This is a genomic window from Kribbella sp. NPDC050820 (genome assembly GCF_040653975.1).
Taxonomy (GTDB): domain Bacteria; phylum Actinomycetota; class Actinomycetes; order Propionibacteriales; family Kribbellaceae; genus Kribbella.
The window spans coordinates 1-57,089 of the sequence record NZ_JBFAHB010000049.1; the positions used below are offsets into that span (position 1 = coordinate 1).

Annotated in this window: 52 protein-coding genes (1 of these 52 running past the window's edge); 17 read left to right on the forward strand and 35 right to left on the reverse strand. The window is 68.6% G+C overall.

Features of this window, described 5'->3' with window-relative positions:
• Window positions 1-432: 432 nt before the first annotated feature.
• Window positions 433-1,257 (forward strand): DUF3097 domain-containing protein, encoded by an 825-nt coding sequence (locus AB0H36_RS32200; protein ID WP_360532133.1) that lies wholly within the window; start codon window positions 433-435, stop codon window positions 1,255-1,257.
• Here AB0H36_RS32200 and AB0H36_RS32205 read toward each other — a convergent pair.
• Window positions 1,232-3,811, reverse strand: a complete 2,580-nt coding sequence (locus AB0H36_RS32205; protein ID WP_360532136.1) for a DUF3376 domain-containing protein — start codon at window positions 3,809-3,811, stop codon at window positions 1,232-1,234. The two genes, AB0H36_RS32200 and AB0H36_RS32205, sit on opposite strands and share 26 nt — an antisense overlap.
• 139 nt (window positions 3,812-3,950) lie before the next feature.
• Between AB0H36_RS32205 and AB0H36_RS32210 the strand changes: the two genes are divergently transcribed.
• A complete protein-coding gene (locus AB0H36_RS32210; protein WP_360532139.1) occupies window positions 3,951-4,595 on the forward strand; it encodes a hypothetical protein in 645 nt (214 codons plus the stop codon).
• Between the two features lie 4 nt (window positions 4,596-4,599).
• Entirely contained in the window at window positions 4,600-5,436 is an 837-nt protein-coding gene (locus tag AB0H36_RS32215) for a hypothetical protein (RefSeq protein WP_360532142.1), read from the forward strand.
• 3 nt (window positions 5,437-5,439) lie between these two features.
• On the opposite strand, the gene AB0H36_RS32220 is transcribed toward AB0H36_RS32215, so the two are convergent.
• The 5 genes from AB0H36_RS32220 to AB0H36_RS32240 form a co-directional block, all read right to left on the reverse strand.
• Complete coding sequence (locus AB0H36_RS32220; RefSeq protein ID WP_360532145.1) at window positions 5,440-6,447, reverse strand: LacI family DNA-binding transcriptional regulator; 1,008 nt, start codon at window positions 6,445-6,447, stop codon at window positions 5,440-5,442.
• 60 nt (window positions 6,448-6,507) lie between these two features.
• A complete protein-coding gene (locus AB0H36_RS32225; RefSeq protein ID WP_360532148.1) occupies window positions 6,508-7,827 on the reverse strand; it encodes an ABC transporter substrate-binding protein in 1,320 nt (439 codons plus the stop codon).
• 158 nt (window positions 7,828-7,985) lie between these two features.
• Window positions 7,986-9,083, reverse strand: coding sequence for a LacI family DNA-binding transcriptional regulator (locus AB0H36_RS32230; RefSeq protein ID WP_360532151.1), 1,098 nt, complete (start codon window positions 9,081-9,083; stop codon window positions 7,986-7,988).
• Window positions 9,043-10,968: a DUF2264 domain-containing protein gene (locus tag AB0H36_RS32235; RefSeq protein WP_360532318.1), complete on the reverse strand. Its 1,926-nt coding sequence runs from the start codon at window positions 10,966-10,968 to the stop codon at window positions 9,043-9,045. The genes AB0H36_RS32230 and AB0H36_RS32235 overlap by 41 nt, the downstream gene beginning before the upstream one ends.
• Before the next feature lie 77 nt (window positions 10,969-11,045).
• Window positions 11,046-12,077, reverse strand: a complete 1,032-nt coding sequence (locus tag AB0H36_RS32240; RefSeq protein ID WP_360532154.1) for a hydroxyacid dehydrogenase — start codon at window positions 12,075-12,077, stop codon at window positions 11,046-11,048.
• A 519-nt stretch (window positions 12,078-12,596) separates the two neighbouring features.
• Between AB0H36_RS32240 and AB0H36_RS32245 the strand changes: the two genes are divergently transcribed.
• The 4 genes from AB0H36_RS32245 to AB0H36_RS32260 are packed head-to-tail and all read left to right on the forward strand — an operon-like array spanning window position 12,597 to window position 17,277.
• Window positions 12,597-13,463, forward strand: coding sequence for an ABC transporter permease subunit (locus tag AB0H36_RS32245; RefSeq protein WP_360532157.1), 867 nt, complete (start codon window positions 12,597-12,599; stop codon window positions 13,461-13,463).
• Entirely contained in the window at window positions 13,460-14,353 is an 894-nt protein-coding gene (locus AB0H36_RS32250) for a carbohydrate ABC transporter permease (protein ID WP_360532160.1), read from the forward strand. The genes AB0H36_RS32245 and AB0H36_RS32250 overlap by 4 nt, the downstream gene beginning before the upstream one ends.
• A gap of 9 nt (window positions 14,354-14,362) precedes the next feature.
• Window positions 14,363-16,021, forward strand: a complete 1,659-nt coding sequence (locus tag AB0H36_RS32255; RefSeq protein WP_360532163.1) for a hypothetical protein — start codon at window positions 14,363-14,365, stop codon at window positions 16,019-16,021.
• Window positions 16,018-17,277 carry an alpha-L-fucosidase gene (locus tag AB0H36_RS32260; protein WP_360532166.1) on the forward strand — a complete coding sequence of 420 codons (1,260 nt, stop codon included), beginning with the start codon at window positions 16,018-16,020 and terminating at the stop codon, window positions 17,275-17,277. Before AB0H36_RS32255 ends, AB0H36_RS32260 begins: the two co-directional genes overlap by 4 nt.
• A 116-nt stretch (window positions 17,278-17,393) precedes the next feature.
• Here AB0H36_RS32260 and AB0H36_RS32265 read toward each other — a convergent pair whose 3' ends face one another.
• From AB0H36_RS32265 to hemW, 3 genes are all read right to left on the reverse strand, one after another.
• A complete protein-coding gene (locus tag AB0H36_RS32265) occupies window positions 17,394-18,686 on the reverse strand; it encodes a M60 family metallopeptidase (protein WP_360532169.1) in 1,293 nt (430 codons plus the stop codon).
• 211 nt (window positions 18,687-18,897) lie between these two features.
• Entirely contained in the window at window positions 18,898-21,273 is a 2,376-nt protein-coding gene (locus AB0H36_RS32270; RefSeq protein WP_360532172.1) for a polysaccharide lyase 8 family protein, read from the reverse strand.
• 112 nt (window positions 21,274-21,385) lie between these two features.
• Complete coding sequence (gene hemW, locus AB0H36_RS32275) at window positions 21,386-22,591, reverse strand: radical SAM family heme chaperone HemW (RefSeq protein ID WP_360532175.1); 1,206 nt, start codon at window positions 22,589-22,591, stop codon at window positions 21,386-21,388.
• A 188-nt stretch (window positions 22,592-22,779) separates the two neighbouring features.
• Here hemW and AB0H36_RS32280 point away from each other — a divergent pair, with 188 nt between their 5' ends.
• From AB0H36_RS32280 to AB0H36_RS32295, 4 genes are all read left to right on the forward strand, one after another.
• Entirely contained in the window at window positions 22,780-23,670 is an 891-nt protein-coding gene (locus AB0H36_RS32280) for a DUF929 family protein (protein ID WP_360532178.1), read from the forward strand.
• Complete coding sequence (locus tag AB0H36_RS32285; protein WP_360532181.1) at window positions 23,667-24,110, forward strand: vitamin K epoxide reductase family protein; 444 nt, start codon at window positions 23,667-23,669, stop codon at window positions 24,108-24,110. The genes AB0H36_RS32280 and AB0H36_RS32285 overlap by 4 nt, the downstream gene beginning before the upstream one ends.
• Window positions 24,111-24,297: 187 nt before the next feature.
• Complete coding sequence (locus AB0H36_RS32290) at window positions 24,298-25,953, forward strand: hypothetical protein (protein WP_360532184.1); 1,656 nt, start codon at window positions 24,298-24,300, stop codon at window positions 25,951-25,953.
• A gap of 106 nt (window positions 25,954-26,059) precedes the next feature.
• Window positions 26,060-26,284, forward strand: coding sequence for a hypothetical protein (locus AB0H36_RS32295; protein WP_360532187.1), 225 nt, complete (start codon window positions 26,060-26,062; stop codon window positions 26,282-26,284).
• 47 nt (window positions 26,285-26,331) lie between these two features.
• On the opposite strand, the gene AB0H36_RS32300 is transcribed toward AB0H36_RS32295, so the two are convergent.
• The 3 genes from AB0H36_RS32300 to AB0H36_RS32310 all read right to left on the reverse strand — a co-directional run bounded on the left by AB0H36_RS32300 (window position 26,332) and on the right by AB0H36_RS32310 (window position 28,149).
• Window positions 26,332-27,225 carry an LD-carboxypeptidase gene (locus AB0H36_RS32300; protein ID WP_360532190.1) on the reverse strand — a complete coding sequence of 298 codons (894 nt, stop codon included), beginning with the start codon at window positions 27,223-27,225 and terminating at the stop codon, window positions 26,332-26,334.
• Window positions 27,226-27,351: 126 nt separating this feature from the next.
• A complete protein-coding gene (locus AB0H36_RS32305; protein ID WP_360532193.1) occupies window positions 27,352-27,720 on the reverse strand; it encodes a helix-turn-helix domain-containing protein in 369 nt (122 codons plus the stop codon).
• A 33-nt stretch (window positions 27,721-27,753) separates the two neighbouring features.
• Window positions 27,754-28,149 carry a nuclear transport factor 2 family protein gene (locus tag AB0H36_RS32310; protein ID WP_360532196.1) on the reverse strand — a complete coding sequence of 132 codons (396 nt, stop codon included), beginning with the start codon at window positions 28,147-28,149 and terminating at the stop codon, window positions 27,754-27,756.
• A 135-nt stretch (window positions 28,150-28,284) separates the two neighbouring features.
• Here AB0H36_RS32310 and AB0H36_RS32315 point away from each other — a divergent pair, with 135 nt between their 5' ends.
• A complete protein-coding gene (locus AB0H36_RS32315; protein ID WP_360532199.1) occupies window positions 28,285-28,566 on the forward strand; it encodes a SelT/SelW/SelH family protein in 282 nt (93 codons plus the stop codon).
• Between the two features lie 67 nt (window positions 28,567-28,633).
• Here the strand turns inward: AB0H36_RS32315 and AB0H36_RS32320 are convergent, their stop codons facing one another.
• The 8 genes from AB0H36_RS32320 to AB0H36_RS32355 form a co-directional block, all read right to left on the reverse strand.
• Window positions 28,634-29,635 carry a Gfo/Idh/MocA family oxidoreductase gene (locus AB0H36_RS32320; RefSeq protein WP_360532201.1) on the reverse strand — a complete coding sequence of 334 codons (1,002 nt, stop codon included), beginning with the start codon at window positions 29,633-29,635 and terminating at the stop codon, window positions 28,634-28,636.
• A gap of 5 nt (window positions 29,636-29,640) precedes the next feature.
• On the reverse strand, window positions 29,641-30,618 hold the full coding sequence (locus AB0H36_RS32325) for a Gfo/Idh/MocA family oxidoreductase (RefSeq protein ID WP_360532204.1): 978 nt from the start codon (window positions 30,616-30,618) through the stop codon (window positions 29,641-29,643).
• Between the two features lie 312 nt (window positions 30,619-30,930).
• The gene (locus tag AB0H36_RS32330; RefSeq protein WP_360532207.1) at window positions 30,931-31,326 is read right to left on the reverse strand and encodes a VOC family protein; all 396 of its coding nucleotides are present in this window, start codon (window positions 31,324-31,326) and stop codon (window positions 30,931-30,933) included.
• Window positions 31,323-32,018, reverse strand: a complete 696-nt coding sequence (locus tag AB0H36_RS32335; RefSeq protein WP_360532210.1) for a cytidylate kinase family protein — start codon at window positions 32,016-32,018, stop codon at window positions 31,323-31,325. The genes AB0H36_RS32330 and AB0H36_RS32335 overlap by 4 nt, the downstream gene beginning before the upstream one ends.
• Before the next feature lie 672 nt (window positions 32,019-32,690).
• Window positions 32,691-32,951, reverse strand: coding sequence for a hypothetical protein (locus AB0H36_RS32340; RefSeq protein ID WP_360532213.1), 261 nt, complete (start codon window positions 32,949-32,951; stop codon window positions 32,691-32,693).
• Complete coding sequence (locus AB0H36_RS32345) at window positions 32,951-34,456, reverse strand: FAD-binding oxidoreductase (protein WP_360532216.1); 1,506 nt, start codon at window positions 34,454-34,456, stop codon at window positions 32,951-32,953. The genes AB0H36_RS32340 and AB0H36_RS32345 overlap by 1 nt, the downstream gene beginning before the upstream one ends.
• Window positions 34,453-35,658, reverse strand: a complete 1,206-nt coding sequence (locus AB0H36_RS32350) for a (Fe-S)-binding protein (protein WP_360532219.1) — start codon at window positions 35,656-35,658, stop codon at window positions 34,453-34,455. Before AB0H36_RS32350 ends, AB0H36_RS32345 begins: the two co-directional genes overlap by 4 nt.
• Window positions 35,659-35,666: 8 nt before the next feature.
• Window positions 35,667-36,719 (reverse strand): LLM class flavin-dependent oxidoreductase, encoded by a 1,053-nt coding sequence (locus tag AB0H36_RS32355; RefSeq protein WP_360532222.1) that lies wholly within the window; start codon window positions 36,717-36,719, stop codon window positions 35,667-35,669.
• Window positions 36,720-37,015: 296 nt separating this feature from the next.
• Here AB0H36_RS32355 and AB0H36_RS32360 point away from each other — a divergent pair, with 296 nt between their 5' ends.
• Entirely contained in the window at window positions 37,016-37,816 is an 801-nt protein-coding gene (locus AB0H36_RS32360) for an NPP1 family protein (RefSeq protein WP_360532225.1), read from the forward strand.
• Between the two features lie 21 nt (window positions 37,817-37,837).
• Here AB0H36_RS32360 and AB0H36_RS32365 read toward each other — a convergent pair whose 3' ends face one another.
• The 4 genes from AB0H36_RS32365 to AB0H36_RS32380 form a co-directional block, all read right to left on the reverse strand.
• Window positions 37,838-38,437, reverse strand: coding sequence for a helix-turn-helix domain-containing protein (locus AB0H36_RS32365; protein WP_360532228.1), 600 nt, complete (start codon window positions 38,435-38,437; stop codon window positions 37,838-37,840).
• Window positions 38,434-39,369, reverse strand: coding sequence for a GTP-binding protein LepA (locus AB0H36_RS32370; RefSeq protein ID WP_360532231.1), 936 nt, complete (start codon window positions 39,367-39,369; stop codon window positions 38,434-38,436). Before AB0H36_RS32370 ends, AB0H36_RS32365 begins: the two co-directional genes overlap by 4 nt.
• Before the next feature lie 283 nt (window positions 39,370-39,652).
• Window positions 39,653-42,259, reverse strand: a complete 2,607-nt coding sequence (locus AB0H36_RS32375; RefSeq protein ID WP_360532234.1) for a DUF4153 domain-containing protein — start codon at window positions 42,257-42,259, stop codon at window positions 39,653-39,655.
• Window positions 42,256-42,954 carry a response regulator transcription factor gene (locus AB0H36_RS32380; RefSeq protein ID WP_360532237.1) on the reverse strand — a complete coding sequence of 233 codons (699 nt, stop codon included), beginning with the start codon at window positions 42,952-42,954 and terminating at the stop codon, window positions 42,256-42,258. The genes AB0H36_RS32375 and AB0H36_RS32380 overlap by 4 nt, the downstream gene beginning before the upstream one ends.
• Window positions 42,955-43,304: 350 nt before the next feature.
• Between AB0H36_RS32380 and AB0H36_RS32385 the strand changes: the two genes are divergently transcribed.
• Complete coding sequence (locus AB0H36_RS32385; protein WP_360532240.1) at window positions 43,305-43,520, forward strand: hypothetical protein; 216 nt, start codon at window positions 43,305-43,307, stop codon at window positions 43,518-43,520.
• 1 nt (window position 43,521) lies between these two features.
• Here AB0H36_RS32385 and AB0H36_RS32390 read toward each other — a convergent pair whose 3' ends face one another.
• The 8 genes from AB0H36_RS32390 to AB0H36_RS32425 all read right to left on the reverse strand — a co-directional run bounded on the left by AB0H36_RS32390 (window position 43,522) and on the right by AB0H36_RS32425 (window position 52,056).
• A complete protein-coding gene (locus tag AB0H36_RS32390; RefSeq protein WP_360532243.1) occupies window positions 43,522-43,869 on the reverse strand; it encodes a hypothetical protein in 348 nt (115 codons plus the stop codon).
• 123 nt (window positions 43,870-43,992) lie between these two features.
• On the reverse strand, window positions 43,993-45,042 hold the full coding sequence (locus AB0H36_RS32395) for an aminoglycoside phosphotransferase family protein (RefSeq protein WP_360532246.1): 1,050 nt from the start codon (window positions 45,040-45,042) through the stop codon (window positions 43,993-43,995).
• A 326-nt stretch (window positions 45,043-45,368) separates the two neighbouring features.
• Window positions 45,369-47,204 (reverse strand): long-chain fatty acid--CoA ligase, encoded by a 1,836-nt coding sequence (locus tag AB0H36_RS32400; protein WP_360532249.1) that lies wholly within the window; start codon window positions 47,202-47,204, stop codon window positions 45,369-45,371.
• Window positions 47,205-47,376: 172 nt separating this feature from the next.
• Complete coding sequence (locus tag AB0H36_RS32405) at window positions 47,377-50,136, reverse strand: BTAD domain-containing putative transcriptional regulator (RefSeq protein WP_360532252.1); 2,760 nt, start codon at window positions 50,134-50,136, stop codon at window positions 47,377-47,379.
• Window positions 50,137-50,231: 95 nt separating this feature from the next.
• Window positions 50,232-51,257, reverse strand: coding sequence for an aspartate-semialdehyde dehydrogenase (locus tag AB0H36_RS32410; RefSeq protein ID WP_360532255.1), 1,026 nt, complete (start codon window positions 51,255-51,257; stop codon window positions 50,232-50,234).
• Between the two features lie 103 nt (window positions 51,258-51,360).
• A complete protein-coding gene (locus AB0H36_RS32415; RefSeq protein WP_360532258.1) occupies window positions 51,361-51,546 on the reverse strand; it encodes a tautomerase family protein in 186 nt (61 codons plus the stop codon).
• Between the two features lie 29 nt (window positions 51,547-51,575).
• Window positions 51,576-51,809, reverse strand: coding sequence for a hypothetical protein (locus AB0H36_RS32420; protein ID WP_360532261.1), 234 nt, complete (start codon window positions 51,807-51,809; stop codon window positions 51,576-51,578).
• Window positions 51,810-51,873: 64 nt separating this feature from the next.
• The gene (locus AB0H36_RS32425) at window positions 51,874-52,056 is read right to left on the reverse strand and encodes a hypothetical protein (protein WP_360532264.1); all 183 of its coding nucleotides are present in this window, start codon (window positions 52,054-52,056) and stop codon (window positions 51,874-51,876) included.
• A 168-nt stretch (window positions 52,057-52,224) separates the two neighbouring features.
• Here AB0H36_RS32425 and kduI point away from each other — a divergent pair, with 168 nt between their 5' ends.
• The 3 genes from kduI to AB0H36_RS32440 are packed head-to-tail and all read left to right on the forward strand — an operon-like array spanning window position 52,225 to window position 54,585.
• Window positions 52,225-53,055: a 5-dehydro-4-deoxy-D-glucuronate isomerase gene (gene kduI / locus AB0H36_RS32430; protein ID WP_360532267.1), complete on the forward strand. Its 831-nt coding sequence runs from the start codon at window positions 52,225-52,227 to the stop codon at window positions 53,053-53,055.
• Complete coding sequence (locus AB0H36_RS32435) at window positions 53,052-53,813, forward strand: SDR family oxidoreductase (protein WP_360532270.1); 762 nt, start codon at window positions 53,052-53,054, stop codon at window positions 53,811-53,813. The genes kduI and AB0H36_RS32435 overlap by 4 nt, the downstream gene beginning before the upstream one ends.
• 10 nt (window positions 53,814-53,823) lie before the next feature.
• Window positions 53,824-54,585, forward strand: a complete 762-nt coding sequence (locus tag AB0H36_RS32440) for an IclR family transcriptional regulator (RefSeq protein WP_360532273.1) — start codon at window positions 53,824-53,826, stop codon at window positions 54,583-54,585.
• Here AB0H36_RS32440 and AB0H36_RS32445 read toward each other — a convergent pair.
• The 3 genes in view from AB0H36_RS32445 to AB0H36_RS32455 are tightly spaced (at most 44 nt apart) and all read right to left on the reverse strand, a layout consistent with a single transcriptional unit that may run on beyond the window.
• Window positions 54,567-55,508, reverse strand: a complete 942-nt coding sequence (locus tag AB0H36_RS32445; protein WP_360532276.1) for a UDP-glucuronic acid decarboxylase family protein — start codon at window positions 55,506-55,508, stop codon at window positions 54,567-54,569. The genes AB0H36_RS32440 and AB0H36_RS32445 overlap by 19 nt on opposite strands.
• 44 nt (window positions 55,509-55,552) lie before the next feature.
• The gene (locus tag AB0H36_RS32450; protein ID WP_360532279.1) at window positions 55,553-56,779 is read right to left on the reverse strand and encodes an MFS transporter; all 1,227 of its coding nucleotides are present in this window, start codon (window positions 56,777-56,779) and stop codon (window positions 55,553-55,555) included.
• Window positions 56,776-57,089, reverse strand: the 3' portion of a protein-coding gene (locus AB0H36_RS32455; protein WP_360532282.1) for an MOSC domain-containing protein. The gene runs 313 nt beyond the window's last position; only the last 314 of its 627 coding nucleotides appear in the window; its start codon lies beyond the right edge, outside the window — the gene reads right to left on this strand; its stop codon occupies window positions 56,776-56,778. Before AB0H36_RS32455 ends, AB0H36_RS32450 begins: the two co-directional genes overlap by 4 nt.

The following is a 57,089-nucleotide window of genomic DNA, read 5'->3' on the forward strand; positions in this document are numbered from 1 at the left end:
TGGTGTGGGTCATGGGTCGAAGATCCGCGCAGCGGACGCCGAAGGCGCCCTTGACGCACACCACCACGACTAGCACGATCAAGCAGCCCGGAGCCGCGCCCCCACACTGGCGGCCGATCGGCAGCCGGTGCCGCTCGGCTCTACACCCGCCGCACACACCCGCACACCGGAGCCCCGCCACCACACAACCCCGCACACCCGCACACCGGAGCCGCGCCACTGGCTAACCCCGCACACCCGCAGCCCGGAGCCGCGCCACCACACTGGCCCTACCCCGCCGCACACCCGCACCCCGGAGCTGCGCCACGACACCGGCTGACCCGCAAACCCGCACCCCGGAGCCGCCCCACCAAACGAACTCTCACCCCCCGAAAGCCCGCGCGTGGTGTGTGGCTGAGCTGTCAGGCGGGGCGTACGACATACGGTTGTCCGGTGGCTGATCGGTATGGGAACGACGTGCTGGCTGGAGACTGGCGGAAGCCCAAGAACGGGCGGACCGTCGAGGTGGAGCTCGAGAAGGGGATGGTCGTCGAGGAGCCGAGCTCGGGGTTCGTCGGGGCGGTCGTGCGCTGGGAGCACGGCGTGGTCGACCTCGAGGACCGGTTCGGCAAGATCAGGACCTACCCGCTCGGGCCCGGCTTCTGGCTGGACGGCAAGCCGGTCAGTCTGAAGGCGCCGAAGAAGGCCGGACCGGCGAAGAAGACCCGGACGGCGTCCGGCTCGGTGGCCGTCGACAACGTCCGGGCGAAGGTGGCGCGGGCCAGCCGGATCTACGTCGAGGGCCGGCACGACGCCGAACTGGTCGAGCGGGTGTGGGGTGACGACCTGCGGATCGAGGGCGTCGTGGTCGAGTACCTCGAAGGCGTCGACGACCTGCCCGGGATCGTCAACCGTTTCCAGCCCGGTCCCGGCCGCCGGCTCGGCGTCCTCGTCGACCACCTGGTCGAAGGCTCCAAGGAGTCGAAGATCGCCGCGCAGGTGACGAACAGGCACGTCCTCGTCGTCGGGCACCCGTTCATCGACATCTGGGAGGCGGTCAAGCCGTCCTCGGTCGGGATCAAGGCCTGGCCGAAGATCCCGCACGGGCAGGACTGGAAGAAGGGTGTGCTGCAGGCGTTCGGCTGGCCCGCGACCGACCAGGCCGACGTGGCCGCGGCCTGGAAGCACATCCTGTCCAAGGTGAACAGCTACGCCGATCTCGACCCGGCCCTCCTCGGCCGGGTCGAGGAGCTCATCGACTTCGTGACTCTGGACTGATCTTCGGGATCTTCGCCGCGATCCACCTCTGGATCCGGTTGCGGACCCGTCCGACGTACCAGGTCACGACGCCGAGCGCCGTACCCGCTGCCAGGACGAGCCCGGCGAGCAGAGCCGCGATGATGCGTACGGCGGCCACGTCGACGAGGCCTGCGACGACCAAGAGGGCGATGCTCAGCCCGATGGCTGCCAGCGGCAACCACCGTTGGAAGAGCAGCGGCTGCTTGGCCGGCGTCAGCTTGGGATTGCGGATCAGCCGCTCCCACAGCGTGGTCCGCGCCGGCTCGGTGAACCATCGCGCGGCCCCCAGCAGCCAGGACTTCGGCTGGTGCTTGCGGTCGGCCATGGCCTTGACCCAGCTGCTCGGCTGGTCGCCGAGCGCGACTGAGACCTGGACCATCCGGTCCGCCAGACCCTTCGTGGTCGCCCGTCCCTCGGCGGACTGGTTCAGCTCGTCGCGCATCGTGGTGAGCGCGGACAGCACGGTCGCGTCGCGGAAGTCGTCGGCCAGCCGCTGCACCCGCTCGGCGACCTTCTCGACCTTCCAGTCCTCGGCCAGCAACACCTGCTGCTGGGTCTCGCGGATCCAGTCCGGATCGGCGCCGAGCAGGGCGCCGAGGTGCGCGACGCAGTGCAGCCGGCCCATCAGCCAGTCCCAGCGCCGCCAATCCGCAGCACCGAAGGCACCGAAGTGCCCGACCTGGGTGCCGTAGAGGATCCGGTCCTTGAGCAGGTTCGCCACCGATCCTTCCTGCAGATCGTCCAGCAGGGTCAGCGGGATGTCAGGTCCGAGCCGGACGAACTGGAACGGCGCACTGCGCTGCTGCGGCGTCCGGGCCGACGTACACCGCGACACGATCTCCACCTCGAGCGCGGTCTCGACCAGTTCCCAGCCGACTGCGACGACCAGATCGGCGAACGCCTCCCCAAGCGCCCGCTGCACCTGCAGGTCCTCGAACATGTCGCTCAGCGCGACCGCGACCGTCTCGGCGCCACCGGGCAGCTTCAGCTCCAGCTCGGCGTTCGCCAGCTGTCCCGACAGCGCATCCCGGACCGCCTGCGTCTTCAGCAGGCAGTCGCTCGTCGCCTGCAGCCGATGCTCCAACTCCTCCTGCTGCGGCACGTCGGCGCTGTCCAGCTTCGTCCGCAACGAGCGCAGCACCAGCCGTACGACGCGCTCGGCCGCCCCGGTCCCCCACAGCCAGCTCGGCCTACCCTCGGCATCGGTGTGCAACGGCTTCGTCGAGCCGTCCGGATCCGGGACCCAGGGGTGCTCGGTCGCCAGGATCTCGTCGATGTCCTGCTCCGACAGCGCGGTCGCGGCGTCCAGCACCGTGCTCTGGTCCTGACTCGCGATCGTCACCGCCTCCCACACCTCGCCGGCCGCCCGGCCCCGCGAGTACGTCGGCTGCAGGGCCTTGGCCGCCTCCCGCAGCCGGTCCCGCTCGGCTGGTTGCTCCATGCAACGGTCGAACAGCCGCTGGGTGTCCGACCAGGACGCGTCCGCCTCCAGGAGCAGCCGCTCGAGCTGCTCGACGTCGGACCGGAAGTCCACCTCGCGCGGAAACTGTACGGCCGACAACGCCGCCTTCCGCCAGCTTGGCGCGTCAGTGCCGACCAGCTCGGTCGCCGCATGGCCGACGCCTGCGGACGGTACGACGTACAGCACGTAGCGACTCGCACGGCCACCGACCGGCCGCCGGGCGACGACGTCCAGGACCGGCCCGAACGGCGCGTTGTCCAGCACGCCGCCGTCCACCAGCCAGGCGCCGGACTCGGCCATCTTGGGCTGCAACCGCGGCGGCGAGCCGGCCAGCTTGGGCGTCTCCTGGACCGGCGCGAACGCGGCCGGGAACGACGCGGAGGCCCGGGCGGCGAGGGCAAGCAACTTGATGTTGGTCAGCTCGTTCTTGTCCGCGACCGAGAACGTCCGGGTCTGGCCGTCGTACGTCGCGGTCTGCTCACTGGTGAACCGGAAGAGATAGCGGTGATCCGGTACGACGAAGCACTGCCCGGCCGCGTCGGTCGCCTCGAACTGCTGAACGCCGAGGCCGGACGCGGTGACGAAGAGCGTGACCGCTTCCTCGGCAGTCGACTCGCCGGCCTCCGCGACGCCCTTGATCAGCTCGTCGAGCTCGTCCAAGAAGTACTCGCCGTCGAGCACCGAGCTCGGCTTGTCGACCGACGGGACCAGCTTCCCGACCTCGAGCGACCCGAGCCCGACCCACTTCTGGCGCAGCCAGGGCCCGTGCTCGCCGTCGGGGTCGAGTGTCGACCCGTTCGAGATCGCTGTCGCCAGCAACGACCCGTTCAGCCCGCCGGCACTCGTCCCGGCGATCACGTCCACGACGACCCGCCGCCGTTCCTCACCCCGGTGGCACAGCTCCCGCCACCGCTCCGCAAGCACCTCGTCGTACGGCTGCGACGCCGGTGACCCCGCCGGGCCGGACGCACGCCGGATCAGGTCCAGCTCGTGCGTCACCCCGCCCATCCACACCGCCAGGCTGACCCCGCCGTTCAGCACCAACGCGATCCGGACCTCGTGATCGGTCATGCAACCCCCTCGTTTGTGACAGGGATACCAAATGGTGACGAGCATGGACAGTCGTCGCAGCAGAGAGTGAACAAAAGGGTGCAATCAGCCGTTGTCCGAGGCACCAAGCGGCGTCATTCTGTAGCTGGGGGTGGTCGTCATGGGCAGAGCTGCTTTGGCGGTCGCAGTTGTCGCCCTGCTGGCCGGCGGCTGTGACGACACGCCCAGCGGCGAGGTTTCGCCATCACCGGCGCCGACCACCTCGACCGGCGAGCCGTCGTTCGATCCGACCACACCGGAGACCACCCAGCCCACCCGCCGCCAACCGGCGATCTCGATCGCCACAGCTCCGATCGGCGGCGGGAGCCCCAGGGAGGACGGCGTCAAGCACTGCGCTGACGTCAACTGGCTGGGCCGGAACCCACTGCCCGCGGGCACGACGCTCAAGCTCGGCACGCCCACGCTCGATCCCACCGGGGTCTTCGAGCTCGACCAGTCCGCCTGCGACGGCGACGAGCAGCCCCCCTGCGCGAACGTCGAGTGGAAGACCGACAGGCTCAGCACCTGCTACGTCGGCGCCCGGCAGGTTGCCAACAGCACTCGCAACGTCCGGCTGATCATCCCGATCGAGGCGACCTGCGAGACCCAGGACTACTGCAACAGCCTGGTCGACGACGACCAGGACAGGGTCGAGTTCGAGCCCCGCGTCCTCGAGACCCCGACGACCGACCCGACCACCGAGCCGCCCACCGATCCGCCCACGGAGACACCCGAGACGCCCGTCGAGACACCGTCGGGCGGCTGACCGGATGGCGGAGCAGGATTCCCAGCTCGAGCGCTGGCTGAGTCTGGCGGGGAAGGTACTCCCGCTGGTCACGCTGATCACCGCGCTGCTGTTCTACTTCGGCTACGTGTCGGCGCGATCGCAGTACGAGTACTTCGGGATCGACGTCGACACGGTCGGCCTGAGCACGCAGGAGTACGTGATGCGCAGCCCGCAGCCGCTGCTCGTTCCGCTGCTGGTGATGACTCTGCTCGCGGTCGCGGGCCTGCTCGTGCACAATGCGATCCACCCGACCGAGGTCGGCGTACGGCGGGCCTCGCGGGCGACCGTCGTACTCCTGCTGATCGGCGTCATCGGTCTGCTGGCCTTCCCGTTGATCGGACAGCTTCCGTACTACGCCCTCGTCGTGCCGACCGTGATCGGTCTGGCGGCGGCCACGCTGGCGTACCTCACCTATGTCCGGCGCAAGCTGAACCCGCAGCACGGCGGCCAGACGGCGCTGATCGCGCTGCTCGTGGTCGTCACCGTCACCTGCGCGTTCTGGGCGACGGCGACGACGGCGCAGTACTCCGGGCGTGGCCTGGCCAAGGCGGACGCGGAGAACCTGGACAAGTTCCCGGTCGTCATCCTCGACACCAAGGAGAAGCTCGCGCTGCGCTCCCCCGGGCTCGAGGAGACCGCGTTGCGGCCGGGTGCGGGCCAGACCTTCAACTACCGCTACCGCGGGCTACGCCTGCTCGTGGTCGGCGACGACCGGCTGTTCCTGGTGCCGCAGCAGTGGAACGCGTCCAACACGACTGTCGTCGTACCGCTGGACAGCTCGGTGCGCGTGCAGTTCCAGTTCCAGAACGATCCGCCGTAGTGCTCAGGCCGAGTCGCGGATGATCAGTTCGGTGTCGTAGATCTCGGGGCTGGTCAGGTCCGCACCGCCGATCTTGGCGAGCAGGATCTCGGCCAGCCGGGCGCCGAGCTTCTCCACCGGCTGCCGGACCGTGGTCAGCTTCGGCGTCGTGGTGGTCGCCATCACCGAGTCGTCGAACCCGACCACCGCGACGTCGTCCGGCACCCGCCGGCCGCGCTGCGACAGGACCCGCAGCGCCGTGGTCGCCATCAGGTCGTTGGCGACGAACAGCCCGTCCAGGTCGGGGAACTCGTCGAGCAGCCGGAGCGCGGCCTGCTCGCCGCCGTCCGCGGTGAAGTCGCCGAAGGCAACGGCCTCGGTCAGCCCGGCCTCCTTCACCACTTCCTGGTAGCCGGTCAACCGGTCCAGTCCGGCGGTCATGTCCAGCGGCCCGGCGATCGTCCCGATCTTGCGGCGCCCGATCGACAGCAGGTACTCCACCGCGGTCCGCGCGCCGGCGACGTTGTCCACGTCCACACTCGCCACCGGTACGTCGACACCCAGCGGCCGGGCGCTGAACACGATCGGGAGCGGCAACTGCGCCAGCTCCTGCAGCACGTTGTCGCGGCCGTGGTGGCTGACGATGATCGCGCCGTCGACGTGGCCGCCGCGCAGGTAGCGCAGCAGGCGCTGGTCGTCCCCCTCGGCGGGCTCGATCAGCAGCACGAGCTGCGACGAGGTCGGCGCGAGGGTCAGGCTGACGCCGCGCAGGATGCCGGCGAAGAACGGGTCGGAGAAGACCCGGCTGTCCGGTTCCGGTACGACGATCGCCACCGAGTCGGTGCGGCGCGTGACCAGTGCCCGCGCGGCCCGGTTGGGCACGTAGCCGAGCTGCCCGATCGCCCGCTCGACCGCAGCCACGGTGTCCGGAAGCACCTTGGGCGACCCGTTCACGACCCGCGACACCGTGGCGCGCGAGACTCCCGCAAGCGCCGCGACCTGCTCCAATGTCGGAGAACCAGAGTCCTTCATCGGTCCTCCTCTGGACGACTGACTGACCTTCACACCGTATTACTTTCCCGGTCTGATCGCTCAGCCCTTCGTTCTCGTGTTGGCGGCTTTGTCAGCGAGGTCGAGAGCCTGTTTCCAGGCGGCCTGCGGGGCCTGTTTGCCCTCGTCGACCCGGGCCAGCGCGGCGCTGAAGATCTGGTTGATCTCGCCCTCACGCGGACCCTTGTGCTGCTTGAGGAAGACGTTCTTCGCCCGGTTGATGAAGATCTGGCCGACCGGTGCATTGCCGAAGTACGCGTTGACCTGACTCTTCACCTGCTGGTCGTCGTACGCGTCGAGTGTGGACGGGAACGAGCCGACCTTCTTGAACACCTTGACCTGCTGCTCCGGCGCGGTCAGCCAGGCGGCCAGCCGGGCCGCCTCCTCGGGTTGCGGCGACTGCTTCGGCACGGTCAGGTACGAGCCGCCCCAGTTGCCGCCTCCGCCGGGGAACACGTCCGCGACGTCCCACTTCCCCTGGCCGTACGTGCCCGCGTTGTCCTGGATCACGCCGAGCATCCAGCCCGGGCAGGCCATGGTCGCGAACGCGTCGGTGCGGAACGCCTTGTTCCAGGCGTCGCTCCAGGCCGGCAGCTTGGCCGACAGGCCGTCCGCGCTGCCCTGCACGATCTGGTCCCAGGTCCGCTTCAGCAGCGGATTCTCCGCGCCGAGGTAGCGGTCCTGGTTCGAGTAGTAGGCCTGGATCAGCTGGTTGCGCATCGCCTCCCAGGTCAGCACCGCGGAGTCGTACCAGGCCGAGCCCGGCACCCGCTGCTTGAACTTCCGCCCGGTGGCGAAGTACGACGACCAGTCCGGGAACAGCTTGGCCACCTGGGCCCGGTCGGTCGGCAGCCCGGCCTTGGCGAACAGGTCCTTGCGGTAGCAGATCGCCTCCGGCCCGATGTCGGTGCCGTAGCCGATGATCTTGCCCTCGGGTGTGGTCGCGCCGGACACCTTCCAGTCCAGCCAGCGATCCTTCAGTTCGTCGGCGCCGTACTCGCGCAGGTCGACGAACTTGTCCGCCTTGGCCAGGTAGTTGTAGATCCAGCTGATCTCCATCGCCTCGATGTCGGCGAGCCCCGACCCGGCGGCCAGGTTGGTGTCCAGGTTCTTGACGTGGGCGTCGATGGTGGGCGCCTTGCGCTGGACGATCTTGATGTTCGGGTGCAGGGCCTCGTACTCGCGGTACAGGTCGTCGTACCCGAACTCGTTGAAGGTGGCGATGGTCAGCTCGATCCGCGGACCGTCCGTTTCGTTGCTCGAGGCATCGGTCGTGCCGGTTGCACCGCAGGCGGAGGCGAGCAGCAGGACGCCACAGGCGAGGAGTGCCGCGACGGGGCGGCAGCCGGCACTGGGCCGCATGGAAAGCTCCCTGGAACTGGACGGAGTTGAGAGCGCTCTCGGATCGCGAAAGTGTGCTGAGTTTCGAGCGTCCCAACCGGTTGTGTCAAGCACCTCGCGGTCACACTGAGACACCGGTCACGGAGCGAACCCCGCCGATCACTCACAGAGAGTGAGAGTCAGGAGCGTGGTGGGGCGACGGAGTCGCGGACCACGACGACGGTGCCCAGGGTCACCACCGGCTGCTGGTGGGCGAACGGGTCCGCGTTCTTGTCCTGCCCGGACAGCCCGGCCCGGACCGCCGCCCGGCCGAGCTCCTCCAGCGGCACCCGGACGGTCGTGAGCGCCGGCTGCAGCTCGGTCGCCACCGGCACGTCGTCGTACCCGACCACCGAGACGTCGTCCGGGACCGACAGCCCGCGGTCGCGGAGGGCCGCGTAGACGCCGGCCGCGACGATATCGTTGGCCGCGAAGACCGCGGTGAAGTCGAGGCCGTCGTCGAGCGCGCGCAGCGTCTGCTCGTACGACCACTGCCGGCCGAACGCGCCGGTGCGGACCAGCGCCGGGTCGAACGGGATCTTGCGCGCCTGGAGCGCCTGCTCGAAACCACGCAGCCGAGCGGTCGTCGTGGACAGCGCGGTCGGGCCGCCGAGGTAGAGGATCCGGGTGTGGCCCGCGTTCAGCAGGTGGTCGGTGATCGCCGCCGCTCCACCGGCGTTGTCGTACTCCACCGCGTACGCCGACTGGTCCGAGGACAGTCCCGGTCGCCCGCAGAGCACCAGGCTCGAGCCGGCCGCCTTGAGCTGCCGGGCCCGCTGGCTGACCGCGGCGAAGTACTCCTTGTCCTCGACCGCGCCGCCGACCAGGATCACCGCGTCCGCGCGCTGCTCCAGCAGCAGGTCGACGAACCGGAGCTCGGCCGACTGGTCGCCCTGGGTCGAGCAGACCAGGCAGAGCCGTCCGGAGGCGACCGCCTCGGACTGGACGCCGCGGGCGATGTAGGCGAAGAACGGGTCGACGATCTCGTTCACCACGATGCCGACCACGCGGGTGGTCGATCCAGCCAGGGCCCGGGCGTGCGCGTTGACCACGTAGCCGAGCTCGCGCATCGCGCGCTCGACCGAGGCCCGGGTCGCCGCCGCGACCGGATAGTTGCCGTTGACAACCCTGGAGACGGTGGCCGTGGAGACGCCGGCGCGTTTCGCCACGTCCCGGATGGTCCGGGCCGCGTCGGGGTCACGACGTTTCGCCCGCGGCCGCGGGGGTTCCGCCGCCATCCATCACCACCTCCTCCGCCTCCTCAGGTCCTCCCGCCATCCGGATGACGCAGCGCAGCCCGTCCACCTCGACCTCGATCGCCTCGGCCAGAGCCTCGGGCCACACCGTGTCGCCGGACAGTACCACCGCCGACACCAGCAGCACCGGACCGCCGGGATGCTCTCGGCGGACCAGGTACGGCGTCGCCGAGTGCGGCCCGAACGCGTTCGTGTCGAGGCCCAGCCGTACGCCGGCTTCGTCGTACCCATGGAGTCCGACGACCACCGAGGTGAGGCGATCGGTCCGGACCGTCTGGGCCCAGGTGCCGGCGGTGGTCGCCTCCGGCCGCTGCTGGTCGGCGATGGCATAGCCGCCGTGGCGAATCGTCACTCCGCCGGGCCCGTCGACCAGGACGCACCGGACCTCGACCCGGCCGAGGACGACTGATGCCACCTCGATCCGCGAAGCGCCTACCTTCCACCAGGAGGCTGCGCGTCGGCCGTCCACCGCGATCCGCCGGATCCTGCCACGCTGGCTGGTCCCGTCTGGACCGACGAGAGCCACGTGGTTGTCGATCCGGTCGGCCGTCAGCTCCGGCCCGGTGCGACTCGAGTACGCGAGCCGGTCGTAGTGGTGGTCGGCAGGCGGCTCGCCCTCACCGGGCGCAGCATGGTCGCTGCCGTGGTTGAGCAGCCGGACGATGCCGTCGTGCCGCGTGCCCTGCAGCAGGAAGCCGGGTGCCGGCATCGCCCGGACCTGATCGTCCTCGTCAATCGGCAGTGCCTCCTCGCGGTCGGTCCACACCGGATGCTCGGCCGGGAGCAACAGCCCTAGGAAGCCCTTCGACGCCCAGTACGGCGACCCCGGTCCGGAGTAGGACTGCGTCACCGGCAGGAAGTGGTGATGCCACCCGAGCGACAACAGCCCACGCTCGTCCGGCACACCGTGGTCCACGAAGTGCCGCAACATGCCAGAGCAGAGCCGCCGCGTCTGGCCCGGCGTCAGCGGCGAGGCGTCCAACAGCATGCCCATCCAGTACGGCGCTGCCGCGGCCATGCGGTAGCACAGCGACCTGCCCTGGTGGACGGGCGCGCCGTCGGCGCCGACGAGGTGGACTGCGTCCTCCAGGAACCGCCGGAGCCGGTCGCCATAGACAGTCAGTCGCTCGTCGGCCGCCGTACCGGCCATCCGGGTCCAGAGTCCTGGGTAGAGGTGCATCGCCCAGCCGATGTAGTGGTCGAAGTTCTGACCGTCGCCGTCGGTGTACCAGCCGTCGCCGACGTACCAGTCCTCGATCCGGTCGAGGCCGCTGTCGATGTCGTCCTGCGAGTACGGCGCTCCGACGGACGCGAGGAACTGCTCTCCGACGACCTGGAACAGGCGCCAGTTGTTGTCCCACGTCTTGGAGCCGACGAACCCGGACAGCCAGTCGACCACCTTCTGCTGGTCCGGCCCGTCCAGCCGGTCCCACAGCCAGGCCCGCGACTCGTGCAACCCGACCGCGATCGCGGCGGCCTCCACCATCTGCTGCGAACACGGCGTCAGCCGCGGCCACTCGCCGGCCGCCCCGGCGATCAGGCCTCTTGTGTACCGCTCGACCAGCCGGTCGTCGCCCTCGGTGGCCGCGATCCGGAACGCTGCCAGCAGGAAGCTTCGCGCGTAGCCCTCCAAACCATCGCAGTCCGCACCCGACCAACTCCCCCGCCCAGGCAACCGAACCTGCGCCCCACTAGGCGTGAACCACGGGCCCAACGAGTCGAGCAGGTGATCAGCCACCGCCAGCCAGGTCCCCCGCGTATACCCCGTCCGCGAAGACAACGCCCGATCCGGCGCCGGCAACCGCAGCCCCTCCGACGGCCGCCGCCCGACAGGCAACCGATCCGCCCCCGGCAACCGCTCCTCCACCGCCCCGCCCGACAACCACCGTCCGTCCGGCGACGGCGACTGGCCTTGGGACGGTCGCTGGTTTTGGGGAGTGGCTGTCATGCGATGCGTCCGAGGTCTGCCCAGTCGATGCCGTGGGCCAGGTCCAGTCCGGCGGCCAGCCGCTCGATCTCCGCCACCGCGGCCTCCCCCAATCTGACCGCTTCGTTGCCCATGGCACCGGCCAGGTGCGGCGTGACGAAGACGTTGGGAAGCTGGAGGAGTTGAGAGCTGGCCGGCAGCGGCTCGGGATCGGAGACGTCGAGCACCGCATCGATCCGCCCCGAAGCACACTCCCGCTCGAGTGCCCCGTGGTCGATCAACCCACCCCGTGCCGTGTTGATCAGAACGGCCCCATCCGGCATCGCGGCCAGCAACTCGGCCGACACCATCCCCCGAGTCTCCGGCAGCAACGGAGCATGCAGACTCACGATGTCGCTGCCACTGAACAACGTCTTCAGATCACACCACCGCGCCCCGAACGCAGCCGCCTCGGCCTCACTCAGATACGGGTCGTTCACCAGTACGTCGACATCGAGCCCACGCAGCCGCTCGAGGACGAGCCGGCCGGTCCGCGACGCGCCCAGCACGCCGATCGTCGTACCGAGGTTGCCGACGATCGGTGCTCCCGGCAACGGGCGGCTGTCGTCGACGGTCCGGTACCAGTCGCGGAGGCGGAACGCGCGCTTGCCCGCCAGCACGATCGCGGCGAGCGCGAACTCCGCGACCGGGATCGCGTTGGCCGCTGCCGCCGAGCTCACCGCGATCCCGCGCTCGAACACGACCGGGTCGACGAAGGTCTTGATCGTGCCGGCCGCGTGCACGATCGCCCGGAGCTTCGGCGCGGCGTCGAGGAGGTCCGCGGTGATCGGCGGGCAACCCCAACCGGTCAGCAGCACCTCCGCCTCGGCCAGCTCGGCACGCACGGGCTCGAACGACTCGCGCAGTACCGGTACGCCGTCCTGCAGGCCGAGCGGCTCCGCGACGCGTTCGAGGCGGTCCCGCACCGGCGGGGTGACAACTTGCGCCCAGGTCGCTTCCGGCATCGCCACCAGGGTGGGAATCCGGGTGGCGGCGTGATGGTTCGGCACGAATCACTCCTAGTAAACGGTTACAGAAAACCGTAGACGTGCGTCGCCAGCCCGGTCAAGGCTGATTCCCGAACGCCCTTGACACCAACCAAACCCGTCCCTAAGTTGAGCTCTCATCCCCACAGCAAACGGTTACTATCGAGGAGGACCATGCCCCGCCGCCCACCCCCGGCCCACCCCGCACCCCCCTCGGCTCCCCCACCAACCACCCCAGCCGACCCCAATTCGGCGCACCCCGGCGCCACTCCAACTCCCCACGACTCCGCGCACGCCGACGTCAGCCCAGCGGGCCGCGACTCGGCGGGTGGCGCGAGTGGGTTGTCTCGGGGAGGTGCGGCTCGGCGCGGACCGGCCTCCGTTGGCGGCGCGTCCGTCGGGTCGGGTGGGGATGTGGGTGCGTCAGCTAGGCGTCGTTCGGCGCGGCGCTCGGCTGGGGGTGGGGGCGCGTCGGGTGGGCGGGGGTCGGGGGGCTCGGGGGTGCGGTTGTCGTTGGGGGTTCGGTTGCGGCGGGATCGGACGATGTTGTTGCTGGTGCTGCCTGGGTTCTTGTTCTTCGTGGTGTTCCACTACGTGCCGCTGCTCGGGAACGTGATCGTCTTCCAGGACTACCAGCCGTACCTCGGCTTCCGCGGCAGCCCGTGGGTCGGGCTCGGCAACTTCGCCGTGTTCGCCGAGCCGGACTTCTACCGCGCCCTGCTCAACACCCTGAAGTTCGCGCTGCTCCAACTCGTGCTGTTCTTCCCGGCGCCGATCGGCCTCGCGCTGCTGCTCAACAGCATCCTGAGCTCGAAGGTCCGCCGGTTCGTGCAGAGCGTCGTGTACCTGCCGCACTTCATCGGCTGGGTCATCCTGATCTCGATCAGCCAGCAACTGATCGGCGGCACCGGCCTGCTCCCGCAGGTGCTCGGCGAGCTCGGCCTGCCCCGGGTCGACCTGATGACGAGCCCGGAGTTCTTCCCGTGGCTGGTCACCCTGCAGCTGATCTGGAAGGACGCCGGCTGGGGCACGATCATCTACCTCGCCGCCCTCCTCAACATCGACACCGACCACTACGAGGCGGCCGCGATCGACGGCGCGAACCGCTGGCGCCGCCTCTGGCACGTCACGCTGCCCGGCATCGTCCCAGTCACCTTGCTGCTGCTGATCCTCAACCTCGGCAGCATCCTGTCGGTCGGCTTCGAGCAGATCCTGCTGCAGCGCGACGCGGTCGGCGCGGATGCCGCCGAGGTGCTCGACACCTACGTCTACTTCCACGGCGTCCTCGACGGCCAGTGGGGACCAGCCGCCGCCGTCGGCCTGGTCAAGGGCCTGATCGGCCTCGTCCTCATCCTCGGCGCCAACAAACTCGCCCACCGCTTCGGCCACGAAGGGATCTACCGCCGATGAAGTCGTCTCAGCGGCCACCGTGGATGGAGCCGCCGTCGCGAGCCGGGCTGGCGTTCAAGGCGCTGGCGATCGTCGTCGTCTGCCTGCTGGTGCTGTACCCGTTCGTGAACATCATCGCGACCAGTTTCGCCAGTGAACCGGAGATCGTCCGCCGGGGCGGGATCATCCCACTGTTCCCGACCGAGCCGACGCTGGCGGCGTACCGGACCATCTTCGCCGGCGGCGTGGTCAGCCACGCGCTGCTGGTCAGCGCCGGCATCACAGTGATCGGTACGGCGCTCAACCTCGTCGTCACCATCGGACTCGCGTACGGGCTGAGCCGGCCGATCGTCGGCGGGCGGTTCGTGCTGACCGCCGTACTGTTCACGATGCTGTTCGGCGCCGGCATCATCCCGAACTTCCTGCTGGTCAAGCAGCTCGGCCTCTACGACACGTACGCCGCCCTGATCGTGCCCGGCCTGGTCAGCGCCTTCAACTTCCTGGTGCTGCGCAACTTCTTCCAGAACATCCCGGCCGAGCTGATCGACAGCGCCCGGATCGACGGCGCGGGCGACCTGGCGATCCTGCTGCGGATCGTGCTGCCGCTGTCGAAGGCGGTGCTGGCCGTGGTCGCGTTGTTCTACGCGGTCGGGCACTGGAACGCGTTCTTCAACGCGCTGCTCTACCTCAGCGACACCGACAAATGGCCGCTGCCGCTCGTGCTGCGGCTCTACGTGCTGCAGGGGCAGCCGGTCGGCGCGGGCGCCGAGTCCCCCGGCGAAGCGGTGGCGTCGATCCAGGCCGTGCAGATGGCGGTCGTCGTCGTGGCGCTCGTCCCGATCCTCTGCGTCTACCCGTTCCTTCAGCGCTACTTCACCAAGGGCGTCCTCACCGGTGCCATCAAGGGTTAGGAGAAAACCGTGACCACCTCATCGGCCGGCCTCAGCCGCCGGAGCTTCCTGCGCAGCGCGGTCGGCGTCGCCGTGATGAGCGCCGCCGGCGTACCCACGCTGGTTGCCTGCAGCAACGGCAGTACGGCGTCCGGAACCGCCCGGGCCTCGTCCCTGACGCTGCCGACGTACGTCGCCTTCGCCGGGCCGAAGCCGGATCTGCCGGGGACCGCGGACGGTGTGCCGCCGGCGTTCCGCAGCTACCCGAAGGACCTGGTCAAGACCGTCGCGCAGCCGCCGTTGAAGGGCGGCAAGGTGACGGTGATGACCAACATCTTCGACCCGCTGCCGCCGTCCAAGGACAAGAACACCGCCTGGCAGGAGGTCGAGCGCGCGCTCGGCGGCAGCCTGGACCTGACCATCGTCCCGGCCAGCGACTGGGAGACGAAGTTCCAGACCGTGCTGGCGGCGAACGAACTGCCGGACCTTGTCCTATTGTCCGATCCGTCAGTTGTCAACAATCTACCGGCGTTCCTGGCGGCCAAGTGCACGGACCTGACGCCGTACCTGTCCGGTGACAAGGTGAAGGACTACCCGAACCTAGCCAACGTTCCGGCCGTCATCTGGCAGGCGTGCGTGGTCGACGACAAGCTGTACGGGTTGCCGATCCCGCGCAGCATCACCGGCGGCGCCGGCTTCTACAACCAGCGCCACCTCGACCAGGCCGGGGTCGCGTACCCCACGTCCGCCGAGGAGTTCCTGGCCGCGTGCAAGGCGCTGACCAAGCCGCAGGAAGGCCGCTGGGCGATCGTCAACTCGAAGGGCAACACGTTCTTCACGATGATCCAGCAGATGTTCGGCGTCCCGAACGGCTGGCGGCTGGAGAGCGGCAAGCTGGTCCGCAGCTTCGAGACGCCGGAGTACAAGGCCGCGCTCGAGTTCGCGGTCGGGCTGGTCAAGGCCGGTGTCGTCGTACCGGGCTCGGACGGGATCGACAGCCAGGCCCGGAAGAACGCGTTCAAGGCCGGCAAGGGAGCGTTCGTGTACGACGGCTTCCCGGCGTACCCGGACTACCTGAAGGACCTGAAGCGGCTGGACCCGGCCAACGACCCGCGAGCGTTCGTGCCGATGGCCCCGGCCGGCGGCAAGGCGAACACCTGGTCGGACAACATCCTGTTCGCCTACACGCTGATGAAGAAGGCCGACGAGGCCCGGGCGCGCGAGCTGCTCGGCGTGGCCAACTTCTTCGCCGCGCCGTTCGGCAGCACGGAGAACCTGCTGCTCACGTACGGCGTCGAGGGCGTCGACTTCACTCGGGACGCGACCGGCAACCCGAAGCAGACAGCCAAGGGTGAGGCCGAGCTGACCGTGCCGTGGAAGTACATCGCCGGTCCCCCGCAGGCACTGTTCAACGCGTCCGACCCGACGTACGTCGACAAGGCGCACGCCGATCTGACCAAGCTGATCGGCATGGTCGTCAAGGACCCGACCGCCTCGCTGATCTCGCCGGCCAACGACAAGTCCGGCGGCGACCTCGGTCAGGCGCTGACCGACGTACGCAACGACGTCATCGCCGGCCGGAAGCCGATCAGCGCGTTCGACGCGGCGGTGAAGAAGTGGGCGAAGGACGGCGGGGACAAGATCCGTGCCGAGTTCGAGTCGGCGCTGGGCGGTGCGAGCCCGCGATGAGTTGGCTGACGGAGGCACGCCTCGGGCTGTTTGTCCATTGGGGCATCTACGCGGCCGCCGCCCGGCACGAGTGGGTGAAGTCGTACGAACGGCTGACCGACGAGGACTACCAGCCGTACTTCGACCACTTCTCGCCCGATCTGTACGACCCGGTGCAGTGGGCCGAGGACGCCTGGAACGCGGGCATGCGGTATCTCGTCATCACGACGAAGCATCACGACGGGTTCTGCCTGTGGGACTCGAAGCTGACGTCGTACTCGGCGCCGCACACGCCGTGGGGCAAGGATCTGCTCGCCCCGATGGTCGACGCGTTCCGGGCGCGCGGGTTCCGGATCGGGCTCTACCACTCGCTGCTCGACTGGCACCATCCGTCGTTCCCGGTGGATCTCTACCACCCGCAGCGCGGGGACGTGGACTTCATCGACCGGACGGCGGATCGGGACGTTGCCGAGTACGCCGACTACCTGCATGGTCAGGTGCGTGAGCTGCTGACCAACTACGGGCAGATCGACGTGATGTGGTTCGACTTCTCGTACGCCGGTCGCGGGTTCAACGCGAAGGGGCCGGACGAGTGGCGCTCCGAGGAGCTGCTCGCGATGGCGCGGGTGCTGCAGCCCGGGATTCTTGTCAACAATCGACTGGGGCTCGGGAGCGGTGACTTCACCACTCCCGAGCAGGTCCAGCCGCCGGGGAACGAGGTTGCTGCTGGCAACGGTACGCAGGTGCCGTGGGAGGCGTGCCAGACGCTGAACGGCAGCTGGGGATACCACCGCGACAACCACGACTGGAAATCGCCGGCGCTGCTGATCCGGATGCTGGTCGACTCGGTCTCGAAGGGCGGCAACATGCTGCTCAACGTCGGACCGAACGGGCGCGGGGCGTGGGAACCCCGGGCGCTGTCCGTACTGTCCGGAGTCGGCGACTGGATGCGGCTGCACGAGCGGTCGGTGCGGGCGTGCGGTCCTAGCGCGTACGTCCCGCCGGCCGACTGCCGGTACACGCAGAACGGCAACCGGCTCTACCTGCATCTGTTCGCGTGGCCGATGGGCCATCTGCACCTGCCCGGGCTCGGCGACAAGGTGGCCTACGCCCAGTTCCTGCACGACGCCTCGGAGGTTCAGCGGGTGACCGTCGACCCCTCGGCGCCCGGGCACACGTACCTGGCCGGCCTTCCCGACAACACGCTCACCCTCAAACTCCCCAACCACGCGCCTGCCCCGGACATCCCGGTCATCGAGCTCTTCCTCCGGGACTGAGCTCACCGGAGCGCTGCTCCCCCGAGCGTGCCTCCTGCAGCGCTGCTCCCCGGGCGGTGCTCCCCTGGAACGGCGAAGGCACCCACCTCGACCCGGTGGGTGCCTTCGTCTTTGTCTTACTGCCGGATCGTCGTCGGGTCAACAGGCGGCGGGTTCAGGCCGAGTGCATCGAGCTGGGCGACGGCCTCGGCGTCGACCGGGACGCCCCAGGCGCGGAAGAAGTCGCGCAGGTCGTACCCGGCGGTCCTGCTCGACAACACCACCAGGTTCCGGAGCCGCAACGCCTCGTCCGTGTAGCTCCCGGCGTACGGGCGCTCGACCCGGACCAGCTTGTGCAAGTTCGGCCAGAAGCTGTCACCGAACGCCAGCCGAAGCTGCTCGAACATCACCAGCTTCTCGTACGGATCGAAGGTCTTGCCGTAGTCCACCCCCGGCTGCCGCAGCTTGCCCGGCGCGCTCTGCCACGGGGTCAGCCCGGTCTTCGCGTCCGGCGCATGCAACCGCGGTTGCTGGCCGTACTTCGTGGCAAACACCGCGTTGACGGCCAACGAGTAGATGTTGACCGTCACCTCGGTGAGCGAGCTCGGCTTGTACGTGATCTGCTGATGCTGGTGCCCGAGCTCGTGGTAGATGCCCCATCCACGCGTCCGCAGTCCTTCCACCGTGAGCATCCGGTCCTGGATCGGCGGCGGGAACGACATGTGCCCGTGCGTCGCGTACGCGCCGACGCCGGTGATCGCCGACGGGTAGCCGACGATGTGGTACGGATGCGGCTGCCTGACGTGCAGCGGCGACGAGCCGTCGAAACCGCTGACCTGGTCCTCGATCCGGACGATCTCCTCGTACGTCGACAGCAGCGTGGCGTGGTTCTCGGTGCGGTAGGTGAGCGCCGAGTTCCGCTCGATGGTGATCAGTGTGTGCGGTGCGACGAGCTCGACGTACGGCGTGGTGCGTTCGTCGAGCTGGCGCTGGAACTCGGACTCCGACGTCCGGCCGAGAACGAAGTACGGCATCGGCTGTACGGTGTCGCCGAGGCTGACCTTCGCCTGGCCGGTGGCGCCGATCAGCTTCAGGTAGACGACCCCGCCGCCGGCGTCGGTGACGGTGTTGCGGCCGAGCTGGAGCGGGTACTGGCGCGGTGCCTTGAACTCCTTGCGGGCGTCCGCGTCCGGTGCGCCGACGACCAGGGTCGGGGCGAGGCTGCCCTGGTGGACGAGGACGTTGAGCGGGGTGTCCGCCGGTAGGTAGAAGCCGGTGGTGCGGAGCTCGGTGTTGCTCAAGCTGTTCTGGGTTCGCTCGAGCTCTGTGGTCCGCGCTGACGGGAGAGCTTGGATCACGAACGTGTGGCACAGCTCTTCCGTCACGTTGGAACGGGCAGCCATGGCTGTGGTCACGGGTACTGCGGTCATGGCTGCACCGACCGCGGCGGCGGACAGGATCTGTCGCCTGGAGTAAAGGGGTGGTCGGACGTGCGGCATCAGAACCTCCTGGGTTGTTGCCCGACCGGGGCGGTGGGGCGGGGATGGGATCGATGCAGCACCCGGCGACCCGGCCGGCCCTTTCTGCCGGCCCCGGTTGCTTGCGAATCTGTGAGTTCAGCCCGAGCTACAGCCCGGGGCTTCAGCTCCGGCTGAAGCTGGCGGTGTGCGTCGCGCCGCGACTGCCGCCGACGGCGATGTCGAGCACGATCTGCTTGCCTGCAGCAACGACTGTCACGCTGTGGTCCTTTGTCAGCACGCGAGCAATCCGATTGTCGACAATCAAACGAAGCGTCTGGACGGTCCGGCTGGGATCGGACACCGCCACGTGAATCGTGCTGCCTTCCATTCCGACGACGACGGACGCCGGGCCGTCCACGGTGACCTCACCGGCCTCCCTCGCCGTCCAGAAGTTGGCAAGCGTGAGCTGATCGCGACCCGAGCGGATCGCCTGCACCTCTGCGGTGTTCGACAGCACGGTCACGCCGGGATCCGCCGCCCGCTGCGCCGTCCGCCAGGCACTTGCCCCGGGCAACAGGATGTAGGCGTACTGCCCGGTTGCCGTGCCGTGGTCGAGCACGAGCGACTGATAACGACGGGTGTACGGCGTCGTCGAGCCGGCCGTGTCGTTGCCGGTGTTGATCTCCCGCCAGGCGCCGGTGCGATCCTCCCGCTGAGCGCGGAGTTGACCGCCCAGCGGGAAGACATACCCGCCGACACCTTCGAGGTGCGCCCAGCGCGGATCGTCGTACGACGCATCGGCGTCCTGCATGCGGCCGTCGACCAGGAGGGCCGCAGTGCCGCCCTCGTGCAGGTTGCGGTTCTCGACCACGGTCTCCACCGGGAAGCCGTCGGTTCCGGCGATGCCGGCGCCCAGGGCGACGATCGAGTCGTACAGGCAGAACCAGGACTTCCTGGCCTGCAACGTCTTGTCGTGGTTGATCAGGTGCATGCCGACCGCACCGGCCCTGTTCCGGTACGACGCTCCGCCGGCCCACTCGGCGTACGCGGCGATCGTCCCGGTGCCACCGCCGGTACCGTGCGGAAGTCGCGGCTTCGTGCTGACCGTCGTACCGGGCATGCGCTGGGCGTCGACGGTCGGCCAGAAGGCGTCGAAGAACTGGGCGTGGTCGTCGTTGTAGAGGTAGGTCATGCCGTCGCCGACGTACCAGCCGCGGAGGTTCTCGCCGTTGCCCCACTCGTAGCGGGCCATTCGCTTCGACGACATCGCGATCGCGAACGTCCAGCCCGGGCGCCGGTGGACGACGCGGTCCTGGTTGTGGAACTGGAAGTGCGCGGGGGTCGCCGGCGCCGGGGCGATGCGCGCGTCGTCGAGGACGGCCTTGGCGCGGGAGATCTCGGGGATCGACGCGCCACTCAGGTAGTCGTCGAGGCGGTCGCGGGTGATCCAGCCCTTGGCGAGTGCCTTGTATCGGCTCGCATACGGCTCGACGACACCACCGGCGAGCAGCAGCACGGTCGACGTGGTGCCGTGCCCGTGGCGGTGGTCGCCGGCGCGTTCGCGCGAGATCGCCCGGCCGGACACGCAGTCCATCATCAGATTGTCGACAATGAACGGCGCGAAACTCGCCTCGACCGCGTCCAGGATCACCGCGCGGTTCGGGTCGCTGATCTGCCAGCTCGACCCGCCGAGCAACGAGAACAGGTTGGCCACTCCGCCGAGGGCGACGTTGCCGTAGGTACCGACGTAGGCGAGGTTGCCGTGCTGGACGAACGAGCCGTCGCGGTAGAAGCCGTCGCCGCTGGTGACGTAGGTGAAGACGCTGTTCTTGCCGGACTCCGCCACGTCGCTCAGCGCGTCGCGGGCGGCGGCGACCTTGTCGGCCGACTTGCCGACGATGCCGCGCAGCGCCACGATCAGCGCCTTGTCGACCCGGTTGGCGCCGGTCTCCCGCAGGTTCGGCGAGTTCGTCCGCCGGTTCGGGTTGGGCACGAACCGGTCCACGGCCTTCAGGTACGACGCCAGTTGCTCGGCGGACAGGGCGTCGTACGCGAGGATGCAGGTGTCGAGCAGGGCGCGCGGCGCGCCGATCTCCCAGAACCACCAGTTGCCGGTCTCCGGCAGCGTCTCGTTGTAGGCCCGCGCGTAGAGGAAGTCGAGAGCGCTCGTGAGCTGGTCGGCCGGGTCGGCCATGAGCGTGGTGCCGGACGTCGCGCGCGCCAGCGCGATGGTCTTCAGCCTGGTGTAGCTGATGGAGAAGTTCCCGGAGGTCGAGCTCAGCGGGAGGTCGGGCCAGAGCGCGGTCCGGTCGGCGTCGACGATCAGATTGTCGACAAACTCCTGCGCCTGCGCGCTCAGCTTGGCCAGGGCGTCGGCGTACGCGGGATCGCTGGGGTCGATCGCCCCACCGGTGTTCAGCGCGGCCCACCGATCGCGCAGTACGTCGAACTCGTCGGCGGCGGCTGCGGTCCCAGCGCCGTGCAGACCAGCAGCGGTCAGGGCGCCGGCGGCGAGACCCGCCTGGATCAACAAGCGGCGGCTGACGGAAGGCGGCATCGCGAACTCCTCTGGGCGGCGGGCAGTAAACGCTTACCGCACAGCCTCCACGATGCTCACAACGGTCGTCAACAACTTGTTGTGATCACTTCTGATCACTTCTTGCCCTGACTTACGGCAGCAGGTCGCGGACCACGGCGTCGGCGAGCAGGCGGCCGCGGTCGGTCAGGACCAGGCGGTCGCCGGTCCGGGTGACGAGGTCGGGCATCGCGTCGGCCGCGGCCCGGCCTTCGTCGTCGAGGACGTCGAGCGGAAGTCCGGCGGAGAGCCGGATCTCGAGGAGCACGCGTTCGACCCGGCGGGTTTCGTCGTCGAGGATCTCGCGGGCATGGGCGGGACTGTCGCCGGCGTCGAGGCGTCCGGCGTACGCGCTGGGATGCTTCACGTTCCACCAGCGGACGCCGCCGACATGGCTGTGCGCGCCCGGACCGATCCCCCACCACGTGTCGCCGCGCCAGTACAGCTCGTTGTGCCGGCAGCGCGCGTCCTCGGCGCGGGCCCAGTTGGAGACCTCGTACCAGTTCAGGCCGTGGGCGGACAGCATCTCGTCGGCCAGCACGTACTTGTCCGCGAGATCGTCGTCGTCCGGCATCGGCAGCTCGCCGCGACGGATCCGGCGGGCCAACTGGGTGCCGTCCTCGACGATCAACGCGTACGCGCTGACGTGGTCGGGGTCGGCCGACAGCGCCGACTCCAGCGACGCCCGCCAGTCGTCGAGCGACTCGCCCGGCGTCCCGTAGATCAGGTCCAGGTTCACGTGCTCGAACCCGGCCGCGGTCGCCTCCTTGACCGCCTGCAGCGCCCGCCCCGGCGTGTGCTGCCGGTCGAGAATCTTCAGCACGTGCGACGACGCGCTTTGCATTCCGAAGCTGACCCGCGTGAACCCGGCCTCGAGCAGCGCCTCGAGGTAGGCCGGATCCACCGACTCGGGATTGGCCTCGGTCGTCACCTCGGCCCCCGGCGCCAGCCCGAACTCGTCGCGGACCGCGGCCAGCATCCGGCCGAGATCAGTTGCCGGCAGCAACGTCGGCGTACCGCCGCCGAAGAACACCGTCTCGACCGGCCGGTCCAGGCCGTCGAGCACCCGGCGCGCCAGCCGGACCTCACCGACCGCCGTGTCGGCGTACGACGCCTGCGACGCACCGCCGCCGAGCTCGGTCGCCGTGTAGGTGTTGAAATCGCAGTACCCGCACCGCGACGCGCAGAACGGCACGTGCAGGTAAAACCCGAACGGCCGGGACGCGGCTTCGCGTACGGCGGACTCAGGCAGCGACCCGTCCCGGGGCGCAACCTCCCCCTCGGGCAGTGTCGACGGCACCCCTCAAGAGTACGAGGCGGCTCGAGACGCGATCGCCGAGGCTTCGCGGTGGCGGAACGTGCCGGACTGACTACATCTTGCTCATGAACACCGAGCCTCAGCTGGTCTGATACATCGGTCACCAATGGAACTCGGACCTCGGACGGGCCGTTGTGCTTCTGGGGGTGTTGCTCCGAGAGGACCGATGGATGAGCAGGCGGGTCGAACAGAAGGCTCAGGCGCGGCAGCGGATCGCGGAACTCCGCGCCGCCCAGGAACGACGTAAGCGACTGCTGATAGCGCTCGGCGCCGTCGCGGTGGTCGTCGTGGTGATCGGCGCGCTGGTCGTCGTACGGCTCGCCGGCGGTGGCAAGCAGACCGCGACCGGCCTGTCCGGGGCCGCCGATGCAGGGATCGTGTCGGCGTTGGCCGCCGTACCGGCGACGACCTTCGACCAGGTCGGATCAGACGGCGTACAAGGCGGACCGGCCGCGATCACCGCGCCGGCGCTGACCACGGACGGCAAGCCGAAGGTGCTCTACATCGGCGCCGAGTTCTGCCCGTTCTGCGCGGCCGAGCGGTGGCCGGTCGCGGTGGCGCTGTCCCGCTTCGGCACCTTCAGCAACCTCGGTACGACGCACTCCGCGGGCGACGACGTCTATCCGAACACGCCGACGCTGTCCTTCCACGGCGCCTCGTACACGAGCAAGTACCTGGCCTTCACCGGCGTGGAGACCACCACCAACGAGAAGGTCGACGGCCAGTACACACCACTCGACACCCCGACCGCGGCCGACCAGCAGACCTTCGAGACCTACAACGAACCGCCGTACGTGAAGAGCGGCGGCTCGATCCCGTTCATCGACCTGGGCGGCAGGTTCGTCTCCTCCGGTGCGACCTACACCCCCGAAACCCTGGCCGGCAAGACGCCCACCGAGATCGCTACCGCGCTGAAAGACCCCTCGTCCCCCATCGCCCGCGCTGTCGACGCCTCCGCCAACCTCTACACCGCCGCCCTCTGCCAACTAACCAACAACCAACCTGGCACCGTCTGCACCACCCCCGCAGTCACCGCGGCCGCCGGAAAGCTCACCCAGTGAACCCCAAGCCACTCGGCTGGATCCCTTGGACGACCCTCGCCCTATCCCTCACCGGCCTGGCGATCTCCACCTACCTCACCTACGAACACTTCACCGCCGCCACAACCCTCGCCTGCCCCAACACCGCCACCATCAACTGCGTCAAAGTCACCACCAGCCAGTACTCCCACCTCTTGGGCATCCCCGTAGCCCTCCTGGGCCTGGCCTTCTTCACAGCCCTCGCCGTCCTCACCCTCCCCACCTCCTGGCGCACCCCCTCCCCCTGGCCCACCCGCCTCCGCCTAGCCATCACCACCACCGGCGTAATCGTCATCTGCTACCTAATCTGGACCGAACTCTTCCGCATCAACGCCCTCTGCCTCTGGTGCACAGCCATCCACGCCCTAACCCTCCTCCTCTTCGCTCTGTCAGCAATCCACCGCGCCTTGTACGCGGACTAACTCACGCACCGCCCCATCAACAACCGACCGTGGACTCGCCACATCCGCCTAGCTCGTGGCGCAGCGCAAGCCGTCATGCTCCAGTTGACCAGCGCGTCGCCATTCGCCTTACCTGAGTCATTGACCAGGCCCCACCATCCACGGCTAGGGTGCGACTCCAGCACTTACGCAACCGGGGGGTTCGAAGATGCAAGACCGTGCCGATGAGGAGCGCGTCCGCCAACTGCTGTTCGACATCACCAACTGCGCCGATGTTCCGGCCGCCTCTTTTGATTCCACCCACCCATGTCACAAGATCGTGGGTACACAGAGAGGACTCTCGGACGGTTTTCAGGTCCCGGAGCCATGGGCTGGTCACATCGGCTTGGCACCCCTGCTGTTCGTGAGCAGCAACCCGTCGATCAGCGAGGCCGAGCCCTATCCGACATGGGCCGATGACCGCGAACGCCGCATTACCTTCTTCGAGGAGCGGTTCGGCGATGGTCCCGGGCAGGTGAAGGACGGCGTCTACTTTCCGCTGGCCACGCAGTACAAAGGATCGTGGCACTCGCCACGAGCTGTCCAGTTCTGGAACGCATGCAAGCGAAACGCAGAGCTTCTCTTTCAAAGAGCCGTGCGGCCGGGCGTGGATTACGCAATGACCGAGGTCGTGCACTGCAAGAGTCACTCCGAAAAGGGCGTTCAGCACGCCCGTCAACGTTGTTCGAACCGATGGCTCCGAGCGATTCTTGAAGTGTCGCCCGCGACAGTCGTCGTGGTGCTCGGCGAGCATGCACGCGTTGCGATTTGCGAGCACACGAGCGGCGACCTCGCCTACTGGACCGCGACTCGCGTTGCTGTCGCCGGTAGGGATCGCGTTGTCGCGGTTGCACGTCATCCCAATTTCCATGGCCCGCGCAAGTGGACCGATCACTTCGCCGAAAGCGCCCTCGCCGAGTTGAGTAATGCTCTCCGATCGGAGAGCAACAGTCAGGAGTCGTCAGCAGAGACCGCGCGGTTTGAGTCTTCGACCGAGCCTGCCACAGCGGTTGCGCTCACAGACCTGCCGCGCAGCGGTGCGCATGCAGTCGCGGCGGTGCGACTGCATGAGACATCGGACGCGATCGGGTCCTCAGCCCGACGGTCACGGGCCGAACCCGCCGCGCTCAACTCGACGGTTGTCGAGGCAGCATCCTGGCGCCTGGCGAGTGAGTTGGCCCGTCGGCATCCTGGAGTCGTTCGAGTGACTCGTGAGCATCCGGGCGGCGGCCTCTACGACGTGCTTGCGCTGCGGTCCGACGCAGGTCTCGAACTCATGCTCAATCGCCAGGGCACCATCCAGATCCATGGACGCCATGACCAGTCCGATGTCGATTGGGCACCGACTCCATGGGTGGATTACCTGGCTCACGACCCGCGCGCGTTTCTGGAGTGGTTGGAGTCGGCCGCCGGCTTGCCGCTCGTGCAGAGGGTACCGGCTAGCACGCCAACAACACTCGTCTACAGGACCTTGGCCGGAATCGCCGCGACCTCCTTCATGACCCTGCATTCGCCTGAGATCGAGATGGGCTACATCGACACCGCGGGATACGGCGGAGGGCCAGCGAGTTGGCTTGACATGTTCCCGATCGGAGCCGAGGTTCGTCGCCCACAGCCCGCTGACTTGTTCGGCCAGCCAGGTTATCGCTTCTGGATGTGCAGGCGACCTGGCCTGATGCTGGCCTTCGAGACGTCTAATGGAACGGCTTGGGCAACCAGGGGTGAGCCCGTTGAGCTCATGCAGCGTTACCAGGCGGTCGGGCGTGACATCGACGCCCTGACCCGTGATCTCATGCTCCTGGGCTCGTTGCCCGCCAGAAAATGAACGGGTCGGCACCTCGCCCCGCACCAACTCCGGGCACGAACTGACTTCGATAACCCGAATTCGTGCGACGCGACAACCTGCTGTCTCCCCCGTGAAAGGACGATCCATGCCACGCCGGAAGCACAAGTTTTCACTGCGAGTCAGCGGCCTGACGGACGAGCAGGCCGCACATCTGCACTACCTTCTCGCGAACCTGGCCAACTCATTCACGCGAGACCCTGACAAGTACGAGACGATCTCCAATGTGCCACTGAAGGTCCTCCGCGCGGAGTTCCCGGACTACGGTTGGCGCGGCGCCACGGCAGCCGAGCGAGTCGACCTGGTGAAGTGACCAGATTGGATTTGTCTGGGGTAGCGGCCCTGCGCAGACCGCCATCGTCATCGCACAGCGGCCGCGATCGTGAGGGTTCCTGCGGGTGGGTCGATGGTGGCGAGGGTGCCCAGGGGGACTGGGGTGGGCCGGGGGCGGTGGCCGATTGGGAGGCCGGCTAGGACGGGGACGGCTAGTTGGTCGAGGCGGTCTCGCAGTACGTCGGTCAGGGACCAGCCGTTGGTTTGGGTGTTTTCGAAGCCGTTGAATTGGCCTAGTGCGATGGCTCGGAGGCCGTCGAGGCGGCCGGATTTGAGCAGTTGGGTCAGTTGGCGGTCGATTGCGCCTAGGCCGGTGGTGAGGTTGTCCTCGATCAGGAGGATGGCGCCGTCGAGGCTGGGGAGGTCGCTGCCGACGGCATGGGCGATCGTGTTGAGGTTGCCGCCCATGAGGAAGCCGGTCGCGGGCTCGCCGACGGTGAGTTCGGCCGTCGGCTCCTTGGGGTCCTGCTTCACGACGATCTCGTCAGTCGTCATCAGCAGTTGCCGGACGGACTCGTCCGCGAACGGTCCGTGGATCCCGGCCAGCTGGCATTCCTTCCAGAGGGTCAGGTGGATGGCGGTGATGTCGCTGAACCCGATCAGCGGCTTCGGATCTCGTCGTACGGCGTCGAAGTCGAGCTGATCGCTAATCCGGTAGGCGCCTTTGCCGCCGCGGGTCGTGAACACGGCGCGCACTCCTGGATCCCGAAACGCATCGTTGAGGTCCGCGAGCCGGTCCTCGTCGGTCCCCGCGAGATAGCCGACACTGTCGAACACGTGCCGCCCGAGCTCGACCTGCAGACCCCAGCCGGTCAGCAGCTCGACCCCACGCGCGACGAACTCGCGCTCAGGTGTGCTCGCCGGAGACACCACCCGAACCCGATCACCAGGCATGAGACGAGGCGGGACGAGGACAGTCATGCCTCAGACCCTCCCAGTGCGTGCCGACAGTTTGCCGGTCTGGGGTTCACCACATCTCCGTGGTCACGTGTTCGCCTGTCGCGGTCGGCTGGCGTAACCGTGCGTGGGAACGGCTTGCCCGGAAGGTCAATCGCGGGCGTCGTAGGTTTGGCGGGCGGTTTGGACTTCTTCTGTGTGTTGTTCTGCCCAGTGGCTGAGGGCTTGGAGGGGAGCGTGGAGGGTGCGGCCGAGGGGGGTTAGTTCGTATTCGACTCTGGGTGGCATTTCGGCGTAGGCGTGGCGTTCGACCAGGCCGTCGCGTTCCAGGTCGCGTAGGGTCTCGGTGAGGACCTTGCTGCTGATGCCTTCGACCGCCGTGCGCAGGTCGCCGAACCGCTTCCGGCCGTCGCTCAGCACGATCACCACCATCGCCGTCCACTTGTTGGCGATGCGGGCGAGCGACGTACGCGACGGGCAGGTCGCGAGCAGCACGTTGAACGCCGGGTGGTCAGCCATGCTCATCATCTGACCAGACCGCACCGACAATTCTCAGCCGGCGCCCCAGAACGCGTCCTCGTTGTCCTGGTCAGTCGAGAACAGCCGGACCTCCACGATCCGGTCGCCGTCGATGCGCAGTACGTCGACGCCGTCCCCACCGAGCTCGGCCCCGGCGCGCTTCCCGGCGAAATGCACAGGGATGGCGGCGTGGTCGCCGTTCACCATCGGTACGCCGACCACCGACAGGTCGAACGTCCCCTCGCTGATCGTCATCATTGCTCCCAGCAACTGGTCGACGGCGGCGCGGCCGCGATGCGTGCCGGAGAGCTGGTTCGCGCCCGGCTGGTGCCAGACGATGTCGTCGGCGAGCAGGCCGGCGACGGTTCCGAAATCCTTGGCGGCCACGGCATCGACGTACTTCCGGGCTACCGCGAGTGTGGAGTCCACTGTCATCTCCTTCAAGATGTAGATACGACTCCATGGTCACCATCGGTAACCAGGCACCTCAACGTAACTAATGGGCGTGAGTGACCCACATCACAGCAGGCACGGGCCGGGTGGGCGACGGCGATACTGGTCGGCGTGACGAGAGAGCCGCGGGTGGAAGTCGAGTACTGCACGCAGTGCCGGTGGTTGCTGCGGGCAGCCTGGACGGCGCAGGAGTTGCTGACCACATTCACCACCGAGCTCGGCGAGGTCGCGCTGATCCCCGGCACCGGCGGCGTCTTCGAGGTCCGCCTCGACGGCGAGACGCTCTGGTCCCGCAAGGCCGAGAACGGCTTCCCCGAGATCGCCCACCTCAAGCAACTCGTCCGCGACCGAGTCGCCCCCGACCGCTCCCTCGGCCACTCCGACCGCCGCTGAACCCCGGCCAACTGCAACCGACCGCCGTCGACCCGGCTGAAGCGCGGGTCGGCGGCGGCCGACGCGATTACGGGATCTGAAGCACCGGTGCGATGGTCTTCGTGCGCGCCCCCTCGTACGCAGCCAAGAGAATCCCGAGTACGGCGATGCCCTCCTCCTCGGTGTGGATCGGCCGGGTCTTGCCAAGGAGCGAGTCGGCAAAATGCCCGATCTCCGCGGCAAAGGTGTCGACCGGCTCGAGCGCGATCGTCTCGGTCTCACCGGACTGCAGCCGGTACGTGACCGAGTTCCCGTCGCTGTGCAGCGCTCCGAGCTCACCAACCGCGGAGAACCGCTCAGTGGAGTCAGCCGGCTGGTACGCCCAGCTCGTCACCATCTGCCCGACGACGCCGTTGTCGAAGCGGATCAGGACCTGCGCCGAGTCCTCGCCGTCCATGAACTTCAGCCGGTGCGTCGACAGCATCGCGGTCGCCTCGACCGGCATGCCGCCGGCGAGGTGCAGCATCAGGTACGTCGGGTGGTACCCGGTGTCGATCAGCTCGCCACCGCCACTCGTCTTGCTGCTCGCCCGCCAGCCCATCGAGCTCGGATCGAAGTTGTTGTAGAAGCTGTCCGTCGTACGCACCTCGTAGACGGTCCCGATCGTCCCGGCCTCGAGCAGCTCCTTCGCCTTCGCCACGGCCGGCATGAACAGCTGGTTGTGCGCGCACATCAGCGTCACGCCGTTGTCCGTGACCGCCTTCCGGACGTCCGCGGCCTCGTCGGCGGTCAGGCACAGCGGCTTCTCGCACAGGATGTGCTTGCCCGCCTCGGCCGCCGCGACGATCGCGTCCCGGTGCAGGTGGTGGGGGAGGCAGATGTCGACCGCGTCGACGTTCTCGGTCTCGAGCAGCTTGCGATAGTCGACGTACGGCGTCGCGCCCAGCTCCTTGCCACGCGCAACAGCCGTCTCCTCCACCGCGTCGGCCACGGCGGTGATGCCGATCCGGTCGGCGTGCTCGAGGTACCCGCGGATGTGGGCGCCCGCGATCCCGCCGCCGCCGATCAGCCCGACCTTGATCTCTGGCATGGACATCAGCCTCCGTAGGAGATGGTTCGGCCCGTGTCGGCCGCTTCGTTGGCGGCGGCGACCAGGCGGGTCAGCTCGACCGCGCGGTACAGGTTCTCGTCGGCGCGGGAGCCATTGGTGATGTGGTCGACCCACTGGGCGAACGGGTCCGGGCTGTGCTCGGGCACGGGCACCTGCCGGTCCCCGACCCGGAGCTCGTTGCCGGACTCGGTGTACGTCAGGCTGCTCGCCGTACCGAAGATCTCGATCGTGAACGGGTTCCGGCTGGTGAAGCCGGCTTCGATCACGCCGATCTTCTGGTCCCGGTAACCAATCGTGACGACGGCGTTGTCCTCGAGCCCGCGGCCGTTCACCGAGCGGTACGTCGCATCGACGGTGTCGGGATCGGTGCCGAGGAACAACTGCACAAGGTAGACCGGATGGCAGCCGAGGTCGGTGAGCGCGCCCCCGATCGCGGCCTTCTGGTCGAAGAACCGCTGCGGCAGCCAGCCGTCGCCGCCATCACTCGGTACGGCGCCGTCGTGCGACAGCCGCACCCGGGCGTAGGTGAGCTGCCCGAGCTCGCCGCTCGCGAGCACCACGCTGATCGCCTGCGTGTACCCGTGCGACAGCCGCGGCAGCGAGACCACCACCTTGACCCCGTTCGCGTCGGCCGCCGCGAGGATCTCCTCCGCCTCGGCCACGGTTGGCGCGAGCAACTTCTCGGTGAAGATGTGCTTGCCGGCGTTCGCCGCCTTGACCATGATGTCGCGGTGCTCGTTGGTCGCCGTCGTGATCACCACCGCGTCGACGTCCGCCAGCACCGCGTCGAGGTCCGTGCTGAACGGCACCCCGAACCGATCGGCCCCCGCCTGCCCGAGCTCCACGTCCTCGTCCCACACCGCGACGAGCTCGGTCCCAGGATGCGCCTGAGCCTGCCGCGCGTAGTCCCCCGCATGAACATGCCAAAACCCCAGAACCGCAACCTTCAGCGGCGTCGACATCCGTGCCTCCTCGCTGAACACCAGTAGGTGGAAACGTTCCCGACATACCTTGCCAACCCCGGTCCCGCCGTACACCCCCACCGGCGATTCGTCCCACCACCTGGACCACTCCCGGCGCTCGACCTGGATTCGATGCCAGTTCGGAATTCGAAGCATGTACGCCGGAAGTCGTGGGTACTGGCTCGCCACGCGAGAAGGGGTTACGCAGAGTCGCGCGCGGGTCCGCCCGTGCGTGACGGCCGTCTCAGCGGCATCGGTGGCGTGGGGAGTGCGGCGTGGACCGCGGGCCGGGTCTCCCCACCCGCCTGCCTTTCAGGGGGTGTCGGTGTCCTTGACCAGGGCCTCGACGTTGTTGCCGTCCGGGTCACTGACGAAGGCGGCGTACGCTCGGTACTCGGGCCAGTGCCGCGGTTCGTGCCGGGAGGTCCCACCTGCCGCGACTGCCGCCCGGTGGAAGGCGTCCACGGCGGTCCGATCTGCAGCCTCGAACGCGAGATGGAGGCCTCGGGTGACCTCCGTGCTCGTCGGCGCCGTTTCCAGCGAGAGGCTCGGGGTGTCGTGTCCGGGAATCCAGTACTCGGCGACCGTGTCGGTGCGGTACCCGGCGTCAATCCCGAGCGCGGCGAGGGCAGCGGTGTAGAAGGACTCACTTGCGGCGAAGTCGCCGGCGAAGACCCCGAGATGGTGGATGAAGCGAGGGGCGGTCATGGCCGCGGACCTCGGGTGAGTGGTCGGGCTTCCCAAGACGGCCGCTGGGGGTCGTCGTTGTGCACGATGACGTCGGCGTGCTCGGTCGGGCGGACTGTGTCGAAGTAGAACTGCTGGGACGGGATGTACCGACTGCGGTACCGCTGCTCGACCTCGCCGGCGGACTTCGTCGTGGTCCGGTCGCGGGTGCGGGCCCGGTCCAGCGTTTTCTCGAACGCGGCGGACACGAAGATCCGCAGATCCCACCGTTCGACCAGCTCCGGTCGCATGAGGAACACCCCGTCGAACAGCAGCACGGCATCGGCCGGCGCTGTCACCATCGGCTCGACCCGCGCGGTGTCCGTGAGCTTGTCGTAGACCGCCGTCCGAACCTTCCGATCTCCACCCGGGCCCAACGGATCGAGCAGCACGCGATGCATCGCCTCGAAATCGAAGCTGTCGTGATAGCAGCCCTCCGCGGAGTCTTCCCCGCGCCGGTAACGCACTGAGCGCGGGGTCAGAAAGTCCTCGATCGTGGCACGGACCACTTCCCGCCCGTCCGCACGCAGTACGACGGCCAACTCGTCCGCCAACGTGGTCTTCCCCGCGGCAGGCACCCCGTCCAAGGCGACGCGCGTCGGGTGCCCGTTCGCTACACCCCCAACCGCCGCTGCCAACCACCCGAGCAACTCACCGCGCGTCCCGCTGTCCATCTCGCCCCCAGGTCCTGTCCCGTGACCTCACCTTATGGCCGCCACCTCCAGTACGACGCCGCGCCACGTGGCCTCGCCTCACGAAGCCACACCGCAACCGATTGTTCGCGTTGAGCGCCGCGCTGCCCGGCCCGACCGCGACCGCGACGTGGGCGCCACGGCGCGCAGGAATCGCTCACTACGCAACAGCCGGTGGGTTCCTGACCTGGCTGAACGACGCGACGAGGGCAACCGAACCGCGGTCCGCGCGGAGTACCGCGGAGGGCGGCTGAATCAGCTTCGCCGACATGGGCACACTCAGTCGGCCGGGTGGTGGCGAGCGCGAGCCGGGGAGCGTTTCGCACCTCAAGCCGCAGGAGATCCTTCCCCAAATGCCGCGGCACCCCCAGAGGACAGATCCCGGGTTATCCCCTCGTGTTGTGCCATCTCCGCTGGTGTGCTGCAGGAGAAGGCACATCACGTGGGGTTATCCCTCCGTCCGTCGCAGAGCAACGAGCCGCCGTGACGTAGCACGGGAGGCGACACGGTCCACGAGCCGGCTCACGACGCACAGGCAGGCGACGCCACGGGGCGGTCGAACAAAGCGGGCGGCAGCACGCGCCCGACGGGCGGGCGGGAGCGACGGCGAGCACGGCGACGGAGGAGCCGTGCGGGCCGGGCGCGTGGGGAGGACTACTTTTCGGTGCCGTCTTCGTTCAGGCCTAGGTCGGACATGCCGAGGACTTTGTCGGCGAAGTGTTGGTGCATCCAGGCCAGGTGGTCCCAGCGGCTGTCGATGATGCGGTGGGTGTCCCAGGCGGGGATGTCCTGCTGGAGGAAGATCGACATCTTGGCGGGGTCGACCTCGTAGACGTGGTCGTAGCGCATCACGACGTCGTCGGTGATGCGGCGGGCGTCGGGGGGTTTCTGGGCGGAGAGCCGGAAGCCGAACATCAGAGGTCCTCGTAGGCCTGGTCGAGCAGGTACTTGCCGGGGTTCATCACGTTCTGGGGGTCGAGCGCGCGCTTGATCTTCTTCATCACCTCGAAGGAGCCGCCGAGTTCCTGCGGCACGTACTCCACGTCGCCGGCCCGGCTGGCGCCGTGGCAGGCGCTGATCGAGCCGCCGTACTTCAGGGTCACCTCGGTGATCTCGCGCTTGCAGTTCAGCCAGGCTTCCCACATCTCGTCGTCGAGTTTCTGTTCCCAGATCCCGATGTCGATCTCGACGAGGTAGTCGCCCCACGGTTTGTACGCGCCGTTGGTGTAGGCGAAGATCCCCCAGTCGTCGAAGACGCCGTACCGCCGGATGTAGTGGTCGGCGATCGCGTGCCACTCCTCGCGTACCCGCGGCAGGACGCTGTAGTTCAGCGCCGCGTCCTCACAGTGCCACGACATCGGCACCACCTCGCCGGTACGCAGCCGGCCGTGCAGCGGGATGGCGTACCGGTCGTGGCGGGCAGCCCAGTCACCCTGACTGACCTCGTCGCCGAGGTACGTGCCGCCCGACGACCGGCCGATCCGCATGATCTCCCGCGCGGCCGGGACGACCTCGACTTCGTTCCCGTACATCGCGACCGCGACGACACTCTTCAACCAGTCGGGCTGCTCGATGTACGCCTCGTCGTCGCGCCGCAGATAGGCGAGCTTCCACTCGTCGAACAGCACCACCCCGGCCAGCGTCGCGAAGCCGGACTTCGCCAGCGCGCCAGTGCTCTCCCAAGCGGCCTGATAGTCGCGGTACCCGAAGAACGCCGCAAACTCGACCTGCGGGCGCGGCACGAGTTCGAGGGTCGCCTCGGTCACCACCCCGAGCGTGCCCTCGTGACCGATGAACAGCGGCTTCAACGTGAACCCGGTAGATGCCTTGCGCAACTTCCGGCCGCCGCCCTCGCCAACCCGTACGACGTCGCCGGTCGGCAGCACCACTTCCATCGAGCAGACGAGATCGCGAGTGTGTCCGTAACGAGCACCGATCAACGACCACCCGCTGGTCCCGATCCGCCCGCCGACCATCGAGCACGGGTAGCTGGCCGGGTTGTCCGGGTACATCACGCCGTACGGCTGCAGCACTTCGTTCAGCTTCAGCATGTTGACGCCGGGTTGCACGGTGACCGTGCGGTCCTCGAGGTCGATCTCGAGGACCGCGTTCATCCGCTTGACGTCGAGCAGGATGCCGCCCTTCAGCGGCGTGGCCCCGTCGGTCAGCCCGGTCCCGGCCGCACGAGGCACGACCGGGATGCCGGTGCGGTTCGCGAGCCGAACGATCTCCGCGACCTCCGCGGTGGTGCGAGGCAGTACGACGACATCCGGCACGTACTCGGCCCACCGGTGCACCGGGAACGGCGCCGGCGTCCGCGTCCGGTTCCACCGGGCCGGCTTGTCCGTCAGTACTCCGTCGGGGCCGAGGATCCCGACCAGTTCGTCGTACAGCGCGTCGGAGATCGCCGTCGTCGTCATGGCTTCACCCCGGCTGACTCCGCAACCAGCTCCATCAGGTCGCGGACCTCGATCTGCGGCTCAAGCGCCGAGCCGGCCGCGGCCAGTGGACGCTCCGACCAGACGCACGCGCTGACGAGAAGGTCGACGTCCAGCGCAGCGGCGCGGTCGAGACGGGAAGCGCTGATCGCAGCGGTGATCTCGGGTCGTTCGATCGCCAGCCCGCCGCCCGCGCCCGAGCAGTACGACCACTGCGTGACGTGGTCGACGTCGCGGAAGTCCAGGCCCGGGATCGCCCGCAGGATCTCGCGCGGCGACTTGTGGATCCCCTTGCGCTTGTTCAGCCGGCAGGGGTCGTGGTACGTCGCCACCCGCTCGATCGGCACGGTCAACGTCAGCTTCCCGTCCCGGATCAACGACGCCACGAGCTCGGTGATGTGCACGATCTCGAACTCGTAGTCCGCGCCGAAGTACCGCGGATAGTCCTCGGTGAACGTGATGTAGTCGTGCGGATCGAGCGTGACGATCCGGCTCGCGCCGATACTGCGCCAGTCGGCCACGTTGTGCTCGGCGAACTCGCGCGACCGCGCCACATACCCCATCTCGGCCGCCGGGCCGCCGCAGCACCACTGTTCCTTCATCAGCCCGAACTCGACCCCGCCCTGCTGCAGGATCTGGGCGACCGCGCGAGGCAGCGCCGTCCGGTAGAACGCCGCCTCGCAGTCCACGAACAGCACGGTCTCGCCGCCGACCTCGAGGCCGAGCCCGTCCGCCCAGCGCGCGACGTTCTCCTGCGCGACCGGGACGTCGAGCACGGGCTCGTTCTTGCGGTCCACCGTCGCCTCGACCCAGCGCTTCCAGTTCGGCTGCTCGACTCCGGAGTCGACCGCGAGCGCCCGCATCGCCTTGACGACGTCCACCGTCCGGGTCCGGGCACGGTAGAACTCGCCGGCCATCAAGGTGTTCGGGCAGCGCAGCTCGCAGGCGCCGCACTGGGTGCAGTGCACGTAGTCCTCGGCGACGTCGGCGACGGTCAGCGCGCCCTGTTCCATCGCGACGATGTTCGCGTGGAACGCGGTCGGCGAGTAGTTCTCGTTCTGCGTGACCTGCATGACCGGGCAGACGTTGCGGCAGAACTTGTGACCCGAGCTGAAACAGCCGTACGCCGGGTCACGCCACTGCTTCACGAAATCCTGCCGAAGGTCATCGGCTTCGGTGGTCATGCGGCGTCCTATCCGAGTTCGGGCATCACCTTGTCGTGGATGAGTCTGAGCTGTCCTTGTACGTCGGGAACGCCCTCGATCTCCTTGCCGCTAAAGGCTTTCACCATCATCGGGTCGGTGATGGCGGCGATGATGTGGTTGACGCCGGTCGGCAGGATGTCGTTCTTCAGCTTCGCGACGCACTCCTCCGGGGTCCCGGACACCGACAGGGTCGCGGCCAGCTCCGGCGAGGTCAGCTCGATGGCCCGGTCGATCTCACCGGCGCCGAGCGCGTCGATGATCGGCTGCAGGTCGTCGCGGTTCAGGCCGTGCCGGGCGAGTTGGTTGGCGGGCATCGACGAGATGTAGAAGCCGACCATGATCCGCGCCGCCCGCTTGGCCGCCTCGGAGTCCTCGGCGACCGCGAACACCACCCAGGCGCCCAGGTCGAAGTCGTCCAGCGTCCGGCCGGACTTGTCCAGGCCGAGTTTCACGTGCTCGGCGATGTACTCGTAGTTCTCCCGGGAGTAGCCGCACGCGTGGTGCATCCCGTCGGCGATCTCCCCCGCGAGCTCGAAGGATCGCGGGCCGCCCATCGCTCCCATCTTCAGCGGGATCTTCTCCTGTACCGGGCGGGCGAAGGTGAACAGCCCGCTGTACTTGAAGAACTCGCCGTCGAAGGTGATCGCGCCGTCGGCGAGGAAGCGGCGCATCACTTCCATCCCTTCGCGGACGCGCGACAACGGTTTCAGCGGCTTCAGGTCGATCTTGTACTGCTCGAGCAGGCCGAGGTTGCCGAAGCTGACCACCGCCTCGGCGCGGCCGCCGGACAGCTCGTCGAGCGTGGCGAGCATCTGGCAGATGTGCGTCGGCTCCCGCAGGATCACGTGGGTGACGTTGGGGCCGAGACGAATGTTCTTCGTCTTGTCGGCGGCTGCCGCGAACAGCAGCCACATGTCCTTGTGCCAGGTCTCGTCCACGCTGTAGGCGGCGTAGAAGCCCAACTCGTCCGCGGTCTTGATCATGTCGATACAGTCCACGAGCGGATAGTCGGGGAGCTGGACGTAACTGAAGCGCACCACAGCGCTGCTCCTCCCTCTGACCACCGAGCACACGGGGGCGGCAGCGACTGACGGGCGCAGACTGCATGGGCTCGGACCCCATCTCCGAATCTTTTTACTGTACGCAGCCGATCGCGAGTTTGTCTCTGCCTCGAAACCGGCAGGCCCGCAGGGACTTCCTGTTCACGCAACGTCAATCTGTAGGCACGTGACGTATGTGCGCCGGTGCGGCTGACCTGTCATCGTCGAGTCGTTGTCTCCGCCCCGGGATCCCGCCGCACGCCGGCGGGATCCGAACGTTCCTGAAGGAGCGAAGCATGTCCGAGTCCGCCCCATCTCCTCGACGCCGGCGGTTCCGCCGTACGCTCGGCGTCGTACTCGGCACCGCTGCACTGCTGGTCACCTCGGCCACAGTCGCGTACGCCGTTCCGCCGCCCGGCCTCCCGCAGAACGCCGACGGGTACGAGCAGTCGTTCTCGCCGGCCTACGACTACGACACCGACGGCTGCTACGCCACGCCCGCGATCGGCGCCGACGGCACGCTCAACCCCGGCCTCAACCCGACCGGCGCGGTCAACGGCAACTGCCGGGACCAGTCCGACCTCGACAACTCCCAGACCTACGCGCGCTCGAAGTGCAACAACGGCTGGTGCGCGGTGGTGTACGCCAGCTACTTCGAGAAGGACCAGGCGCTGCCGGGCAGCAGTCTCGGCGGTCACCGGCACGACTTCGAGCACGTCATCTCGTGGATCAACCAGGCCGCCAACCAGGTTGAGTTCGTCACCACGACGCAGCACGCGAGCCAGGTGACCTACCCGCGGTCCCAGGTCCGCTTCGACGGCACCCACCCGAAAGTCGTCTACCACAAGGACGGCGCCAGCACGCACTTCTTCCGGCTCGCCAACAGCAACGACGAGCCGCCGGAGAACCACTACCACAACTGGCGCTACCCGCCGCTGGTCGGCTGGAACGGCTGGCCCAGCAGCTCGCTGCGTGAGCAGTTGATGAACGCCAACTTCGGCGCGGCAACCATCAAGATCACCGACAAGGACGACCGGTTCCGGTCGCTCTTGAACGCCTCGAAGCCCGCCGGGATCCCGTTCGATCCCTGGGCCTGACCAGATCGGTGCGAGGCTCGGTCAGACCGGGCCTCGCGCCGTCGGCACCTCCGGCTTGGTGAGCGACGCCGCGACCAGTTCGATCATCGCCGCGTGCCGCTTCGCCGCGGTGTCGGGCTGACCGAGCGCCACGATGTCGAGGAACACCCGGCTGACGACGAGCTCGGCCGCCGTCCGCACCCGGGCCGGATCGGCGACGATGTCGTCGGCTCCGCTCAGTACGTCGGCCACGGTCGCGGTCGCCTCGGCGAACAACTCGGCGCCCCGGGCCGCGATCTCGGGCCGCGCCTGCGCCTCCCGGAACACGATGATCCGGGCCGCGCGGTTGTGCTCCAGCTCGTCGGCCATCATCGTCACGACGGTCCGCAGCCGCCCGCGAACCGACCGTCCCTTCGATGCGGAACGCAGTACGGCGCTGGGCGTCGGCCGCTCGTTGACGATCGCCAGCAGCAGGTCGAGCTTGGTCGCGAAGTGGTAGAACACCAGGCCCGTCGGTACGCCGGCCTCGTTGGCGATCCGCGCTGTCGACGTGGCGTCGTACCCGTGCTCGGCGAAGAGGCGCTCGGCCGTCTCGATGATGACCTGGCGCTTACTCGCGCGGGCGGCGGCCGGCGCGGTCATGGTCGGCTCCGTCCAACGGCGGGCCGGCGATCCCCCTTCAGGTCCGCGGCAGCCCCGGCGGCGCGCCGGAGGGCCTTGAATACGTAGTCCGGCACCTTCAGCCCTTGCCGGTGCGCCCACAGCAACTCGTGCTCGACCCGTCCGATCTGGGTCGCGTAGTGCCGCAGCTCGGTCTCGTCGCCGGGCCTGACGATGTCCAGCCCCTGCATCACGTGGCCGAACTCCACCCGCTGCTGGGGGGTGTCGACCCCGACCGGGCCGAACGTCTTCTTCCGCAACGTGCGGACCAGCCACTTCTGCCAGGACCCCAGCTGTGACCAGAGCTGGCGGGCGGCGATCTGGTAATAGGCGAAGTGTCCCGGCTCCTGCCGCTTGATCGGCGCGACGACGGTGGCGGCGATGGCCCGTTCGCCGAGCTCCGTCAGGCCGGAGTGAAGCTTGTTGTAGGCAAGTACTGCGGACCGCTCGGTGGCCAGCCCGGTCAGGTAGTAGAGCATCCGGCTCACGTCCTGCACGGCGCTCACCCGCCCGAGCGCACCGAGCACCTTGAGCTTGAACGACACGTCGGTCAGGTTGGGTTCGGACGCGTCCAGACCGGCCAGCACCTGGACCCGGTCGAGGATCAGCCCGTGGTGGGTCTCCTGCGGGAGCCACACGTCGGCGTAGAAGTGCCGGTCGACCTCCGGCGGGTCCGGTAGCAGGATGTTCAGCTCGAGCACGTTCCGCTCGACCTCGAGCTCGACCCGCGACATGTACGACAGCACCGAGCCGAACCGCTCGACGAGCAGGTCCGGATCCTTCATCGTGTAGTCGACGCTGTCCAGGGGGATCGGCGGATGCTCCTCCCCCAGCCGGTCGACATGGTCGGCCAGCCTCGAGTCCTCCCGTCGGCGTCGTCCCCGACGAGTGCCTTTCACATCAGCCAGCGCCATCGCGGCACCTCGCTCCCCCATCGAAAGGGATGTCCTGTTGATCCCACGACGATCGTAACAAAGTGACTGACTGATCAGTCAGTTTCAGTGCTGTGACATCGATGACAAAACCAGCCCAGCCTCGATGATGCGGCACCCGACCGGCGCGGGGATAGGGCTAATTCGAAGCGATCAGGCCAACGGATGGGTGCGGATACGAGGCGGTACACACAGTGAGGGCCGTGAACAGGCGTTCACCTGTTCACGGCCCTCGGCCGGAAGCGTGCTGTCGGCAACGGCAGGGTCAGCCGGCCGGTCTGCTGAGGCAGGCGCCGGGTTCGGCGGTGGGTTCGGAGACGATCAGCGGGTTCGCGCGGTGGCGGCCGAGGTTCCACTCGAGCCAGTCGTCGTCGCTGGGCCGGCGATCGCCGATCGCGCACCCGGCCACGTCGTCCGGAAGCGTGGCCAGCACCGGTACGGCGTCATCGGACAGCCCTTCGAGGTGAACCCAGTCCACCTTGCCGGTGTCGGCGTACCGGTCGATGTTGCGCTGGGCGATCCAGGCATCCGGGTTGAGCAGCGCGAGCCCGAGCAGGAGGCTGGCGCCACTGAGCAGCGCGGCCCGCGGTAGCCAGCTCGCCTTCATGGTCACGCCGGCCACCATCACACCGAGCACGAGCAGACCGAGCCAGCCCTCGAAGACGTCCACGAGCAGGCGAAGCTCAGTGAAGCCGTACGCCTCCTGGTAGACGTGCATCCGGTAGAGCGCGGACGCGACCACTACCAGCGTCAGCAGACACAGCAGGCCGAGTGACACGCGCAACCACACCACGTCGGCGGCTGTGGCACGCGGTGCCTTCCGTGCGGCTGCCCACACTACGAGCAGCGTCAGTGCGGTGGCGACGGTGAGTTGGCCGAAGCCTTGGTGGACGTACTCCGCGTAGGTGAGACCGGTGATGCGCTCGAGGTACTTGTGTCCGCCGAAGTTCGCAGTGGCCTGTGCAGCCAGGAAGACCAGGAACACCGCGTCCACGAGCAGCACGGGTACTAGCCACTCGTAGCGACGTGCAACTGGCCGCACCGGTCCGCCACCGGTCTCGACGTTGGGCGGATTCAGTCCGAGGTACGTCGCTGCCAGTACGACGCCACCGACAGCCACAGTCACGAAGGCACGCAGTACGAACGAGTCGAGCTCCAGGTCCGGGACGACTGCACCCGCCCACTCCGCAAAGACTGCGTCGGCCGAGGCGAACAGGAGTCCGAAGACCACGACCGCTAGCAGCGACCACAGGATCGTCCGCAGCGCCGCGGCACTCGTCCGCAGGCCCTTGACGGCCTGTGCTGAGCGACCCAGCCACGGCAGACCGCGCAGCCCAGCGAGCGGCCAGGAGATGCCGGCCAGGACGAAGGCCGGCACGGTGCGACCGTTCACCAGCCCGGCCATGCACACGGCTCCGCCTGCCAGCAGGCAGAGGACAACGATCCACTCGGCGTCCCGCAGTACGGCTGTTCCGGCCAGCAGCACGCAGAGCGCGGCACAGGCCTGGGTGAACCGGGACTTGCGGTTGACGCTGAAGCCCAGGATCACGCCGCCGGCAGCCAGCAGTACGACGAACGTGCCGAGGCCGAGATCGCGGAACGGCAGGATGACAGCGGCCAGGACGCCGACTCCCAGGCAGTACAGCACCGCACGTACGTTGCCTGGGACGCCTGCCTCCGGCCAGAACCTGCCGAACAGCATGTCCATCCCGGACTCCGGTGCTCGCGCCGCGGGCCCGGGTGTGGGCGGTGGCGCGGGTGCCGGCTTGGGAGTGTCGACTGGCTTCGTCATGACTGGCTCCTGTGGTTTCTTCGTGACAGCAGGGATGTGTTGCCTTGGTTCGCGCGGTGGGTCGGCAGTGTGTCGCCGTGGTTCACGGGGGAGGTCGACGCGGACGCGGGCGCCGTTGCTACCTGGCGCCGGGTCGACGAAGTGGATGCCGCCGCCGTGCAGATCGGTCACCCAGCGGGCAATCGCGAGACCGAGCCCGGTCCCGCCGCCGCCCTCGGCTTCGGTCAGCGTGCCGAACCGTTCGAAGACGCGATCCCGATCGGCGACCGGGATACCCGGCCCGTCGTCCGCGACCTCCAAACGCCAACCCGTGGTCGTTGCGTTGGCGGTGATCCGGACGACGCCGCCGGTCGGACTGTGCCGGGACGCGTTGTCGAGCAGGTTGGCGATCAACTGGTGCAGTCGCGCGGCGTCTGCCTTGACCGTCAAGTCGGCCGGCCTGACGGACACGTCGTACCGCACCTCACGGCTCGCCACTCGGGCTTCGGCGACGGCCTGGTCGAGCAGTTCCGAGACGGAGACCTGCGTGCTATGGAGTGTGGCGTGGCCGGCGTCGACGCGGGCAAGGTCGAGCAGGTCGGACGCGAGGGCGGACAGACGTTCCGCCTGGTCGAGCGCCGTGCGCAACGCCACCGGATCCGGCTCGGCGACGCCGTCCACGAGATTCTCGAGTACGGCGCACAGTGCGGCCAGCGGCGTCCGCAGTTCGTGGCTCACGTTCGCCACGAGCTCGCGGCGCTGACGGTCGACGGCGGCCAGGTCCTCGGCCATCCGGTTGAAGGCCCGGGCCAGCTGACCGACCTCGTCGCTGGAGGTCGCTGTGACGCGGGCGGAGTAGTCGCCGCGCGCCATCCGTCGCGCTGCCGCGGTCATCTCGCGCAGCGGCGACGTCATGCCGACCGCGAGCAGTTGAGTTACGCCGAGGGCGAGGGCGACCGTGACCGGGATGCTGAGCCAGGCGGGCACGTTGGCGACGGCGCCGACGGCCGCGACGATCGACGCCAGGGTCACGCTGACGGCGACGAGCAGGCCGAGCTTGACCTTGACCGACGTGACTTGGTCCATCAGCGGGCCGCTCACGCCGTACCTCCTGGCTCCAGGGCGTAGCCGACACCGTGCACGGTCCGCACGCGATCGGCGCCGATCTTGGCGCGCAAGGCCTTCACATGGCTGTCGACAGTGCGGGTCCCGGACGCACCGGGCCAGCCCCACACTTCGGCGTACAGGTTCTCTCTTGGCAGGACGATGCCGGGCTTGGCGGCGAGGCAGAGCAGCAGGTCGAACTCGGTTGGGGTCAGGTGGATCTCGGTGCCGGCGACTGTGACTCGTCGAGCGGCTGCATCGATGTGGAGGTCGCCGACCTCGGTGGCCGGGCGGGCGGCCAGCTCGGCGGCGCGGTCGACGCGTCGCAGCAGGGCTGCCACGCGGGCCACCAACTCGCGCATCCGGAACGGCTTCGTGAGGTAGTCGTCGGCGCCGACGCCGAGCCCCACCAGGATGTCCGCCTCGTCGTCGCGGGCGGTCAGCATCAGGACGGGCACCGGGCGTTCGGCCTGGATGCGCCGGCAGACCTCGTGGCCGTCGTACCCGGGCAGCATCACGTCGAGCAGCACGAGATCCGGCGCGGTCGCGGCGAACTGCTCGACCGCCCCCGGCCCGTCCCACGCCTGCACGACGTCGTACCCCGACCCGCGCAGGCGGTCGGTCACCGCCTGGTTGATCACGGGCTCGTCCTCGACCACGAGGATCCTGCGGCCTGCTCCATCGACTACCACGTTCCGAGCGTAGGAGCCCACCTGGCCACCAGAGGCCCCCGACTCGTGAAGGTTCTGTGCAGGTCCTGCTGTTGGATGGTCTCCGTGCACCCACTCGCCGAGGGAATCCTCCACTCCCACCTCGGGTACGGCGACCTCCCCGGCCAAGCCGTGATCGCCGTCGTCCCCAGTCCACCGCTGTCGACCGACCCCGCTCGGACTCCCGTCGGGTTTGTCGTTGCCGAGTTGCTCGGGCCCGGAGGGAAAGTGGCGCTGCAGCCTGGGCCGGTTGAGCGCGTGCCTGGCTGGACGAGTGGGCCGTACTGCCGCATCCCGTTGCCCGAAGGTCTCGCACCTGCTTCGACACCTGCATGCTCCAGGGCCGCGGCCGTAACAACGCCGACTACTCCCCCGACTTCCCCAACCTCCCCGGCGGCATCCTCAACGGCATCACCTCCGGCTGGACGGACGAGTCCGACCTGGCCTTCCTCCCACCCGAAGCCCCAGAATCCGACAGCTGGCGCTGGTCCGAACAATGGATCCCCCACACCGCCTGGTGCCTCCTAGCCACCGCTACAGCCCCGTGACTCACGACTCCCACCGCTGCTCTTGCGAACGAACCACCATCCGCCTCCGGTGGACCTCCCGCGCCCCGGAAAGCACCGCCGACAGAAGGTCGTGAAGCTCCGCGGCCGGCACGTACTCGAAGACGAACTCATCGACGATCACCCGAGCACCCTCAAACCCGTCACGCACCGACACGATGACGGTGAGGGGCTGGTCGACCGTCACCACAAAGTCCGAAACCTCCGGCGCGAACGCGACAACCCTCTCCTCCCAGAGCAGACTCGGATGCACGTTCCCCAGCCGACCGAGCTCCTCGACGCACGCCTTCCGCGACATCACCACGCCTTTCCCTCCAGCGACTTCCGCCATGTCGTGCCAACTCCCGTTGCCGAGCCGAGGCAGTGGGGACCGTGAACAGGCGATAACGTGTTCACGGCCCCTGCCGGGTGTCCGAGCTCCCGGCTGCGAGCGCGATCGGCCGCCCTGTTCACCTCAAGGGGTCGGGTAGGTAAACAACCAATCCGCCGCCAGCCGGGACTTCTCAACGTACGTCGGCCGGTCGGCCCCAAGGCCGTACTGCAGATCCTCAAGCAGTGAGCACCGCGCGTAAAACCAAGCGCGGTCCAAGAGGCCTTCGTCGACAGGAAGCCGACTCACGGCTGCGTAGCCAGCGAGCCGATTCGCGGTTGCGTCGGCGGGAAGCCGGCTCACGGCTGCATCGGCGGGAAACCGGCCCGCGGCTGCATCGGCGGAGGACCGGGGCGCGGCTGCGTCGGTGGAGGGCCGATCTGCGGTTGGGTCGGCGGGGAGTTGGCTCGCGGTGGCGTAGGCGGCTGAGAGTCGGTTCGTTGCCTCGTTGTATGCGGCTGGGCCTAGGTCGCGGAGGATTAGGCCGAGGTCGCGGGCTGGGTCGCAGATTGCGGCGTCGGTCCAGTCGATTACGCCGGAGACGTCGTACGTGCTGGCATTTACGAGGACGTGTTCGATGCCGAGGTCGTTGTGTGAGTAGACGAGGCGGGGCGGCGGCGCTGGGAGCGGGCTTTGCAGGAAGGCCTCGACTGCGCGCTGGGTGTCGGGCGTCAGTTCCGATGCCACGGCGGTGTAGCTCTCGGCAGCTTCGTCGCGCCAGGCGTCGAGCGGCTCGTCGTCGATGTCCACGAGGTCGGCGAGCTGTTCGACGTCCTGAGCATGCAGTACGGCGAGAAGTCCGCCGAGCTCAGCGGCGACACGCACCGCGCACTGCGATCGGATGTCAGGGGGGAGATCGATCAGTGGAGTCCCGTCGAGCTTCCGGTACGCCAGGCACCCATCCTCAGGCAGGACGAAGACCGGCTGAGGCACAGGCAACGTGCTCACCTTGCCGACCCACTCCAGCAGCTCAGCCTCACGCCGCACCACACCCGGCTCACGAGCAACCCGGACGACGAGCTCACGGTTCACCTCGTAGGCCGCGTTGTCCAGCCCCGCCCCAAGAGTCGTGACGGTCTCAACGACATACCCAGGCAACCCCAACCCCACCAGCCGTCGAACATCGCTGTGCATTTGCCAAGGCTACGTCGTGTCTTGAGTGCGGGTGGGCAGGAGCTGACCGTTCAGACGCACGGTTTACCTGTGGGTGGAGTCGTCTCACGACCGACAGGAGGACCCTACTGGCGACAGCACTCGCGTCCGGCCGGCGAGGCCGCCGCGAACACGGCGAAGATCTCCCGCGTAGCCGGCGCATGGAACAACACCCATCACGATCGTCTGACGGAGAACGAGCACACGACACCACAGGGCTTTCAATCAAGCGAGCGGCAGCGCCCATGGGCGGGTGGGAGCGCCCGCGGCCCGGCGACGGAGGAGCCGGGCGTAGCGGGCGCGTGGGGTTAGTCGTACATCTTGTCGAGGAGGGTGGCGTACTGGGTTTCCACGTACTTGCGCTTGAGCTTCAGGCTTGGGGTCATCTCGCCGGATTCCACGGTGAGGTCGCGGTCGAGGATGGTGAACTTCTTGATGGTTTCCCAGCGGTTCAGGCCGGCGTTGAGCTCGTCGACGTACCCCTGGACCATCGTGCGGGCCGCGTCCGAGGTGACGATCTCCTCGTACGACTTGCCACCCAGGTCGTTGGAGTTGGCCCAGCCCTGGATCGCGTCCGGGTCGAGCGTGACCAGCGCGCTGACGAAGTTGCGCTTGTTGCCGTGGACAACGAACTGGCCGACGTACGGGCAGATCATCTTGAACCGGCCCTCGATCACCTGCGGGGCGACGTACTTGCCGCCGGAGGTCTTGAAGAGGTCCTTCTTGCGGTCGGTGATGAAGAGGTACTCGTCCTCGAAGTGGCCGATGTCGCCGGTGTGGAACCAGCCGTCGGCGTCGATCACCTCGGCGGTCTGCTCGGGCTGGTTGTGGTAGCCGCTCATCACGCCGGGGCCCTTGATCAGGATCTCGCCGTCCTCGGCGATCTTGGCCTCGGTGGCGGGGAAGATCGGGCCGACGCTGCCGAGGCGGTACTGGCCGGGGCGGTTCAGCGACGAGCCGGCCGCGGTCTCGGACAGGCCGTAGCCCTCCAGGATCAGGAGGCCGGCGGAGTGGAACCACTCGGCGAGCTGCTTGTCGAGGGCTGCGGAGCCGGAGACGAAGAAGCGGATCCGGCCGCCGAACCGGGCGCGGATCTTCGACAGGACCAGCTTGTCGGCGAGCGCGTACTGCGCGCCGAGTGCGCCACCGGGCTCCTTGCCGGCCTGGCGCAGCGCGGACACACGGGCGCCGACCCCGAAGGCCCAGTGGAAGAGCTTGGCCTTGATCCCGCCCTCTTCCTCGATCATGGTGACGATCCGGGCATGCGCCTTCTCGAAGATCCGCGGCGCCGCGGCCATGAAGGTGGGCTGGACGACGGCCGCGTTCTCGACGATCTTGTCGATCCGGCCGTCGATCGCGGTGGCGAACCCGATCTGGAACTGTACGGCGAGCAGCACCTGGCCGAACACGTGCGACAACGGCAGCCACAGGAACTGCAGGTCGTCCGGGCTGAGCACCTGGATCCCCTCGACCGCGGCGCCCTCGTACGTCCACACGGAGTGCGGCAGCCGCACCCCCTTCGGGCGCCCGGTCGTGCCGGAGGTGTAGATCAGCGTGCACAGGTGGTCGGGCTTGATCTGCGCGAGCCGGTCGTCGATCGACGACGGGTTCTCGGCGAGGTACGACGTACCGAGCTCGTCCAGCGTTGACAACGAGATCACCCAGTCGCCGTCCGCGGCCGGGGCCTCGCCGTCGATCAGCACGACCTTCTGCAGCGACGGCGTCTCGGAACGGTGCTCCCGCAGCTTGTCCAGCTGGGTCGTGTCCTCGGCGAACACGACCTGGACGTCGGCGTCGGCCACGATGAAGGCGACGTCGCCGGCGATCGTGGTCGGGTAGATCGTGGTGGTCGCGGCGGCCGCGAGGACGGCGGCCAGGTAGCACTCGACCCATTCCATCCGGGTGCTGGAGGCGATCGCGACCCGTTGCTCGGGCTCGACGCCGAGCGCCATCAGGCCGGCGGCCCGGCGGCGCGCCAGTTCGTCGAGCTCTCGCCAGCTGGCGGACTTCCACTGGTCCCCGGACGGGTAGCGGAAGGCCTCGCGGGACGGGGTCGCGGCGACCCGGTCGAGAAACATCGTGGCCATCGTGTCTTTGCGGTTGCTGAGCAGCGCGAGCTGGCCCTCATCGGCGACTGGCTTCATTGTCTGGCCTCCATCGGGGGTCAAGTAACCGGAGGGTAATGGCTAGCGGGCACAGCTGACTATGCCCCTCGCTCGCCTGCCCCCACCTTCTCCATCACGTTTCCGCAACGCGCACCTACGGCCCGTGGCCTGCGTCTCACTGACAGTTCTACTCCCCCGTGACGGGGCCCCGTCAACCGCCGCGCCGCAGCTCCGCCAGCGCCTGCCGGACAACGTCGGCATCGGGGTGCTCCATGGCTTCGAGGATCTCGAGCGCCTCGGTCCAGCTCGCAGCAGCCTCCTCGGGCCGGCCGGCTTGCTGCTGCACCTCGGCCATCGACATCAGGCACTCGGCGGTCTCGTGCCGCCGGCCCTGGGTGCGCAGGATGTCGACCGCGGTCGCGTAGCTGGCGATGGCCTTGTCGAGGCGGCCGGATCCGGCCAGCGCGTACGCCATAGTGTCGCTCACGACGGCACGCCCGTACTCCGAGTCCTGCTCCTCGTAGAGCTTCACCGCCTGCTGCGCGTAGTCCACCGCGGTGTCGAACTCGCCGAGCTGCCCGTAGTACCAGCCGAGGTTGTTGAGCGCGTTCGCCCGCGCGTCGACGTGGCCGGTCCGCTCGTAGATCCGGAGCGCGCGCACCGTCCGCTCGATCGCCTGCCGGTGCTCCCCCATTCGGCTCAGGACGCGGGCCTGGCTCAACGAGCCGTGCGCGACGCCGGCGTCGTCACCGAGCTCCTCGGCGATCCCGAGCGCGAGTTCGTGCTGCCGGATCGCGTCGTCCCACTGCCGCAGCGCCATGTGGCCGCGGGCGAGGTCGCGGCGGGTCTGGGCCTGCTTGCGCAGATCACCGAGCCGGACCGCCGCATCGAGCGCCAGCAACTCCGACTCCATGTACCCGGGCTGCCCGCGGAAGTCGAGATAGTCCGCAATCGCCCAAACATACAGCCACAGCAACCCGTCAGCACGGCCGGCAGCAGCCCGCAGTACGGCGAGATTGTTCGGCTGCTCGGAGTCGAACCACTGGAACGCATCCTCCCGCGTCGACGGCAGCACGACGTCGACGCCGGGATCCAGCCCCGGCAACTCGACCCGATCCCGCCTGGGCGCAAGCAACAGCGCCGCCGCACTCCCGGTGTGCACGAGATAGCCGAGCAAGCGCTCGAACGCCTCGTCCGCCTCCTGCTCCTCGCACAGCTCCCGGGCATAGGTGCGCAGCAGGTCGTGCAACGCGTACCGATCCGGCCCGAGCTCGACCAGTTGATGGTTGGCAACCAGTACGGCGAGCATGCCGCGAGCCTCACGTACCGGTACCCCGGCCAGTGCCGCACCGGCTCCCACCGTGATCTCCGCGCCCGGATGCTGCGCCAGCAACCGGAACATCCGCGCCAACTCGGGCCGCAGCTGCCGGTAGGACGAGGAGAAGATCGTGCGTACGTCGATCCCGTCGGTGGTCGCGAGTGCGTCGAGCGGAGCCTGGCTCAGTGCCTCGACGAACGAGTCCAGCTGCCGTCGCGGCCGCAACGCGATCTGTGCCCCGAGCAACGAAAGCGCCAGCGGAAGCCCGCCACAGTGGGCGATCAGCGCTTCGGTGCTCTCGGCATCTTCTCGCAGCCGAGGCTCGCCAACCCTTGCTGCCAGCAACTGCCTCGACTGCGCGGGGTCGAGCACGTCCAGCTGGATCGGCTCGGCCTGGTCCGTCGCGACGAGGCCGGCGAGCTCGTTCCGGCTGGTGACCAGAGTCAGGCAGTTCGGCCCGGTCGCGGCCAGCGGCCGCACTTGGTCGGCGTTGCGCGCGTTGTCCAGGACGACGAGGACCGAGCGCTCGGCGAGCAGGCTGCGGTACAGGGCGATCTGTGCGTCCGCCGCGATCGGCAGCCGGTCGGCCGGAATCCCCAGTCCGGCGAGGAACCGCGGTACCACCGACAGCGGGTCCGCGGGTTCGGTGGCGGGCGAGAAGCCGAGCAGGTCGGCGTACAGGATCCCGTCGGGGAACATGTCCGCGACCTGGCGCGCCCAGTGGATCGCGAGCGTGGTCTTTCCGACGCCGGCCGGGCCGATGATGAGTCCGGGGCGCGGACCGGGGAGCAGTCCGTTGAGCTGCTCGAGGTGCTCGGTCCGGCCGGCGAAGCCCGGTACGGCGCTGGGCAGCTGGCGCGGCACGACCATGCCTTCGGCGTCGGTCGCCTGCAGCAGTTCGGCGTGCACTTGCTGGAGCTCGGGACCGGGGCCGACGCCGAGGGTCTCGCGGAGGCGGCGGGAGACTTCGGCGTACGTCGACAACGCGAGCGCTTGCCGCCCGGACGCGTGATGGGCACGCATCAGCTGGGCCCAGAAGCGCTCTCTGGTCGGGTAGCGCTCGACGAGCTCGGTGAGTTGCGGGATCACGGCGGCCGCGTCGCCCAGTGCCAGGCGGGCGTCGAAGGAGAGCTCCTGGGCTTGCAAGTGTTCCTCGGCGAGCCGCGGGATCATCTCGCGGGTCAGTGCGCCGGTGTCGAGGCCGGCCAGTGGTTCGCCGCGCCAGAGGGCGAGGCTCTCGGCGAGCAGGGCGACTCGGTCTTCCGGGGCGGTTGTCTTGGTTGCTCGCCGTACCAGGTCCCGGAAGGTCTCGAGGTCGAGTTGGGTCGGGTCGGCGTGCAGCGCGTAGCCGCCGTCGCCCGTGGTGATCATCGTCCGGGTGGTGTCGCCCAGGGCTGCGCGGAGGCGGGAGACGTAGATCTGCAGGGCGGAGCGCGGGCTGTCCGGCAGCTCGTCGTCGTCCCAGAGGACCCCGACCAGGTCCTCGGTGCGGACTGTGCGGTTGAGGCGGAGCAGGAGGGCGGCAAGCAGTACGGCGGGCCGGTGCGACGGCAGCGGGACCGGAGACCCGTCAGCCCTGTGCACTTCCACGGTCCCGAGCAGGCGGAACCGCAGCTCGGACCCGCTCACCCCACGCCGCTCCAGCTCGGTCACCTCCACTGCAGACGGCTGCAGCCCGCGCCGCAACCAGCAGGAAGGCTTACCTTATCCCCGCCCCACCCCGGACGTCTCAGGTGGAACTACTCGGCTTACCGCTCGGCGAGCAGCTCCGCGATCTGGACGGCATTCAGAGCGGCGCCCTTGCGGAGGTTGTCGTTGGAGATGAACAGGGCCAGGCCGCGGTTGTCAGGGACGGACTGGTCCTGGCGGATGCGGCCGACGTACGACGGGTCCTGGCCGGCGGCGAGCAGCGGCGTCGGGATGTCGGCCAGGGCGACACCCGGAGCGGCGCCGAGCAGCTCGGTCGCGCGCTCCGGCGTGATCGACGAGGCGAACTCGGCATGGATGCTCAGCGAGTGCCCGGTGAAGACCGGCACCCGGACACAGGTCCCGGCGACCAGCAGGTCCGGGATGTGCAGGATCTTGCGGCTCTCGTTCCGGAGCTTCTGCTCCTCATCCGTCTCACCGGTGCCGTCGGCAACGATCGAGCCGGCCAGCGGGAGCACGTTGAACGCGATCGGCCCGGCGTACACCTTGGGCTCGGGCAGCGTGATGCCCTGCGCTCCGCGGGCGAGCCGGCCGCCCGGCTCCGCGAGGGCGCGCGCCTGGTCCTCCAGCTCACTGACGCCGGCGCCGCCGGAGCCGGAGACGGCCTGGTAGGTGGCGGTGATCAGCCGGGTCAGGGTCGCCTCGCGGTGCAGCGGCGCGAGCACCGGCATCGCGGCCATGGTGGTGCAGTTCGGGTTGGCGACGATGCCCTTCGGTAGGTTCTCGAGGTCGCCCGGGTTCACCTCGGACACGACCAGCGGTACGTCGGGATCCATCCGCCATGCGGACGAGTTGTCCACCACCACGGCCCCGGCGGCGGCGACCTTCGGCGCGAACTCCTTCGACGCGGTCTTCCCGTTCGAGAACAGCGCCAGGTCCAGGCCCGTGAAGTCCGCCGCGGCGGAGTCCTCGACCGTGATGTCGGTGTCGCCGAACGGCAGCTTCGTCCCCGCCGACCGCGCCGACGCGAAGTACCGCACCTCGTCCACCGGGAACTTCCGCTCGACGAGCAGCTCCCGCATCACACTGCCAACCTGACCCGTAGCACCGAACACACCAACTCGCATGCCAGCACCCTAATAGCCCCGCCCCCACCAATCACCCAAGTTCCACCATGCGGCAGCCCGGCCTCCCTGGGGCGGAAGGGAGGCCGGGCCGGCGCAGGTGCGCTCAGGCGTCGGCGACGAGGACTCCGCCGTTGGCTACGTCGGTGGTTTCTATTTCGGTGAAGACGATGCGGACGGACTCGCGCTTGGCGTTCAGGATGGAGATGGCGGACTCGGTGACGGCGGCGACGAACTCGCGGCGCTGTTCGAGGGTGCGGCCGGACAGGAGCTCGACGGTGATGTTCGGCATTCAGATCTCTCCAAGTCGGTAGTTCTGTGTCACGGGACAGTGTTCCAGGAATCAGCCGGCCAGCGCGGCCCGTCTCGCGGCGACCTCGTCGGTCTCCACCGGGTCGCTGTTAGCGAGTCGACGAGCTCGTCGACGTCCGGGCGGCGCTCCGGCAGCAGCAGGCCGAGGCCGACGTACACCAACAGGGAAGTTGCCAGCGGCAACGCGACGACCAGGGTGGTGTCAATGGACTCGATGCCCCACTTGACGATCGCCCAGACCACCAGGCCGATCGCCCAGGGCGCGAGAGCGGCCCGCGCCCCGCTGCGCTTGAACCACGGCAGCAGGCTACTCCAGCGGTGAGACGACGCCGTGCTTGGCGCGCAGCCGGTTCCAGCGGGCCGCGAACACGAACGCGCCGATGCCGACACCGACGCCGATCGACACCGCCCACCAGACGTAGACGGTGATGCCGTAGGTGTAGGCGACCGCGGCGAAGGCGACGAACATGACGGCGGAGTAGCTGGACATGTGGTGCGAGATGCCGGACAACCACCTCCCAGGGGCGATGGGATGGATGCTGAGTGGAAGGTTCCATTCGGCAGAACTTAGTGTCAAGTGGCGGAACCCGGAACAATCTCGGCGGATGTTCCACGCCGAAGGTTTGACACGATGTTCCGTGACGTAGAACCTAGTTCTGTGAATGCCCCCTTGCAGATCAGGCACGCCACCCATCCCGACCAGGTCCCCGGGTTCGACACGGCTGCGCTGCGCCGACACTACCTGGCCGACGACCTGTTCGTCCCCGGCTCGGTGACCGCGGTGCTCACCCACCACGACCGGATCGTGCTCGCCGGCGCGCGCCCCACGAGCGGGCCGCTCAGCCTCCCCACCTGGCCGGAGCTGCGCAGCGAGTACTTCCTCGAACGGCGCGAGGCCGGCGTCGTCAACGTCGGCGGACCCGGCACGGTCACTGCGGACGGGACGAAGTACGAGCTGAGCACCGGAGCCTGCCTGTACGTCGGCCGCGGTGTTCGCGAGGTGGTCTTCGACGGACCCGACGCGGCGTTCTACGTCTTCTCTGCCGCGGCCCACACCGCCTTCCCCACCACGCTCGTCAACCCGGGTGAGGGCAACCGGCTCGAGCTCGGCGACCAGCAGACCGCGAACCGCCGCACGATCGACCAGTACATCCACGCGGACGGCGTACGCAGCTGCCAGATCGTGCTCGGCGTGACCACGCTGCACGCAGGCAGCACCTGGAACACCATGCCCGCGCACACACACGGCCGCCGGACCGAGTGCTACCTGTACTTCGGTCTGCCCGAGACCGAGCGGATCGTCCACCTGCTCGGCGAGCCCGACGAGACCAGGCACCTGCTGGTCGCCGACCGCCAGGCCGTCATCTCCCCCAGCTGGTCGATCCACAGCGGCGCCGGCACCTCGTCGTACAGCTTCGTCTGGGCGATGGCCGGCGAGAACCAGGCGTTCGGGGACATGGACGGCGTCGACGTACGGGAGCTGCGGTGACAGCTGACCCGTTCAGCCTGCAAGGGCGTACGGCGCTCGTCACGGGAGCCCGCCGGGGTATCGGCGCGGCCATTGCCGTCGGGTACGCCGCCGCCGGGGCCGAGCTGATCCTGATGGCGCGCGACGCCGCCCTTGAGGACACGCTGGAAGCCATCAAGGCGAACGGCGGCGGCGAGGCGACCGTCGTGACCGCCGACTTCGCCGACCCGGCCGCGGTCGAGGCGGCCGCGACCGAACTGGCCCGGACCCGGCGGATCGACATCCTGGTCAACAACGCCGGCACGATCCGGCGGGCCCCGGCTGCCAGTACGGCGACCGCCGACTGGCGGCACGTGATCGACGTGAACCTCAACTCCACCTGGGCGGTCACCCGGCCGATCGGCGCGGGGATGGCCGAGCGCGGTTCCGGAACCGTTGTCACGATCGCCTCGCTGCTGAGCTTCCAGGGCGGGATCACCGTTCCCGCCTACACTGCGAGCAAGCACGCGGTCGCGGGACTGACCAAGGCGCTGGCCAACGAGTGGGGTCCGGCCGGGGTCCGGGTGAACGCGATCGCCCCCGGATACATCAGCACCGACAACACCACCGACCTGCGCGCGGACCCCGGTCGCGAAGCGGCCATCCGGGAACGCATCCCGGCCGGTCGCTGGGGCCGGCCGGAGGACGTGGTCGGCGCCGCGGTCTTCCTGGCCTCGGCGGCGGCCGGGTACGTGAACGGTCACGTGCTCGCGGTCGACGGCGGCTGGCTGGCCAGATAGGAGTGGCAAGATGACCGACATGAGCGCGCCCTCGGCCATCGACAAGACGCTGATGGTGCTGGACGCCGTCCTGGAACACTCGCGGTTCACCGACGTCGTCAACGCGACCGGCCTGGCGAAGTCGACGGTGCACCGGATCATGGCGTCGCTGGTCGAGCACGAGTTCGTCGCGCAGGCCGAGGACGGGTCGTACCACCCGGGCCCGAAGGCGCTGCGGCTGGCCGGTCACGCCCTCACCAACGTCGACCTCGCTACGGTCGCCCGCCCGGTGCTCGCCGACCTGGTCGCGCAGACCCGGTGCACTGTGCACGTCGGCCTGCTCAACGGCGACGAGGCGATCTACGTCGCGCGGCTCGACGGACCGAAGCCGTACCGGATGCCGTCCCGCGTAGGCAAGGCGTTCTGGCTGCACTGCACCGGCATCGGCAAGGCCCTGCTCGCGGAGAAGGACGACGAGTCGCTCGACGCCCACATCACCCGGACCGGCCTGCCGGCCCGCACGCCGCTGACGCACACGACCGCGGCCGCGTTGAAGGCGGACCTCGCCCAGGTGCGCGCTCGCGGCTACGCGCTGGACGACGAGGAGAACGAGCCGGGCATCCGCTGCGTCGCCGCTGTCATCCACGACCACACCGGCGCCGCGATCGCCGCGGTCAGCATCTCCACGCTGTCGCTCGAGCAGTCGATCGCCCAGGTCGCGCTGATGGCGCCCGCGGCGATCGAGGCCGCCCGCAAGATCTCCGCCGCCCTCGGCTACCGCGAACCGACCTGAGCCCGAAACCAGTCGATGGTGCGCTGAAGTCCTTCCTCGGCGTCGATCTTGGGCTCCCAGGCCAGCACGTCCCGGGCCCGGCCGATGTCCGGTTGCCGCACCCGCGGATCGTCCGTCGGCAACGGCCCGAACGCGATCTCTGACGGAGAACCCACCAGGTCCTTGATCCACCGGGCCAACTCCAGCACCGTCAGCTCATGCGGGTTACCGAGGTTCATCGGCCCCGGATGATCCGCGTGCACCATCCGGATGATGCCCTCGACGGTGTCGTCCACGTAGCAGATCGACCGGGTCTGGCTGCCGTCACCGGCGACCACGATCGGCACCTCCTCGAGCGCCTGCCGGATGAACGTCGGCACCGCCCGTCCGTCGTTCGCCCGCAGCCGCGGCCCGTAGGTGTTGAAGATCCGCACGATCGCCGTGTCCACGCCGTACGCGGTGCGGTAGGCCGTGGTGATCGCCTCGGCGAACCGTTTCGCCTCGTCGTACACGGCACGTGGGCCGATCGGGTTGACGTTGCCCCAGTAGTTCTCCTGCTGCGGGTGGACGAGCGGGTCGCCGTACACCTCCGAGGTCGAGGCCAGCACGAACCGGGCGCCCTTCGCGCGGGCGAGACCGAGCGCGTGCTGGGTGCCGGCCGAGCCGACCTCGAGGGTCTGGATCGGCAACCGGAGATAGTCGATCGGCGAGGCCGGCGACGCGAAGTGCAGTACGGCGTCGACCCGCCCGGCCACGTGCACGTAGTCGGTGACGTCGCAGCGGACGAGCCGGAAGCCGGGATGGTCGATCAGGTGGGCGACGTTGTCCGGGCGCCCGGTCAGGAAGTTGTCCAGGCAGAGCACTTCGTAGTCTTCGGCAAGTAGTCGTTCGCACAGATGACTACCGATGAACCCAGCTCCCCCGGTCACGACAGCGCGACGCATGTAGTTCCCCCTTGCTCAATGCCCCCCAAGCAATGAGTCCCCGATTATGCACCGCCCACCGTGACTTGGCTACCCTGCATCCGCCGCCCTGCAGCCCACCGGACGACGGGCACGAACAGCACCCCGATCACCGCGAACCAGACGCCGAGAATGATCCAGCCGGGCACGCCGAGCCCGAGTGGGAGCAGGGCCAGGACGGTCGGGGCGACCATAGTGCTGATCGACATGCTGGTGTTCCAGAGGCCCTGGTACTGGCCCTGGGCGTGGTCCGCAGCCAGGTCGAAGCCGAGCAGGAACGAGCCGGACGACTGCAGCAACTCGCCCAGCACCTGCACCAACGCACCGACCGCCAGTAACGCGACCGCGACGGCGGCACCACCCCAGGATGCGCCGGCGAACAGCACCATCGATGCCATCAGCAACAGTCCGGCGGTCCTGGTCGCCCGGGCGGCGGTCGGTGGATCGGCGATGCCGCGGGATGAGCGCACCTGGAACAGCGCGACGACCACGGTGTTGATGATCAGCAGCAACGCGACCGTCCAGCGGGGTGCGTCGGTGTGGTCGACCACCCAGAGCGGGATCGCGACCTCCAGGACGGCGTACTGGATCGACATGGCCGCGTTGAGCGCGGCGACCGCGAGGTACCCGCGATCGCGCAGCGCGACCCACACCGGCCCGTCGTCACTCTTCGGCTGCGGCGCGACCCGTGGGATCGCCAGTACGACGAACGCCGCGACGACACTCAGTACGGCGTCCAGGACGAACATCGCGCGGTACGCCGTACCCGTGTCGAAATGCAGTGCGAAAGCGCCGATGCCGGCGCCTGCCATGATGCCGATGTTGGTGACCGCCCGCAGGTAGGCACGAGCCGCGACCCGGTCCGCCCCCTGCGTGATCGCGGCGATCAACGCGGCCCGGACGGCCCCGGCACCGCGGTCTACCACGGTGAGCACGACAGCGACGATGAGGAACTGCCAGAACGTGTGCACGAGTAGGTACAGCAGGCTCAGCCCACAGAGCACCAGGCTCAGTACGACGAACAGCGTGCGCGGACCGCGACGGTCGGCCAGATGTCCCATCGGCACCGCCGAGAGCAGGCCGAACAGCCCGGCGACGGTCAGCCCGAGGCCGACTTGAGCGATCGACAGGCCGACGATTCGGGTGAAGTACAGCACGCTGACCGTCATCAGCAGCCCGCTGCCGACCCGGCTGAGCAGGGTGGCGAGAGCGAGCGGCCGAAGTGGTCCGGGTGCCGGTAGCAGGCCCTTCACGCCCGCGCCACGACGCGTTGGGCGAGCTCGCGGAGCTCATCCATCAGGTCTACGCCGGAGTCGAGCATTCGCTGCATCTTTGCGGGATCCTGGGCGCCGAACATGTGCCCGACGGTGACCTCGTGCGCCGGTCGACTCACCACCTCGATCGGGTCGCCCGCGCCGACGGCACCCGTACGCAGGACCTTCAGGTAGGCGCCTGGACGGCCCGCTTGGTGGAACCGCTTCACCCAGTGCGGTTCCTGCATCCGGTGCTGGAACGTGGCGCACGGGGTCCGCGGCGCCCGCACCATCACCTCGACCTCCGGGC

Coding starts and splice junctions, on each gene's coding strand:
- AB0H36_RS32205 (WP_360532136.1), bottom strand. CDS start 3,811: ATGACCGATCACGAGGTCCGGATCGCGTTGGTGCTGAACGGCGGGGTC.
- AB0H36_RS32210 (WP_360532139.1), top strand. CDS start 3,951: ATGGGCAGAGCTGCTTTGGCGGTCGCAGTTGTCGCCCTGCTGGCCGGC.
- AB0H36_RS32215 (WP_360532142.1), top strand. CDS start 4,600: ATGGCGGAGCAGGATTCCCAGCTCGAGCGCTGGCTGAGTCTGGCGGGG.
- AB0H36_RS32220 (WP_360532145.1), bottom strand. CDS start 6,447: ATGAAGGACTCTGGTTCTCCGACATTGGAGCAGGTCGCGGCGCTTGCG.
- AB0H36_RS32225 (WP_360532148.1), bottom strand. CDS start 7,827: ATGCGGCCCAGTGCCGGCTGCCGCCCCGTCGCGGCACTCCTCGCCTGT.
- AB0H36_RS32230 (WP_360532151.1), bottom strand. CDS start 9,083: ATGGCGGCGGAACCCCCGCGGCCGCGGGCGAAACGTCGTGACCCCGAC.
- AB0H36_RS32245 (WP_360532157.1), top strand. CDS start 12,597: ATGTTGTTGCTGGTGCTGCCTGGGTTCTTGTTCTTCGTGGTGTTCCAC.
- AB0H36_RS32250 (WP_360532160.1), top strand. CDS start 13,460: ATGAAGTCGTCTCAGCGGCCACCGTGGATGGAGCCGCCGTCGCGAGCC.
- AB0H36_RS32260 (WP_360532166.1), top strand. CDS start 16,018: ATGAGTTGGCTGACGGAGGCACGCCTCGGGCTGTTTGTCCATTGGGGC.
- AB0H36_RS32265 (WP_360532169.1), bottom strand. CDS start 18,686: ATGACCGCAGTACCCGTGACCACAGCCATGGCTGCCCGTTCCAACGTG.
- AB0H36_RS32270 (WP_360532172.1), bottom strand. CDS start 21,273: ATGCCGCCTTCCGTCAGCCGCCGCTTGTTGATCCAGGCGGGTCTCGCC.
- AB0H36_RS32280 (WP_360532178.1), top strand. CDS start 22,780: ATGAGCAGGCGGGTCGAACAGAAGGCTCAGGCGCGGCAGCGGATCGCG.
- AB0H36_RS32290 (WP_360532184.1), top strand. CDS start 24,298: ATGCAAGACCGTGCCGATGAGGAGCGCGTCCGCCAACTGCTGTTCGAC.
- AB0H36_RS32295 (WP_360532187.1), top strand. CDS start 26,060: ATGCCACGCCGGAAGCACAAGTTTTCACTGCGAGTCAGCGGCCTGACG.
- AB0H36_RS32300 (WP_360532190.1), bottom strand. CDS start 27,225: ATGACTGTCCTCGTCCCGCCTCGTCTCATGCCTGGTGATCGGGTTCGG.
- AB0H36_RS32305 (WP_360532193.1), bottom strand. CDS start 27,720: ATGGCTGACCACCCGGCGTTCAACGTGCTGCTCGCGACCTGCCCGTCG.
- AB0H36_RS32320 (WP_360532201.1), bottom strand. CDS start 29,635: ATGCCAGAGATCAAGGTCGGGCTGATCGGCGGCGGCGGGATCGCGGGC.
- AB0H36_RS32325 (WP_360532204.1), bottom strand. CDS start 30,618: ATGTCGACGCCGCTGAAGGTTGCGGTTCTGGGGTTTTGGCATGTTCAT.
- AB0H36_RS32330 (WP_360532207.1), bottom strand. CDS start 31,326: ATGACCGCCCCTCGCTTCATCCACCATCTCGGGGTCTTCGCCGGCGAC.
- AB0H36_RS32335 (WP_360532210.1), bottom strand. CDS start 32,018: ATGGACAGCGGGACGCGCGGTGAGTTGCTCGGGTGGTTGGCAGCGGCG.
- AB0H36_RS32340 (WP_360532213.1), bottom strand. CDS start 32,951: ATGTTCGGCTTCCGGCTCTCCGCCCAGAAACCCCCCGACGCCCGCCGC.
- AB0H36_RS32345 (WP_360532216.1), bottom strand. CDS start 34,456: ATGACGACGACGGCGATCTCCGACGCGCTGTACGACGAACTGGTCGGG.
- AB0H36_RS32350 (WP_360532219.1), bottom strand. CDS start 35,658: ATGACCACCGAAGCCGATGACCTTCGGCAGGATTTCGTGAAGCAGTGG.
- AB0H36_RS32360 (WP_360532225.1), top strand. CDS start 37,016: ATGTCCGAGTCCGCCCCATCTCCTCGACGCCGGCGGTTCCGCCGTACG.
- AB0H36_RS32365 (WP_360532228.1), bottom strand. CDS start 38,437: ATGACCGCGCCGGCCGCCGCCCGCGCGAGTAAGCGCCAGGTCATCATC.
- AB0H36_RS32370 (WP_360532231.1), bottom strand. CDS start 39,369: ATGGCGCTGGCTGATGTGAAAGGCACTCGTCGGGGACGACGCCGACGG.
- AB0H36_RS32385 (WP_360532240.1), top strand. CDS start 43,305: ATGCTCCAGGGCCGCGGCCGTAACAACGCCGACTACTCCCCCGACTTC.
- AB0H36_RS32390 (WP_360532243.1), bottom strand. CDS start 43,869: ATGGCGGAAGTCGCTGGAGGGAAAGGCGTGGTGATGTCGCGGAAGGCG.
- AB0H36_RS32395 (WP_360532246.1), bottom strand. CDS start 45,042: ATGCACAGCGATGTTCGACGGCTGGTGGGGTTGGGGTTGCCTGGGTAT.
- AB0H36_RS32400 (WP_360532249.1), bottom strand. CDS start 47,204: ATGAAGCCAGTCGCCGATGAGGGCCAGCTCGCGCTGCTCAGCAACCGC.
- AB0H36_RS32410 (WP_360532255.1), bottom strand. CDS start 51,257: ATGCGAGTTGGTGTGTTCGGTGCTACGGGTCAGGTTGGCAGTGTGATG.
- AB0H36_RS32415 (WP_360532258.1), bottom strand. CDS start 51,546: ATGCCGAACATCACCGTCGAGCTCCTGTCCGGCCGCACCCTCGAACAG.
- AB0H36_RS32425 (WP_360532264.1), bottom strand. CDS start 52,056: ATGTCCAGCTACTCCGCCGTCATGTTCGTCGCCTTCGCCGCGGTCGCC.
- AB0H36_RS32440 (WP_360532273.1), top strand. CDS start 53,824: ATGACCGACATGAGCGCGCCCTCGGCCATCGACAAGACGCTGATGGTG.
- AB0H36_RS32445 (WP_360532276.1), bottom strand. CDS start 55,508: ATGCGTCGCGCTGTCGTGACCGGGGGAGCTGGGTTCATCGGTAGTCAT.